Source organism: Kitasatospora sp. NPDC101447, from assembly GCF_044767225.1.
In the GTDB taxonomy this organism is placed as follows: Bacteria; Actinomycetota; Actinomycetes; order Streptomycetales; family Streptomycetaceae; genus Kitasatospora.
Genome location: NZ_JBIWNL010000020.1, coordinates 26,373 through 82,399, shown reverse-complemented (window position 1 = coordinate 82,399; position 56,027 = coordinate 26,373). Strand labels below are relative to the sequence as shown.

The following is a 56,027-nucleotide window of genomic DNA, read 5'->3' as shown; positions in this document are numbered from 1 at the left end:
ACGTCGATGCCGACGCGGCCGTCCGCCTCGACGTACGGGCGTCCGCCGGTGTCGGAGCGGGTGTCGCGCAGCAGCGCGCGCAGGGCGTCCGGGTCCCTGGCGGTGACGCGCAGGCGCAGGATGTCGTCGTGGTGGGGTTCGTTCGGAACGGCGGACATGGGGGCTTCTTCCCTGGCGCCCGCGGAACGTGGCCGGAGCGGTCTCGGGCGGCTCGCTCCGCAGCGCCGTCATCAGAGGATATGTCCGACGTGTACCTCGTATCCTCAGGATGCGTCGCCGCCGTAGAAGGCGTCAAGGGGAGGCTGCGGCATCCCGTCCAGCAGGCTGTCCAGGCCGCGGAGCATCTCGGCGTCGTCGTCGAAGTCGGCGAAGCGGGGCACCAGGGCGCGCAGCCGGGGGTAGTCGGCGGCGGGCAGCCGGTGCAGGCCGAGCCGCAGGGCCGGGTCCGGCTCCTCCGGGTTGTCGACCACCTGGCGCTTGTCGACCAGCAGGCAGCCGAGGTTCCAGGCGACGAAGGAGCGGTAGACGGTCAGGGCGGTCGCGTCGTCGAAGCCGGCCCGCCCGAGCACGGCGAGGATGTGCTCGGTCAGTTCGAGCACCGGCGCCGGCCGCCGCGTCACCGGGACGGTCAGCGGGCGGGTCGCGACCAGCGGCAGGATCTCGGGGTGGGCGTGCGCGACGGCGGCGAACGCCCGGGCGATCCGGTGCAGTTCCTGCCGCCACTCGGGCGGGTGCGGCTCGGGCCGGCGCCGCTCGGGCCGGTGCCGCTCGGGCGGGCGCGGGCCGCTCGCGGCAGCGGTCCGCAGCCGGTCGTTGACCTCGGTGAAGTAGGCCTCGGTCAGGCCGTCGAGCAGGGCCTCCTTGCCCGGGGTGTAGCGGTACAGGGCCATCGACTCGACACCCAGCTCGGACGCCAGTCGGCGCATGGTCAGTGCGGCCAGGCCCTCGCGGTCGACCAGCGCCACCGCGGCGTCGAGCACCTGCGGGCGGCTCAGTCGCCCCCGCTTCTCGGTGCCGTCCCGCTCACCCATGTCCGCACTCCTCCGGATCGGCGGAAGTCACCCAGCGGATACAGAACCAGGATACAAGGGATGAATCGGGCGTAAACGGGTCCGGGGGGTGTGGCCCGGCCGGTCCCGGCGCTCCGGTGATTGCGCTGGTCAGCCGACCAGCAGTCGAACGGCCAGTACGGCGACCAGGGCGGCGGATCCGATTGCGGTGAGTAGTCGACCGCGCGGCCCGGTGAGCGCGCGGCCCAGCAGCGCCCCGCCCGAGGCGAGCAGCAGCTGCCAGCTGGCGGAGGCGGCGAACGCGGCGGCGACGAACACCGCCCGGGCGAGCGGGTCTGCGGTCGCGGCGTCCCGGCCGCTGCCGCCGAGGACCAGGGCGGCGAAGTAGAGCACGGTGAGCGGGTTCAGCAGGGTGATCCCGAGCAGGGTCAGGAAGGCCCGGGCGGGGGAGGGCGGCGCCTGTTCCGGGGTCACGGCGGCCCCGGACGGCGCGACGGCAGCGGACGGCGCGACGACCCCGGGGCGGTGGCGCAGCGCGCTGTGGGCCGTACGGGCCGACAGGGCCAGCAGCACCAGGGCGGAGCCGATCCGCAGCGGCCCGGCGACCGGTTCGAGCAGGGGCGCGAGCCCGCCGCCGCCGGCCGCCGCGACCAGCGCGTACAGTCCGTCCGCGGCGGCCACGCCCAAGGCGGCGCAGGCACCGGTGCGCAGCGAGGTCCGCGCGGTGAGCGCGACGACATAGGCCCCGACGGCCCCCACCGGGACGGCGACGCCGTACCCGGCGAGCAGCCCCGCGACCAGGGCGGCCCTCATCCGCGTGCGGCGTCGGGCCTCCGGGGGCGGCCGGGCTGCTGTCGGACCGCGGCCGGGCGGGCGGAGGTCTCGGGCAGCGCGGTGGCGGGGAGGACGGTCATGCGGTGATGGTGGCGGCCGGACGGCGGGGGCGGCAAGCGGTTTTCCGACGGGCGGCGGACGCGGGTGGCGGCGGATGGCGGGTGGGCGGTGGCTGGCGGCCGGTACCCGGGCGGTGGGCGCCGGGTCGTGGGCGGCGGCGGGTGGGTAACGTGGGGGCCGTCCCGTGACACCTGTTCCGAGGAGAGCCGATGAACAGTCAGAACGACCCGGTGCGCGCCATGTTGGCGGAGGCCTGGAGCTCCTGGGCGGAACGCGGTGCGGCCCTCGGCGCCGCGGACTGGGGCCGGCCGACCCGGCTGCCCGCGTGGACCGTCCGGGAGCTGTACGCGCACGTGGCGCCGGTGCCGGAGATGTTCACCGGGCTGCGCACGGCCGTCCTCGACGGGCCGGCCGAGATCACCACGGGTGCCGGGATCCTGCGTGCCTACAACCGGCCGGGTGGTCTCGCGCACACCGCCGCCGGGCAGGTCGCCGAGACGGCGAGGCAGACCGCCGTGGCCGCCGACCCCGCGGTGCTGATCGCCCGGTTCGGGGTCGAGGGCCCGGCGGCCCTGGCCGCGCTCGACGACCTGCCGCCCGGTACGACGGTCGCGCACCCGCTGCTCGGCAGCGTCACGGTCGGCGCTCTCGGCGAGGTGGCGCTGATGGAGGCGACCGTCCACCTGCTCGACCTGATCGCGGCCGTCGGCGGGCCGCCGCCCGCCGACGCGGCCCTGCGGGCGACCCGGGCCCTGCTGGCGGAGGTCGCCGACCCGGTGGCCTTCATCGAGGCGGCGAGCGGGCGCAGCACGGAGGCGGTGCTCCCGGTCATCCGCTGACGCCGGCCGTCCGACGCCGTTCGCGGTCGTTCGCCGTCCTTCGCCGCTATTCGCGGCCGTTTCGCGGTCGTTCGCGCTCGTTCCTGTCGGGGTCGGTAACCCCTGGTCAGCAGTATGATCAACGGTCGGAGTCGGACCCGATCGGGGGAGAGTCAGTGGACCAGGTGCTCAACATGTGGTGGGTGCTGCCCGTCGTCCTGTACGGCAGCGGATGGATCGTCAAGGACGCCCGGCAGGCACTGAAGGTGCGGCACGAGCGCAAGATGGAGCTGCTCGCCGCCAGTGCGCGTCAGCAGGCCGCGCTGGAGGCGTCGAACCGCCCGCCGGAGCCGGTCTGCGGCTGCACCCACCACCTGGCCAAGCACGACAAGCAGGGCCGCTGCCACGAGGACGTCGAGGCCCCGACCGCCTGGGACGCCGACCGCCGCCCGCTGCAGTACGAGGCGCGGCCGTGCAACTGCCAGCAGTACATCGGTCCGGAGCCGCTCGGCACGGTCTTCGCCCCGGAGCTGGTCGACCCGAGCTGACCGCGCGGTCCGGTCCCGCGGCGGTCCCGTTCCGCGACGGGGCCCGGCGGGGCCCGGTGGGGTCCGGGTCGGTCCACTTGGTGTCATGAGCCTTTCAAAGGTGCGGGTTTGCTGTCACGCTGCTGCTCCCGGCCCGCTCCCCACGAGAGGTTCCGATGAGAAGACTCCTGCATGCCCTGACCGGTGCCGCCCTGTTCGCAGCCGCCGGCCTCGCGGCGCTCGCCACCCCCAATGTGGCGAGCGCCGCGGACTGCGCACCCGCCCAGGTGGTGGCCAACAGCGGTTTCGAGTCCGGCAGTTCACCCTGGACGGCGCCGAGCGGCGCGATCACCGGTGACACCGGCCAGAGCGCGCACTCCGGCAGCTCCTACGCCTGGCTCGACGGTTACGGATCCACCCACACCGACACCCTCTCGCAGTCCGTCACCCTCCCCACCGGGTGCGGCACCGCGACACTCGGATTCTGGCTGCACGTCGACACCGCCGAGACGACCGGCAGCACCGCCTACGACAAGCTCACCGTCAAGCTCGGCTCCACCACCCTGGCCACCTACTCCAACCTGGACGCCCGGGACGGGTACGTGCACCGGACCGTCGACGTCTCCGCCTTCGCCGGCCAGACCGCGACGCTCTCCTTCACCGGCGTCGAGGACTCCAGCCTGCAGACCAGCTTCGTGCTGGACGACGTCACCCTGGACGCCTCCGGCGGCACCACCCCGCCCCAGCCCGGCGACCCGACCCGCACCCCGGCCTCGCCCGGGTACACCGTCAACCTCACCAGTGACGCCTCCGGCGGCAGTTGGACCGGCCACGAGAGCGTGACCTTCACCAACGCCTCGCCCAGCCCGCTGAACGAGGTGTACCTGCGGCTGTGGGACAACTGGCACGGCAGCTGCCCCAGCACCCCGATCACGGTGACCAACGTGACCGGCGGCACGCCCGCCCCGCTCTCGGTGAACTGCACCGCGCTCAAGGTCACCCTGCCGGCGCCGCTCGCGCAGGGCCAGAGCGGCACGGTCGGCTTCGACCTCGGCATCACCGTGCCGAGCGGTGCGGACCGCTTCGGCCGGGACGGGGCGTTCAACTTCATCGGCAACGCCCTTCCCGTCCTGGCGATACGGGACGGAGCCGGCTGGCACCTCGACCCGTACACCAACAACGGCGAGTCCTTCTACTCGGTGGCCTCCGACTTCACCGTCACCCTGGACCACCCCTCCGGCCTGCTGGTGCCCGCGACCGGCACGTCGGTGGACACCCCGGGCGCGGCCGGCCGGACCGTCACCAAGGCGACCGCGAGCAAGGTGCGCGACTTCGCCTGGGGCGCCGGGCCGTTCACCAAGATCTCCGGCACCTCGGCGGCCGGGGTGAAGGTCAACGTCTACTCGGTGGCGGGGATCAGCGCGGCCGACGCCAAGTCGATGCTCTCCACCGCGACCTCGGCGGTCGACGCCCACGCCCAGCGCTTCGGCGCCTACCCGTACGGCGAGCTGGACGCGGTGATCGACAACAACTTCTGGTTCGGCGGCATGGAGTACCCGGGCTTCGTCCTCGACCTCGTCAGCACCACGGCGCTGACCCACGAGATCGGCCACCAGTGGTGGTACGGCATCGTCGGCGACGACGAGTACACCAGCCCCTGGCTGGACGAGGCCTTCACCGACTACTCCACCGACCTCGCCCTCGGCAAGACCGGCAACGGCTGCTGGAACAGCGTCTCCTGGGCCTCGGCGGCCGAGAAGATCACCAACTCGATGGCGTACTGGGACGCCAACTCCTCCCGCTACTCGACGGTCGTCTACGGCTACGGCAAGTGCGCCCTGCACGACCTGCGCCGGACGATCGGCGACACCGCGATGACCACCCTCCTGCGGAACTACGCGCAGGCGCACTGGTACGGCGTGTCCACCACCGCGGAGTTCAAGGCCGCGGCCCAGGCCGCCACCACCGTCGACCTGACCTCCTTCTGGAGTCAGCACCGCATCGACGGCTGACCGCCGACCGCCCACGCCGCCCCCGGCCCCGCCCGGGGGCGGTGCCCGACCCGCGTCCGGCACCCGTCCGTCACTTCGGAGAGGACCCCATGACCACCCGCCCCCACACCCGCACACTCGCCCTGCTCGTCACCACGGCCGTCGGCCTCGCAACCGCCCTGAGCGCGGCAACCCCGGCCGCCGCCACGGCGAGCCACCGCAGCGACCACTCCCGCAAGCACGCGGACAACATCTGGGGTGGCTACATCACCTACGGCTCCACGTTCACGACGATATCGGGCACCTGGAACATCCCGGCGCTCGACTGCACCAACAACCGCGGAATCGCCTCCCCCTGGGTCGGGTTGGACGGGTGGGACAGCGACACCGTCGAGCAGATCGGCGTCGACCTCGACTGCACGACCGGCCGGGCACAGTACAACACGTGGGTCGAGATGTACCCGCAGGACAGCATCTACTTCGCCGAACCCGTCCAGGCCGGCGACTCCATGACCGGCACCGTCACCGACGAAGGCGGGCACTGGTACACGCTGACCCTGAGCGACACCACCCAGGGCTGGACGAAGTCCTTCCGGAAGTACCTCGCCACCGCGACCTCCGTCAACGCCGAGGCCATCATCGAACCGATCGGCTCGGGCTCCGTGCCGACCCTGGCGAAGTTCGGCCCGCTGCAGTTCACCGGCGTCACCGTCGACGGCCGGCCGATCGGCGACTACGCCACCCACGCGTCCACCGTCACCCGGAGGACGACGACCCTGGCCACCACCGGCACGCTCAAGAGCGACGCGTTCCCCGTCACCTGGCGGCACTCCTGACAGAGCCGTCGCCCCGGCCCCGCCGGGACGCCCACTGACGCGCAGGCGCGGCCCCATCGGCTCTCTGCTGTCCGAGCAGAGCAAGGGAGGGGCTGCGCCTGTTGCACTTTCGGCGCCGACCGATCCTCCCGCGGCGCGACGAGCGACTCGGGTTCCTTGTCAGCCGCCCAGCTTGACTGCGCGGCGTACGTCGTCGGCGTAGGCCTCGGGCTGTTCCCAGGCCGCGAAGTGGCCGCCGGCACGGTGTTCCACGTAGTCGCGAATGTTCAGGAACGCCTCGGCGTAGCTTCGTGGCTCCGGTTTGGTGTCGTGCGGGAACACGGAGAGGACGGTCGGCGTGTCGATCCGGTCGGGGAGGTCGACGGGCTGGGTGTAGGTGGTGAAAGAGGTGCCGATCGTGCCGGTGACCCAGTAGGCGGTGACCCAGGTGAGGAGCTCGTCCGTGGTGAAGGCCGGCCCGTCGGACCAGGCGTCCAGCTTCTCGACGATCCACGCCGCGAGGCCGGCGGGGGAGTCGCCGAGCGCGATGGCGAGCGTGTTCGGCCGTGTCGCCTGTTCGGCGATGTATCCGCCTTCGGTGCGGAACCACTGCGCCGACCGGCGGAGGTAGGCGGCGGCGTCGGGCGCGAGCTTCGCCGGGTCCGCCGTGAGCGCACGCTGCGGGGCGGTGTTCGTGAGGTGCAGGGCGGCCACCCGGTCCGGGTGTCGGGCCGCGAGGACTTCCGCGACGGTGCCGCCCACGTCGCCGCCGGACACCGTGTACCGCGAGTAGCCGAGCCCGTCCAGCGCGTCGGCGACGATCCCGGCGATCCGGTCGGCCGACATGCCGGAGGTGGTGAGTGGGGCCGCGAACGGGAAGCCCGGCAGTGCGGGGACCACCACGTGCACGTCCGTGAGCAGTGGCAGGACGCGCTCGAACCGCAGCACCGAGTCCGGCCAGCCGTGCAGCAGCACGACCACCGGGGCTTCGGGATTCGTGGACCGCTGGTGGATCACCCGCAGGTCGGTGTCGCCCGCCCGCACCGTCGCCCAGGGGAACTCGCCGATGCGGCGCTCGTGCACGCCCCAGTCGTATCCGGTCCTCCAGTGTTCGAGTAGTTCGTCGAGGCGGGTGGCGGTGATGCCGCGCCTCTCGTCGTCGGTCCACGGGGTCGTGACGCGCCGTGTCCGGTGGAGCCGTTCCCTGAGGTCGCCTCTGATGTCGGCCCTGATCTCGCTTCTGATGTCATCGCTCATGTGTATGAGCGTACACATGATGTGTATGCTCGTACACATGACTTTGCGCGATGCGGCCGCCACCCGGCAGCGAATCCTGGAACAGGCCCGACGCCAGTTCGCCCGGCACGGCTTCGCCGCGGTCACGGTCAAGGGCGTGGCTGACGCGGCCGGCGTGTCGCCCAACCTCATCACCCGCTACTTCGGCGGCAAGGACGGCCTCTTCCTGGCGGCGACGCAGGTGGAGATCCCGGTTTCCCGCTCCTTCGACGGTGACCGTTCCGCGCTGGGCGCGCGCCTCGCGGCGAGCATCGTCCGGCGCTGGTTCGGTGCAGCCGGGGAGGATCCGCTGCTCGTACTGCATCGTGCATCCGGCGAACGACCCGAGGCGGCCGAGGCACTGGCCGCCTTCCTCGACGGCAACTCGCTGGAGCCGCTTCACCGTTACCTCCGTGAGAGCGGTCTGGACGATGCGGAGGCCCGCGGCCGGGCCGCGGCGATCGACGCCTTCGTGCTCGGCGTCTCGACCCGCCGCCGGGTCCTGCGATCCGAACTCGGCGATCCCGCCGAACTCCAGGCATGGCTGAGCGTCACCATCCAGCGCCTCGCCGACGGGTGAAGCCCGAGGGGCGGGACGCCACTCCGTGCCTGACGCTACTCCGTGCCTGACGCCACTCCGTGTTGGCCTCGTGTTCTCTCGCTGTGGCCATCGTTCACTCCGCCAGGGCAGCGACCCCGCGCTGCGCGGAAGTCCCAGGCCCCAAAGGCCCCATCCGCCGCGACGACATCGCCGACCTGCTGCGCGACCTCGCCGACTGCGACCACATCGCCATCGCGCTCACCAGCCACGACCCCGACCGCCGTAGGCCTCACGGCCGACCGCGCGTCAGGGCTTCGTCAGGGAGGGTGAACGAGCTTGCCCCCGGCAGCGGGGCAGGCTTTGATGGAGGACATGCACCGCTCGACACGCCACCACGACCGCCCGCCGCATAGCCGGCCGCGGATCGTCGCTGTCGCGGTCGCCATCGCCGTCCGGTAGGACCGAGCTCCTTCCCGCTCGTCACCGGCCGACGTGCACGGGCCGGGTGCCGTTCGTCGCGCCCGTGCCGATCGCCGCCGTCCGTCCCTTGCCCTGACCGGCTCCGAGGGCAGGGGACGGATGAGCGTTCCCCTCGCATCACACCTTCTCGCGCCGGCGGCCCCGGAGGCGCACGGCTTCGTGCCGCACTGCCTTCGCACCCCGCCGGTGCCTTTCCACCCTTGGATGGGTCATGTCCGACGCTGTTCTGTCCGCCCTCCCCCAGCCTTCGGCCGGGGGGACCCCCATCGCCCTCGTCACCGGCGCCTCCTCCGGGATCGGCTGGGAGACCGCCCGACTGCTCGCCGGGCACGGTGCGACCGTGCTGGTGCACGCCCGCACCACCGCGGAGGCCGAGGCGGCCGTCGCCCGGCTGGTCGACTCGGGTGTCCGACGGGACCAACTCGTCGAGCTGGCAGCAGACTTCACGAGCCTGTCGGAGGTCGCTGTGCTCGCCGGCGCGGTCGTCAAGCACTACCCGGCGCTGGACCTGCTGGTGAACAACGCCGCCGCCGTGGCGCCGGAGCGCTGCACCCTCACCGACGACGGCAACGAGGTCTCGCTGCAGGTCAACTTCCTGGCCGCGCACCTCCTGGCGAAGCTGCTGCGGGCGCCGCTCTCGGCTGCGGGCGACGCCCGCATCGTCAACGTGTCGTCCTCCCTGCACCGCACCGCCTCGATGAACTGGTCGGACCCGCACCGGGTGAAGAAGTACTCGCGGGTCGCCGCGTACGCGCAGTCGCAGCTCGCGCTGACCATGGCGACCGCCGACATGGCCCCGGCCGGCTCCGGCATCACCGCCGTCAGCGTCAACCCGGGCCTGTGCGACACCGCGCTGCTGCCGCTGTACGGGCGGGTCGGTGCGCCCGCGGCGGAGGGCGCGGCGGCCGTCGTGCGGCTCTGCCTGCCGGAGACGGTCGTCGCCAACGGCGCCTACTTCGACGGCGGCGTCATCGCGCCCACCGCGCAGGCCGTCCAGGAGGAGCGCTCGCTCAAGCGCCTGGCCAAGCTGGCCGACCAGCTGGTCGGCCAGGCCTCCTGAACCGTACGCCCCGAGAGACCGGAGGATCCACGATGTCCAAGCGCGCGCGGAAGAAGAAGGCCCGGCGGAAGAAGAAGGCGAACCACGGCCGCAAGCCCGGGCAGTAACCGACAGACCCACCCGGTGCCGCGTGCCACCGGCACCGGGTGCATCCCTTCGGCCCACGAGGCCCGCCGTCCGGCTGTGCGGACCGGCGCCGCCTCGGGGGCCGAGTCGTTGCGCAGTCGTCAAGATCGCATCAGGACGCGTCCCGGCTGCGCAGCTGGACAGATCTTGTGCCAATGCCTCGTCAAGATGATCCCCGGCGGCATCAAGGACTCGTCAGGGCGGGCGGACGAATGTTCGGCCGTACCTAGTGTGAGCTGCGAGGAAACGGTTCGCTGCCCGGGCGTGGGGCCTGGCGGCGAACCGTTTGCCGAACCCCGACCCCCGGCGGGTTCCTCCGGGAAAGGTTCGGCGGCCAGTGAGAAACAGGGGGAGGGGGCGCGCGGCGATGCCAACGGGAACGTCGGGCGGTACGGCGGTCATGAGGAAAACGGTCGCGTCGGACACGTCGCGACAGGAGACAGCCGCACCACCACCCGGGCCGCGCGCCCCCCGTCACCGGCTCGGAGGAGTGCGGCCGCGCCTGCGCGAGTTCGCCTGACCGGGGGCACGGCCGACCGCGCCCTCGGCTCACCGCCGTGCACTGCCTGCCGTCGGCGGAGCGCGGCGAGTGGCCGTTGGCGCGGCGTGAGCGGCGACGGTCACGCTCCGTCCGTGCTGTGCGCGCTGACGTCCCATCGTTTCCGCCCCTGCCGCGCCGCGCTAATGCTCCGATAAGATGACTGCAGGTGTGCCGGGAAGCCTGGTCGGCGCGGGGGACGACTGCGGCGATCAGCGGCGGTGACCCCGATCTTGCGATGGGGTCTTTCCACCGATGCACGTTGTGGGGATCGTTCTCGTCCTGGTCGTCCTGGCCACGGCCGTGGCCACCTTCGCCCAGCGCCTGCGCGTTCCCGCGCCCTCGCTGCTGGTGCTGGCGGGCATCGGAGTGGCGCTGACACCCGGCGTTCCCGCGCTGCACGTCCCGCCGCAGATCATCGGCATGGTGGTCCTGCCGCCCCTGCTGTACGCCTCCGCCGAGGAACTGTCACTGCGCGACCTGCGCACCGTGTGGCGCCCGGTGACGATCCTCTCCTTCGGCCTCGTCTTCGCCTCCGCCGCAGCCGTCGGCTTCACCGCCGTCGCCGTCGCCGGCCTGCCGCCCGCGATGGCCTTCGTGCTCGGCGCCGTGCTCTCCAGCACCGATCCGGTGGCCGTCACCGCGCTCGGCCGCCGCCTCGCCCTGCCCGGGCGCCTCCAGGTCCTCGTGCAGGCCGAGAGCCTGTTCAACGACGCCACCTCGCTCGTTCTGTTCAAGGTCGCCGTCGGCATCGCGGTGGCCGTCGGAGCCTCGGTCAGCCTGCCCGCGGCGGGCGGCGAGTTCCTGCTGCTCGGCGGGGGCGGCAGCGTGGTCGGCGCCGCCGTCGCCGGCCTGGTCTGGCTGGTGCGCCGCCGCACCACCGACCCCGTCCTGGAGACGGTGATCGCCCTGGTCACCCCGTACGCGGCGTACGTGCTCGCGGAGTCCGCACACACCTCCGGCGTCACCTCGGTCGTGGTCGCCGGCGTGCTGCTCGGGCGCTCCGGCCACCGGCTCACCGACGCCCACATCCGGCTGCAGCTGCACGCCGTGTACGCGGTGGTGGTGTTCCTGCTGGAGAGCGTCGTGTTCAGCATCGTCGGCCTGGAACTGCCCACCCTCGTCCGGGACCTGCCCGCCGGCACCGGCTGGTGGCCGCTCCAGGCGCTCGCACTGGCCGCCGTACTGATCGCGGTGCGGGTCCTCTCCACACTGCCACTGACCCGCGCCGTCAAGCCCAGCCAGGGCCGGGGCCGGCTCTCCTGGCGGGTCGCCGGGGTGGTCACCTGGGCCGGCACCCGCGGCGTCATGCCGCTCGCCGCGGCCCTGTCCATCCCGCTGCTCGCCGACGACGGCACGAAGCTCACCGGACGACCCCTGGTCCTGGTGCTCACCACCGCCGTCGTCGTGTTCACCCTCGTCGTCCAGGGCCTCACCCTCGCCGCCGTCGTCAACCGCTCCGGCCTCGCCCTCGAACCCGAACACACCGCCCGCGAGGAGGACGACGCCCGCGACACCCTCAACCGCGCCGCCCTCCAGCACGTCGACTCCCTCACCGAGCTGGAGGCCGTACCGGACACCGCCCTCGACCGGGTCCGCCGCGGCCTCACCGCCCGCCTCGACCGCAGCGCCGAGACACCCGACGGCACCACCGCCGACGCCGCCTACCGCCAGCTGCGCCACGAGGTCATCGCGGTCCAGAGCACCGAACTGCACCGCCTCTACGACGAGCACCGCATCAGCGACACCACCCGCCGCCGCCTCCAGCACGACCTCGACCGGGAGGAAGCCGCCCTCGGCACCCCGTGAGCCGTCGGGCCCGCGCGGAGGAGGTTCAACGGCGTCGTCGCGGCGGGAGCACCACGGTGAGCGTCGCACACACAGCCGCCCCGAACAGGAGCCCGCCCCACGGCGCCGTACCACCGGGACGGTGTGCCACCATCCCCACGACGAAGAGGGCGGTCCCACCGCACACGAGGAAGAGAACGAAGGCGCGGAGCGCGGACCGCCACCTGCGGCGGACCGCAGGACGCGACTGGACCTCGCGGCACACAGGTCCGTCCACCCGCTGCCGCCGCACCCGTCCCGGGACGACCTGCTCGCGCTGGCCGAGGGCGTGGACCTGCGGGGCCGCGGTGGCGCCGGGTTCCGGTTCGCCCGCAAGGCCCGCGCCACCCTCGCGGCGTCCGACCGCTCAGGCGCGCGCCCCGTGATCGTGGTCAACGGTGCCGAGGGCGAGCCGCCCAGCGCCAAGGACGCCATGCTGCTCGCCCGTGTGCCGCATCTCGTCCTGGACGGGGCGTGCGCGGCGGCGGCCGCCTTCGGGGCGGAGGAGATCGTGATCGGCGTCGCCGCGGGCGGCCCCGGCGAGGACTCCGTCACCGCCGCGCTCGCCGAGCGCGAGAACGACCTGCCACGAGGACATGAGGTTCCGTCAACTCGGCTTCTGGTCCGGGCCTTTCTTCCGCGAGTGCCGGGCTGACGGTCTTTCTGTTGGGGTCGTGATTTCAGGAACGGGCCCTGCGGTGCGGCGGTATGAGCGAAACTTGCCCTCATGGTGCATTCGTCGGCGGATCCCGTACTGAGCCTTGTGGATCAGCGGCTGGTGGCCGCCTTGCAGTGCGACGGGCGTCTGTCCGCGGAGCGGGCGGCCCAGGTGCTGGGGCTCAGCCCCGCCACCGTGCGGCGCCGTCTGCAGACGCTCGGCGCCGACGGCACACTGCGGGTGGTGGTCTCACCGGTGGCGCGACCGCGCAACGGCGGCTCGGCCGGGGCGCTGTTCCTGCGTATCCGGGTCCTACGGGGCAAGCTCGACACGATCGTCGCCGCGCTCGCCGCGCGCGAGGACATCCCGTTCATCGACGTCACCACCTCGGGTGACGAGATCTTCGCGGTCGCCCGCACCGAACCGGGCTCACGCGACCCGCTGGTCTTCCGGCAACTGCCCTCCACCCAGGCGGTCACCTCCCTGGAGAGCGCCACGATCCTGCACGTTTTCCGGCTCACCTCCGAGTGGCGCCATCAGGTGCTGACCGCAGCCGAACGCGCGGCACTGAGCCGGGCCGCGCCGGCCCCCGAAGAGACCGCCGCCGGCCCGGGCACCGGCTCCCCCGGCCCCTACGGCATCGACACCGACCCCCTGGAGCAGACCCTCCTCGACGCCCTCGACCCCGACGCCCGCCTGCCCGCAGCGGCCCTGGCCGCGCGCACCGGCCACCCGGAGAGCACCGTGCGCCGACGCCTGGCCCGACTCACCGCCCAGGGCCGCCTGATCACCCAGGTTCTGGTCGAGCCCCGCCGCCTCGGGCTGCCCATCGAGGCCAAACTCCTGCTGCACGTGCCCCCGGACCACCTCGCTGCCGCCGGACAGGCCCTGGCCGACCATTCCGCGGTCCACGGCGCCTTCGCGACCTCGGGCCCCTCGAACCTGCACGCCGCCGCGTACTTCCCCGACCTGACGGCCCTCTACGGTTTCCTCTCCCGCGACCTGGTCGGCCTGGGCATCACCCACATCGAGACGGCCATCGTCAGCCGAGCCGTCAAACGCACCCCCGCACCACCGCATCCCGTGTCGCCGTAGGTGACGGCGCCGGTGTCCCGTGTCGGCGACGACGAGGAGACGGCATCTGTGGTGCCGGGCCGGCGCGGCGCTTGTGAGGGGCGGCTACTGTCGCGCCGGTCGCGTGGGCTGTCGGTGTCCGGTCGGGACTGCCCAGGTCACGGGACTCACCTCGACGGTGGGGTGAAGCCGGCGGTCGTGGGCGGGGCCGCGAACGCGTCCGCATGGTCGGCGACCCACGTCGCGTAGTCGTGGGCCGGGCGGCCGAGTACCCGTTGCACGGTGTCGGTCACGACGGCGGGGCGACCGAGCTCCCGGCGGTAGCGAGCCAGCAGGGCGGCGACGAACGGCGCGGCGACGCCCTGACGCAGGAGGGCCTCGGCGGCTGCCTCGGGCGGTACGCCCCGGTAGGTCAGGGGACGGCCGAGGACGCCGCCGATCACCTCGATCATCCGGGCGTGGGTCAGGGCGTGCGGGCCGGTGAGTTCCAGTCGGCCGAGCGGCCGGTCCGTGATCAGGGCCCGGGCCGCGACGTCGGCGAGGTCCTGTTCGTGGATCGGCGCCTCGGAGAACTCCGGGTAGGGGCCGTGGACGACGTCACCGGCTCGGATCTGGGCGCCCCAGGCGTGCAGGCCGCTGGCGGCGAACGTGCCGGAGCGCAGACTGGCCCACTCCAGTCCGCTGGCGGTCACGGCCTGTTCCGCCTCCTTGTTGCGGTCGCCGCGGTGCCGGGAGGGCTGGTCGTCCGGGTTCTCGTCGATGTTGAGCGCGCTCAGCGCGACCACGCGGCGTACGCCCCGGTCGCGGGCGAGCGCGACGAGTTCGGCGGCGGCCTCTCCGGCCGCCCTGGGGTGCAGGAACAGTGCGGTGACGCCCTTCAGGGCATCGGCGAGCGTGCTCGGACGGGACGGGTCGCCGTGGACGATCTCGATGCCGTCGGGCAGCGCGGCGGTCGCGGGGGCGCGGGTCACCGCGCGGACGGCGCGGCCGTCGGCGGCGAGGGCGGTCACGAGCGGACGGCCGACCAGGCCGGTCGCTCCGGTCACCAGGATCATGGGTCTCTCCTTCGTGGAATGTCGTTCGGGGGCGTGGGGGCGTGAGGGCGTGGGCGCGTGGACAGCGGTTGGTGAAACGACTGTTCGGGCTCGGGTCCGTCCCTGGGCGTGCAGGACCGGATCCGGGAGCATCCGGTGCCGAGCCAGTGCGAGCCGGGACAGACGGGGAACGGATGGGAACGGATGGGAACGGGGCGGGGACGAGCCGTCCGGCGGCAACCCCTCGCCTCGTCCCGGTCGGTCACGGCGTGCGGGCCACGTGCGGGGCCAAGTGCCTGCGCAGGAACGCGATCTGCGTCCGGGCGGCCTGTTCGTGCGCTTCGAGGAAGGGGGCGTAGTGGCGGCCCGGCAGGTGGACCACTTCGGCGTTCGGGGTGTGCCGGGCCGCCCCGACGGCGGGGCCGGGGAGCGTGCTCTGGTCCTGGTCGCAGACGACCACCAGCAGGGGGCACCGGATCCGGGACGCGTGGCGACCGGGCCGGTACCCGGGGAGCTGGAGGGCGATCCGGGCGGCGACCGTCTGCTCCCAGGTGGTGTGGCGGCCTTCGGGGTCGAGGGCCCGGTCGCCGTCCATGGCGTCGAGCGTGGTGAGCGAGGCGACGGTGCCGCGCGGGCCGGCGGTGGGGACCAGCATCGGCGGACGGCCGACGAGGCTCCCGAGCGCGTCCGCGACACCCCGGCCGAAGAGCCGCAGCGCCGCGAGGGGCGTCATGGAACGCAGCGCATGGGGGGCGATGGCGCGCCCGTCGACCAGCGGCGTCTGTGCGATGGCGCAGGCCAGTCGGGGGTGATCGGCCGCGACGCGGAAGACGTGGCCGCCCGCGAGTGAGAAGCCCCAGACCGAGATCCTGTCCGGGTCGACGTCGGGCAGGGTGGCCGCGTACTCGATCGCGGCGTGCCAGTCGGCGATCTGCTCGTCGAAGCGGACGACCTGACGTGGTGCGCCCCCGCTCTCCCCGAACCGTCGGTGATCGAAGGCGAGGACGGCGAAGCCGGCGTCGTTGAAGCGTGCGGCGAACAGGTCCGTGGCCGGTTCCTTGGTCACCGAGGTCCCGCCGGCCATGATCACGCAGCCGCCGTTGGATCCCGGGTAGTGCCAGGCGGCGCATGAGGTGCCGTCGCTGGCGAAGCGTACGTTCTCCCGTTGTGTGGACGCGGGCACGTGGACCTCCAGGGTGGATGCGTCGTTCTCGGGTGCTGTGAATCCGCGGGCCTGCGGCGTTGCCGTACCGCAGGCCTCCTGCGCGGGGCCGCCGGTGGCAGCCCCGGAGGTGCCGGCGGCGCAGCCCAGGAGGTGCCGGCGGCCGACCGGTCGGGCCGGGTGGACCGGATGTGCGGGTCGAGGATCACCGGGTGCTCCTTCCATGGCCCGGATCCGCCGGTGTACGCCGGAACCGGGGTGGAGCGGATGACATCCATGGTCGGCCCGGGCCTCCCTCAGCAGGCCATGCGATGCGACGGAATGGGCGAAACTCGCCTTCGTGGTGCCTTCGTCGGCGGATTCCGTACCGAGCCTTGGGGATCGGCGGCGGGTGGCCGCTTCGCAGTGCGACGGGCGTCCGTCCGCGGAGCGGGCGGCCCAGATGCTGGAAGAACTCGACGGGCGCCGGATGCCGCGGTCACCTGGCGGGCGGGACCGGGGCGGCGTGGAGGGAGCCGAGCAGGCTGAGGGAGCGGGCGCTGGAACTGCCGGGCTCCGCCTGGTAGATGACGAGCTGCTGGCCCGGTTCGGCGCGCACGTCGAAGGTCTCGTACGCGAGTTCCAGGGGCCCGACGTCCGGGTGGAGCAGGTGCTTGGCCTCCCGGGTCTTGCCGCGCACCACGTGGCTGCTCCACAGGACGGCGAAGTCGGCGCTCCGCTCGGTGAGGCCGCGGGTGAGGTCCCGCAGCCGGGGGTTGTCGGGGTCGACACCGGCCGCCTCGCGCAGGTGCGCCACGACGGCCTCCGCGGCTCGGCGCCAGCGGATGTGGAACCGGCGGCCCGCCGGATCGAGGAACGTCATGCGGGCCAGGTTGTCCATCCGTTCGAAGGGTGAGTGCAGGGCCTCGGCCAGGGCGTTGGCCGCCAGGACGTCCAGGGTCCGGTTGACGACGAAGGCCGGAGCCGCCGGGTAGCCGTCCAGCAGCTGCCGGAGGGCCGGATGGACCCGGTCCGTGGTACCGGTGGGCCTGGTGCCCGGGGTGGTTCCCGCCAGGCGGTGCAGGTGCGCGTGGGCGTCGGGGCACAGGTGCAGGGCGCGGCCGAGCGCGTCGAGCACCTGGGCCGACGGGTGGCGTTCACGCCCCTGTTCCAGCCGGGTGTAGTAGTCGGCGTTCACTCCGGCCAGGACGGCGACCTCCTCGCGGCGCAGCCCGGCGACCCTGCGCACGCCGTGGCTCGCGATGCCGATGTCCTGCGGTCGCAGGGCAGCCCTGCGTGCGCGCAGGTACTCCCCGAGGCGGTTGTCGTCGGTCATGCCGTCAGGTTAGGCCGCGACGCCGGTGCGGTGCCCGGGTGCGGTGCACCCAGGCACGGGCCGTCCTGGTCGGCGGCCGCCGTCCTGCCCAGACTCGGTCGGGCAGGACCGATCCGCACAGCGAGAGGAAACAGCAGGCATGACAGACACAGGCAAGGTCGTGGCGATCACCGGCGCGAGCAGCGGGATCGGCGAGGCGACGGCCCGTCTCCTCGCCGCCGACGGCCACCGCGTGTTCCTCGGAGCGCGGCGTACCGACCGCCTCGACACGGTGGCCCGGGAGATCACCGAGGGCGGCGGAACCGCGGCGTTCCGGCGGCTGGACGTCACGGACGCGGCCGACGTCGAGGCCTTCGTGGCCGCGGCCCGCGAGCGCTTCGGCCGCCTGGACGTGATGGTCAACAACGCCGGGGTGATGCCGCTCTCGCCGCTCGCGGCCCTGAGGACCGACGAGTGGGACCGGATGATCGACGTGAACGTGCGAGGAGTCCTCCACGGCATCGCCGCCGCGCTGCCGCTGATGCGCGCCCAGGGCGGCGGACACTTCGTGAACATCGCCTCCGTCGGGGCGTACGAGGTCTCCCCGACCGCGGCCGTCTACTGCGCCACCAAGTTCGCCGTGCGCGCGATCTCCGAAGGACTGCGGCAGGAGTCGACCGGGGACATCCGGGTCACCCTCGTCTCCCCGGGGGTGACCGAGTCCGAACTCGCCGACGGCATCGGCGACCCCGTCGCCCGGAAGGCCATGGAGGCCTACCGCGCCGTGGCACTGCCGGCCGGCGCGATCGCGCGGGCCATCGCCTACGCCGTCTCCCAGCCGTCCGGGGTCGACGTCAACGAGATCGTCGTCCGTCCCACCGCGAGCGCCCAGTGACCCCCTCCGGCACGGAACCCGCCGTGCCGCACCGCACCACCGACGACGACCCGGCCCGCAGACTGCGGATCCTGGAGGACAAGGAGGCGCTGCGCACCCTCCTGATGCGCGGATGGCGGGCGCTGGACCGCAAGGACTGGCAGACCTGGATCGAGTGCTGGGCCGAGGACGCGGTCCTGGAGTTCGGACCGTGGGAGACGATCCGCGGCAGGGAGGCGATCCGGGCGAAGGTGGAGGAGGCGGAAGCGCCGTACGCGGCCATGCAGCACCACATCCTCAACCTGCACGTCGACGTCGACGGCGACCGGGCCACCGGCATCGGCTACATGTGGTTCACCGCGGTCGCCACACCCGGGCGTGCCGGTGCCCCGTACTCCATGGGAGGGCCCTACGACTGGGAGTTCCGCCGGGGCCCCGAGGGCTGGCTCCTGGTCCGCCAGCGGCTCGACGTCCGGTGGACCGACGGCGAGGACCCCCTGAGGGCCTTCGAGTAGCGGGCGCCCGCCCCAAGACCGCCGCCCCGGCCAGGCCGGGGCGGCGGGGCTGCTGCCGGTGCGGGGCGGGTTTGGGTGCCCTGCACCGGTGGGTGTGTGGTGGGTCAGCCGAGGGCGAGGGCGTGGAGGCGGTCGGGGGCGCCGTTGAAGTAGTCCTGGTCGCCGGGGAAGGTGCCGGAGTCGGCGTACTGCCAGAAGGTCTGGTAGCTCCAGCCGTTCGGGAGGGTGCCGACGGTGGAGGCGTAGCGGGCGATCCAGAGGGGGTTGGTGGCGGCGTCGAGCGAGCACCATTTGTGTGGGCGACGATGGGACACCGCGCTCTGACCTGTGAGGATGTCCCATCGCATGCCGCGTTGTACGCTTTTCAGCGGGGCGCTGGGCGTTAGCCGAAGCTAGCGCGAAGGGATGCGCAGGCACCGGCGCCTCATGGCTGAGCGGCGCTACCAGCGTGTGAGTCTCATGTTTGAGCTCGTTTTACAGCGTTTGCTCGAACCTATGCTGACCTCTTGCTGACCGCATCTGATGGGTCATCAGACCATCTCGGGCTAGGCCAAGGCAAACGACCGGGTACTGAGTACCGCCTACTGCCGAGGCCGCTCACGCGCGTCGCTCGCAACAGTCTATGCCGCACCCAAGCGGGGCAGATCGATGGTCGAGCAACCCCGCGAGCGCCGGGCCGACGTACGCATGGTCACGATCAGGTGGCCGCTGAAGGGGCAACCCCCGCGAACGCGGGGCCGACGTGCGCTAGCACCCCGGGGCACGGCACTAGGAGGAGCAACCCCCGCGAGTGCGGGGCTGACCACACCTGAGCGGCGCCACTCGTGCAGACGATGAGAGCAACCCGCGCGAGCGCGGGGCCGACGGCCACTCCATCGAGATCTACCGCGACTGGGAGGAGCAACCCCCGCGAGCGCGGGGCGGACTCAGCCCAGTCCCGGCTCGGAAACCCGATCACGGAGCAACCCCCGCGAGCGCGGGGCCGACCTCTTCACCGGCCGCTACTTGCTGTCGGATCTGGAGCAACCCGCGCGAGCGCGGGGCCGACGCCAGGGCCGGGGACTCGCGGACGTCGGACGTGGAGCAACCCCCGCGAGCGCGGGGCCGACACGACGAGCGCAACAACGGTGGCGGCGCCTGCGGAGCAACCCCCGCGAGCGCGGGGCCGACATCGACGGGTCGACCTCGTCGAGGCCGACACCGGAGCAACCCCCGCGAGCGCGGGGCCGACGTCTGCACGGTGACGACCAGCTGCATCATCGGGGAGCAACCCCCGCGAGCGCGGGGCTGACAGGAAGGCGAGGGCCTCCTTCTCCTTCTCGAAGGAGCAACCCCCGCGAGCGCGGGGCCGACTGCTCGACAGACGGGGTGGTCATCCCTACCGGGGAGCAACCCCCGCGAGCGCGGGGCCGACCGGTAGAGCAAGGCGTAACTAGGAGTAACCCCCGCGAGTGCGGGGCCGACATGTCGGACTGCGCGTTGCTCATGCGCAAGGAGGCGTGCCCCCGCGAGAGCGGGGCTGACGCCCCGGAGGCGGAGAACTCGCTGCCGACGCGGGAGGAACCCCCGTGGGCGCGGGGTTGACGACGGCGTCACCATCATGCCCATGGAAACCCTGGAGTAACCCCCGCGAGCGCGGGGCCGACATCCAGCCCGACGCGCGCTGGAGCCACGGCGCGGAGCAACCCCCGCGAGCGCGGGGCCGACTCGCCGTCCGAGTTCAGGGCCTTCGCGATCTGGGAGCAACCCCCCGTGAGCGCGGGGCCGACTCGGCGAGGGCACGCTCCAGCGCGAACAGCGAGGAATGACCCCCCGCGAGCGCGGGGCCGACCGCGCCCGGGCCGCCGCCCGCGGCGGTGCCAAGGAGTAATCCCGCGAGCGCGGGGCCGACGCCGCGCACCCATCCGACAAGCCGGAGATGCTGGAGCAACCCCCGAGAGCGCGGGGCCGACTCCGCCCACGCGCCGCCAGGCAGCGGGATGCGGGAGCAACCTCCGCGAGCGCGGGGTCGACTGCGTCCTGCTGATCGAGCGCGGCTGGCCGCCGGAGCAACCCCCGCGAGCGCGGGGCCGACGTCCAGGCCACCCTCATCCAGGCCGCCCGCCTGGAGCAACCTCCGCGAGCGCGGGACCGACCTTCCACCGACCGCGAGCGCGCGGACCTCGAGGAGCAACCCCCGCGAGCGCGGGGCCGACTCAACCAAGACCACCACCGCCAACTACCTCGCCGAGCAACCCCCGCGAGCGCGGGGCCGACGGCGTGGGTGTCGCTCACTGGTGCCGGCACCTGGAGCAACCCCCGCGAGCTCGGGGCCGACACTGTACTGCACCCCGGCGGTGGCGCCGACCTGGAGCAACCCCCGCGCGCGGGGCGGACGAGGGGCTCTTGCCGCTCCATGCAAGCGCCTGTCGTCAAGTCCATTACACCAGCGGTAGATTGTCGCCGTGAGGCGCCGGGGACATGTACCATCGCTCCCTCGTCCAGGTGTGGACCGGAGAGTGTGAAGGCCAATGTGATGGTGGACCTACACTCCAACAGTGGAGCTTGCAGTGGCAATCACTGTCCAGGCATGCAGAATTCAGGGTAGTTTAATAAGTGTCAGGGGGCCGCCCCGTTGGTGCGAAACGGCCCCCCAACGGGAAACACGAAGCCTCGGGGCCAGCTACCAGTGGTGCAGGTACACGGCAATTCCGGCCAGCGCGTGGGCCAACACGGCTGCGTCCTTACCGTAGACCAACCAATGCGCGCCCCGAGGCTCGTGGCCCAGGTTGCGCCTGACAGCTTCCCTAACCTTGGCAATCAGTCGCTTCATGTCACCTCCCTTCGCGGAGCGAACGGGGGTTGTGCCGTGAAGCACAGTACCAGCTGGGCCGACAGCCGGGCAGCCTAGTGACTGTCAGTCAAGTCGTAACTATCTAGCTCCTGTTCGGAGGTGGGCAACCGTGTTGTGCGGCCAGTGCTGTGGTGGCGGCGTCATTGCGGCCCAGGCAGTCCGACCGTCGAGGAGCGATCCCCGCGAGCGCGGGGCCAACAGCGAGTCGCCTGCGCGAAGCTGGGCTACCGTGGAGCGATTCCCGCGAGCGCGGTTCCGACATCGCCCATAGCGTATCCACCCAAGACGCCTCTTGACTGGATGCTGGGCCGAGAGAATTGAACACGCAACCTCAGGGCATGCGGAGTTAACACCGCATCCTCACGCTGCCAACCGAAGGTCCGGGCGTGCCTCGTGTGGGCAGGGTTGACCTGTTGAGGCGTGTGGCATCGAGCGCCGCTTCGGACACAATCCCCGCGAGCGCGGGGTCGACTCCGTCACCAGCGGGCCCTTGTCCGTCTCCAGGGAGCAACCCCCGCGACCGCGCGGCCGACACCGTAGTGGTCTTCACCGACCCACCGGACTCGGAGCAACCCCCGCGAGCGCTGGGCCGACACTGACCTGCGACGTTTGGTGTCATGGGGCGCCGGCTGATTCGGTTCGATCGGAGCGAATCCGATGCAACTGCCTTCATCTCTCCATGTTCCGAAGTGCGTTGTCAGTGGCGTGTCTTACGCTCCGCAGAGTACCCGTGCGCGGAGGTGGAGACGGTGGTCGAGGATCGCTGGCAGTGGTATCCGTCCGAGGTCAGGGCCTGGCTGGGTGCGCTGTGGGGCAAGTCGGCCGGGAAGGCCGCCGGTTCGGTCAACCTCCTGCTGTCGCACATGCTGGACACCGCTGCTGTGGCGGAGGTGATCTGGGACCACTATCTGCCGCAGGTGACGCGGCGGCAGCTCGACGCCGTGGCGGGAGGCGCCGGTCGGGGGAGGAGGCTGTTCTCCTGGCTGTGCGGGATTCACGACCTGGGCAAGGCGACGCCGGCGTTCCAGCGGTTCGATGCGGCCGGGGAGGCGGCCGTTCGCGCGGCGGGGCTTTCGTGGGACAAGTACGCGGTGAACGGCATGCCTTGGCGGCACGACAAGGCGGGCGGCCGACTGTTGCGGATGTTCCTTGAGAGGGCGGGCTGGGCACAGGAGCAGGTCGACTGGGTGTGGCCGCTGGTCGCCGGCCACCACGGGTTGTTCCCCACGGTGGGGCAGTTGGCTCCGAAGAAGGAGGATCTCCAGGGCAAGGGCCGGGTCTGGAAGTCGGCGCAGTCGGCCCTGGTGGAGGTGTTCTCCCGGGAGCTCGGCTACGAGGGTGGATCGCCGCTCATCGGGGTGGAGCCCGCGTCGGCGCCGAGCCGTGCCGTGCAGCTCCAGTTGTCCGGCTTCGTGGTGATGGCGGACTGGATCGCCAGCGACGAGACGCACTTCAAGGGCGAGCCCGACCTGGCGAAGGCGACGATGCCGCGAGCACGGCAGCGGGCCACCAGTGCTTGGTCCGGGCTCGGGCTGCGCGGCGGCTGGGGGCAGCTGGCCGTTCCCGGCCCGGAGGTGTTCCAAGACCGCTTCGGCCACGGGCCCCGGCCGTCCCAGGAGTTGGTGCTGGACGTGGTGCGCCGGATGGGCGGGCCCGGCCTGGTGATCGTCGAGGCGCCGATGGGGGAGGGGAAGACGAAGACGGCGCTGGTGGCCGCCGAGGTGCTGGCGGCGCGCTTCGGCGCGGACGGGGTGTTCCTGGGCATGCCGACGCAGGCGACCGCGGACCCGATGTTCACCCAACTCCGGGCGTGGCTGGGCAATATCGACAAGGTCGAGGATGGGCTGGACGGCCAGGTCGTGCTGCTGCACGGCAAGCGGATGTTCAACAAGGAGTGGCGTGGCCTGCTTGAGGGCACGGGAGAGTGGGGCCAGGACGCCGATGCCCGCTACTCGTCGGTGGGCGTGGACGAGTTCGGAGTGCCAGCCGACTGCTTCGACGGCTGCGAGGGCGGCGAGCGCAGAGCCCCCGCGGAGTGGTTCCTCGGGCGCCGCCGTGGCCTGCTGAGCCCGTTCGCGGTCGGCACGATCGACCAGCTCCTCTTCGCCGCGACTCGTACCAAGCACGTGATGCTGCGCATGGCCGGCCTCGTGGGCAAGGTCGTGATCCTCGACGAGGTGCATGCCGCCGACGTCTACATGTCGCAGTTCCTGCTGGAGGGCCTGTGGTGGCTCGGGAAGGCCGGTGTGCCGGTGGTACTGCTGTCGGCGACCCTGCCACCGGATCAGCGGCGCCGCTTGGCCGCCGCCTACCTGGCCGGCACGCGGTCGGCGGAGGCTTCGGAGACGCTGGAAGTCCCCGAGCCGGACGGGTATCCGAGCGTGACGGCGGTGTGGTCGGGGCAGGACGGCCGGACGGAGGCGCTGGTCGAGAGCACTGACTCCTGGCGCGAAGACCTGACCGTGCGGGTGGAGGTGCTCGGCGAACCGCCGGCGCGCAGCGGCACGTTCCCGGACAGCATCGGCGGTCGCCCGGACACGGTCGTCGTCGACTACCTGAGGGAGCGGCTGGTCGACGGCGGATGCGCCCTGGTCATCCGGAACACCGTGGACCGCGCCCAGTCCACCTTCGAAGCCCTGCACAAGGAGTTCGGCACCGACGTCCGGCTCCTGCACGGCCGTCTCCACGCGGGCCACCGGGCGGACCGTACCCGGGAGGTGCTGAAGCTCCTCGGACCGCCGGGCGACGGAGCCGCGCGCCCCAGCCAGCTGATCGTCGTCGCCACCCAGCTCGCGGAGCAGTCGTTCGACGTCGACGCCGACCTGCTGATCACCGACCTCGCGCCAATGGACCTGCTCCTCCAGCGCATCGGACGCCTCCACCGCCGTGACGGCGTCGAACGCCCCCACCTCCTGTCACGGCCCGTCGTCGCCGTCACCGGAATCCATCTCGCGGACCGGAGCGCACCGCAGATCCTGCGCGCCTCCGAGGCGATCTACGGCCGCTACCTGCTGCTGCGCACGGCCGCCGAGGTCGAGCGCGCGGCGGGGGCGGCCGACGGCGCGTGGAGCATCCCCGGCCAGGTGCCGCACCTGGTCGCCGACGTGTACGGGCCCAGCCCCGTTGTCCCGGCCGAGTGGGCCGAGGCCGAGACGGAGGCCCGGAAGGAGTGGGAGGAACGGCAGGCCGAGCGCCGCGCGAAGGCCGCCCAGTATGTGCTGACCCGGGCCGGCGAGCACGCAGCGCCCACCCTGGAGGGCCTGCACTTCGGTGCCCACAGCAGGCTGACCGAGGGAGGCTTCGAGGCGCTCGTCCGTGACGGGGACCGGAGCCTGGAGGTTGTCCTGGTGCACCGCATCGGGGAGGACGGGTTCTACGCGGTGACGGGGCGCAGGCTCGGGCCGAACGGCGAGGTCACGGCGGAGCTGCTGGACGACGTGCTCTCCGGGACGGTGCGCCTGCCCGCCAAGTTGACCGCAGCGGCGGAGGAGGCTCTCGGCCCGCTGGCGGGGTGGCGCGACCACCCGTGGCTGCGGTACAGCCTGGCCCTCGAACTCGATGAGAACGGCGAAGCCGTCCTTGGCGACTTCCGGCTGCGCTACGACGACCTGCTCGGCCTCGTGGTCGGCGGCGGGCCCGCACACAGGTAGCGTGCGCCGTGGAACAGGTGGAGTGTGATCTCCGCTCACGCGCCCACAACTTAACGTGAATTGGCGGAAGTTCATGGATTTCGGTCCATGACCGGGTTCAGGCGGTGCGATGATGAAGCAACTGCCGACGTAGACGTAACTAGTTGGGAGATGGGCGCGTGCCCGGGTACAACCTTGTCGACGAACCGTGGCTGACGGTGCGGCCAGCCGACGGCGGACCTCCTCTGGAGCTGGGGATCGCCGAGGTACTGGCCCGGGCCCACGAACTCGAAGGCATCGCAGTCGAGTTCTCCACCCAGCTGCCCGCTGTTCTGCGCCAGGTCCTGCTGCCCGTCGTCGCCCACGCCACCGGCGCGCCTCGAACCCTCCGTGAGAAGGGCCAGCGACTAGCCAGGGAGAGCGGGTTCACGGAGGACGAACTTCGCGCAATCCGGACCTACGTCGACGGTAACCGCGCACGGTTCGACCTCTTCGACCCGCAGGACCCTTTCGGGCAGGTCGCCGGGCTGCGTACCGCCAAGGACGAGACGAAGGGCGCCGCGGCCCTGGTGGCGACGGCGGCGAGCGGCAACAACGTTCCGCTGTTCGCCAGCCGTACGGACGCGGACCCGCTCGACCTGACGCCGGCCCAGGCCGCCCACTGGCTCGTTCACGCGCACTGCTGGGACACCGCGGCGATCAAGACCGGTGTGGTCGGCGACGACCAGGTCAAGGCGGGCAAGACGACGGGCAACCCGACGGGCCCGCTCGGGCAGCTCGGCGTCATCGTCCCCATCGGGCGCACCCTGTACGAAACCCTCCTGCTGAATCTCCCGGTCACTCCGACCAGCGCCGAGGGCATCCCGCAGTGGCTGCGAGGACCGCACGGTCCCGTGTGGAAGCCCCGGGAGGCTGAGGGCCTTCTCGACCTGTGGACCTGGCAGGCCCGGCGCATCCGCCTCATCCCGCACGAGGACGAGGCCGGGCGGCTGAAGGTGGCCCGAGTGGTCGTCAGTGCCGGCGACCGCCTCACGCCCATGGACGAGCGGGAGCCGCATACCGCTTGGACGTTCACGGCCCCGGCCAAGAAGTCCGCCTCAGCGCGGCCCGAGCGCCGACCGCGCCGGCACACCCAGGGCAAGGCCGCTTGGCGCGGTCTGGACGCCCTTCTCTCCGCGACCCGCCAGGGTCCGGAGAGTGCTTTCGAGACCAGCGTCCTGCTCGACGAGATCAGCGGGCTGCGGGAGATCGGCAGCCTCGACATCGACTATCCGCTGCAGGTCGAGACCTTCGGCATGGTGTACGGCACCCAGTCGGCCGTGGTCGAGGACGTCATCCACGATTCCATCCCGCTCTCCCTGCTCGCCCTCCGCCAGGACAGCGAATCCCACGACCTGCTCCTGGACGTGGCCGAGCAGGCGGAACAGCTGGCGCGGGCGGTCAACAACCTTTCCGCCGACCTGCGCCGGGCCGCGGGGGCGGACCCCATTCCCTGGGACAAGGGCCAGCGCCCGGGTGAACTCCTCCTGCACGTCCTCGACCCGCTGGTGCGCCGCGTGCTCGCCGGCGTCCGCAGAGCCGGTGGCGACGAGGACCTCCTGCACCGGGGCCGACTTGCCTGGGAGCAGGTCGCCCACCGCCGCGCACGGGAGGCAGCCAACGCCCTTCTGCTGGCCGCGCCCGCTTCCACCTTCGGCGGTCGCTCCGTCGAACAGCCCGGCAAGGCGGGGAAGAAGCTGACCTACAGTCTCGGCACGGCTGGCGCCAACTTCCGGCGACAGCTTGACGAGATCCTGCCCCGCTACGCCGACGCCCGCAAACAGGCTGCGGCTGCCCGCCTGGCAGTGACCGGACCCGACTACGACTTCGAAGCCGACCCTGGAGCGGACTTTGACCACTGAGCAGAAGAGTGCCCCCAGGCGACTCCCGTACTGGGAGAGGGTCACCGCCTACGACCACGCCTGGCGCATCGATCCCCGCACCGGACAACCGGGCAGGCCGCCCGGAGAGGACCTCGCGGCCATGCGGTCGGGCCTTGGCCGGTCGGCGATGGACAGTCCCAGGATGTGGCCGCTGTACAGCTGCGAGGTCGACGACGTCCTCGCGCTGCGCGACGAGGTCTCCGACGAGCAGAAGGCCGAGCACGCCGCGCTGGCCCTGTTCGGCCTTCACCAGCAGAGCCAGTCCAAGCCGATGCACCGCCGCGGCGTCAAACTCGGCCAGGCACTGCGCGCCCTGCGCCGAAGCGGCAAGTTCAGCGAGGAGGCGCTCGACACCCGGGTCGCTCAACTCGCGGGCGCCACCAGCGTGTCCGCTCTGCTGGTCCACCTTCGCGGCCTGATCACCCAACTGCGCACCGTCGGCCAGCCGTTGGACTACAACCACCTGATGGCCGACATCCGGGCCTGGCACCACACCGACCGCCGCCCGGATGTCCGCGCCAAGTGGGCCATCGGCTACCAGGCGTGGAAGAACAAGGACAAGGACAGCGGCAAGGACCAGGAAACCGCCGACTGACCGCACCTTCCCCGATCAAACCGTCAAACTTCAAGGAGAAGCGCATGACCGACCGCCTCTACATCGACGTGCACATCCTGCAGACCGTCCCGCCGGCGAACCTCAACCGGGACGACAACGGCAACCCGAAGGAGGCGTACTTCGGCGGCAAGCGCCGCTCCCGGGTCTCCTCCCAGGCCTGGAAGCGCGCCACCCGCCTCCACTTCGCCGAGAGCCGCGACCGGCAGGACCTCGCCACCCGCACCAAGCGGATCGCCTCCCAGCTCTCCAAGCGCATCGCCGAGCGCAGCGGCATCCCCGCCGAGGACGCGCAGCGGATCGCCGGCGCCCTGATCAAGTCGACCGGGATCTCCGCCGGCAAGAAGGAAGGCGACACCGCCTACCTTCTCTTCTACGGGCGCCGCCAGCTGGACGGCATCGTCGGCCTGGTCGCCGACACCGCCGCGGACCTCGCCACCCTCGACGCGAAGGCACTGGAGGAGGCCGTCAAGGCCCTGCCGGTCAAGGACCAGTTGCAGAGCGGGCACCCGGCGGACGTGGCGCTGTTCGGCCGGATGGTCGCGGACATCCCCGGCCTGAACGTCGATGCCGCGACGCAGGTCGCGCACGCGATCTCCACCCACGCCACCGAGCTCGAATTCGACTACTACACGGCGGTCGACGACGAGAACACCGCGGACGAGACCGGCGCCGGAATGATCGGCACCATCGGCTTCAACTCCGCCACCCTCTACCGCTATGCCACCGTCGGCCTGCACCAGCTTCGCGAGAACCTCGGGGACGACAAGGCCGCCGTCGACGCCGTCGACCTCTTCGTCGACTCCTTCGCCCGCTCCATGCCCACCGGCTACGGCAACTCCTTCGCCCACCGCACCCGCCCCAGCCTGGTCGCCGTGGCCGTCCGCGCGGACCAGCCTGTCAACCTCGTCTCCGCGTACGAGAACCCCGTCCCGGCGAGCCGGGGCATCGCCGCCGAGTCCGCGCGCCGCCTCGCCACCGAGTTCGCCACCGCCACCGCGCAATGGGGCGACAGCCCGCTGTACGTCGGCATCTGCCACACCCTGGGCACCGACACGGACACCGACGAGACGGGGGAGAAGCTGGACGGGGCCTTCGGGGCGAACCGCACTTTCACCGAGCTTCGCGACGGTCTGCGCACCGTCCTCACCGAGCGGGTGAACGACAACTGATGCCCGCCGATCCCACCCCCGCAGCCCAGCACGAGGAACAGGCAGTACTCGTACTGCGCCTGGCCGGACCGCTGCAGTCCTGGGGCGACCACAGCGCGTTCAACCGCCGTGACAGCCGGCCCCAGCCGACCAAGTCCGGCATCGTCGGCCTGCTCGCCGCCGCCGCGGGCCGACCCCGCGAAGCGGACATCTCCGACCTGGTCGGCCTGCGCCTGGGCGTGCGCGTCGACCAGCCCGGAACGCTGCTGCGCGACTACCACACCGTCAGCGACTACCGGGGCCGGCCGCTGCCGCAGGCCGGCGTGAACGCCAAGGGCGTCCAGAAGCCGACCTCCCCGGCGAAGGACACCCACGTCACCCACCGCTACTACCTCCAGGACGCCGTGTTCGTCGCCGCCGTCCAGGGCCCGGCAGCCTTCGTCACCACGCTCGGCGATGCGATCCGCCATCCCGCATTTCCGCTCGCCCTCGGCCGACGCTCCTGCGTCCCCACCCAGCCGATCACCCTCGGCGCGGTGCGTGACGGCACGCTGGAAGACGTCCTGGCCGAGGAGCCCTGGCAAGCCGGCAAGGCCGCCAGGAACGCCTACCGTCGACGGGCCGATCGGGGCCCGGAACCGTTCTCCCCGCACCGGATCGATCTGGCCGCGACCTTCGACGACCCCTCCGGCGAGGACACCCTGCAGGACGTCCCGCATTCGTTCTCGCCCCGCGAACGGGGCTTCTCCACCCGACGGATCCGTCACGCCTGGCTCAAGGTCCCCACCGGCCTCGCCTCATCCGCCGCGCACACCGCTCAACCGGCTGCCGCAGCCGGCGGCCACGACCCGTTCGCCCTGCTGGGCTGGTGACCCCATGACCTACCTCTCCCGCGTCCGCATCAACCCTCTGCGCGCCGCCAGCCGCAACCTGCTCGCCAACCCCCGCGCCCTGCACGGGGCAGTCCTGGCCGGCATTCCCGACACCGCCCCCGGTGACCGGATCCTGTGGCGCCTGGACGCCGACCACCCGCGTCGCCCCATGCTGTTGGTCCTCACCCCCTCCAAGCCCGACTGGACACACGTCGTCGAACAAGCCGGATGGCCCGACGCCGAAGGCGAGCACTACGCGATCCGCGACTACAGCCCACTCCTCGCCCAACTCGCCGTCGGCCGCGAATTCGCCTTCCGGCTCAAGGCCAGCCCCGTCCAGAACACCTCCAAACCCGAGAAGGCGAGCGCGCACCGCGCCAAGACCGCAGCCGAACTCCACCACCGCTCCTACCGCATGGCCCACCGCACCGCCGCGCAACAGCTCACCTGGTTCCTGGACCGCACCACCCGCTGGGGCTTCACCGTCCCCGAGGCCCGCACCGACACCCCGGCGCCCGGCCTCGAACCCTCAGCCTCGGACGTGACCGCCGACGCACGGCCCGGCCGAGAGGTGAGGATCACCGATCGCAGCCGCAACACCTTCACCAAGCCCGGCACCCGCGCCCCCGTCACCCTCACCACCGCCACCTTCGAAGGCCGACTGCAGATCACCGATCCCGGCCTCCTGCAGACCGCCCTCCTCGGGGGCATCGGCCCCTCCAAGGCCTACGGCTGCGGCCTGCTCACCCTCGCCCCGCTGTCCACCGGACCCCGCTGACCGATGGCCGACATCTGGTGGAAAGCCCACCCTCACGACCTGCACCGCCTCGCCGACCGCGTCTCCAGCGTCTACGTCGAGCGCAGCCACATCGACCGCGACGAGAACGCCGTCGTGGTCATCAACAAGCGCGAGACCGTCCGTGTCCCCGCCGCCATGGTCGCCGTGATGCTCCTCGGCCCCGGCACCCGTATCACCCACGGCGCTGTCAACCTGCTCGCCGACTCCGGCACCACCGTGTGCTGGGTCGGCGAGCAGGGCGTTCGAATGTACGCTGCCGGCCTTGGCCCCAGCCGCGGCGCGGGCTTGCTCAACCGGCAGGCCTGGCTGGTCAGCCGAACCAAGGAACGCCTGGGCGTGGCACGGAACATGTACCGCATGCGGTTCCCCGGTGAGGATGTCAGCACCGCCACCATGCAGCAGCTGCGCGGACGCGAGGGCGCCCGCATCCGCAAGCTCTACCAAGCGGAATCACGCCGGACCGGCGTCCCGTGGAACGGCCGGGTCTACAAGGCCGGTGACGCCCACGCTGCGGGCGACGACCTCAACCGCCTCCTGTCAGCGGCCAATGCCGCGCTGTACGGGATCTGCCACGCCGTCATCACCGGCCTGGGCGCCAGCCCCGGCCTCGGCTTCGTACACACCGGGCTGGCGACCTCATTCGTCCTCGACATCGCCGACCTCTACAAGGCCGAATACACCATCCCCCTGGCCTTCGACCTCGCACAACAAGGCCACACCGAAGAACGCGACGCCCGACTCGGCCTGCGCGACCGCATCGCCCAGGACAAGCTGCTCGGCCGCATCGTCCACGACGTCAAGACCCTCCTCAGCCCGGACGGCACCGACATGCCCGACGCCGAGGTGAACGAACTCTGGGACGAACGCGTCGGCACGGTCCAAGGCGGCGTCAACTGGTCCGGCACCGAGACAACACCTCCGCCCATCGCCTCCGACCCGGGCATGGGCGACGAACACCTGGCCATCATCGGCCCGGAGTTCACCCAGGACACGAGCAGCCCATGACCGTCATCATCCTCATCGCAGCCCCCGAAGGCCTACGCGGACACCTCACCCGCTGGATGGTCGAGGTCAACGCCGGCGTTTTCGTCGGCACCCCCAGCCGCCGCATCCGCGACCGCCTCTGGGACCTCCTCGCCACCCGCATCGGCGACGGCCAAGCCGTCCTCGTCGAACCCGCCACCAACGAACAAGGCTGGACCGTCCGCACCGCCGGCAAGGACCGCTGGAAGCCCGTCGACTTCGACGGACTGATTCTCTCAGCCCGGTCCCGCCGGTAAACCCGCAGGTCGCGAAGCGTCGGCCCCGCGCTCGCGGGGGTTGCTCGCCTGCAAGCGCGGGGAGTCCCGTCCGCTCGACGTCGGCCCCGCGCTCGCGGGGGTTGCTCCGGCTCCAGCACCACCCCGCCGCCGGCGAACGCGTCGGCCCCGCGCTCGCGGGGGTTGCTCCGCCGGCACCGCCTTCCAGAAGCTGAGCGGCATGTCGGCCCCGCGCTCGCGGGGGTTGCTCCTGCCACTGGGCACCCACGTCGCGCCGTCCCCAGTCAGCCCCGCGCTCGCGGGGTTGCACTCATGCTGGATCGCCTTCGGGCGCGCCTGCTTCGAACGGGGCGTCTTCGAGCACACGGGCGGCGCTGTCCACCGCGGCGTCCAACTGCTTGTGGGTGTCCTTGGGCAGGCTGCCGCTGCCTAGCGCGGAGGCGGCGAGAGCCTGTTCGAGGGCGGCAGCTCGATTGGCGTCCAGGACGGCGCGCACGGCGGAGTGGGTGAGGAGGTCGCGCAGGGCGTAGCCGTCGCAGGAATCCTCCGTTCGGCTGATGGCGGCCCGGGCGAGATTTCGGGCGGCAGGGGTGCCAGGGTCGGTGGCGTCGAGGACAGTGAGGGCGAGCCTGGTGGTGAACACCGCGAGGCCGTCGCCCGGGTCGAGTGCGGTCCACAGGTCGGCGGCGTACTCGGCGGCGTGCCGTTCGCCGGGGCCGCACAGGGCGGTGAGGGCAGCGGTGACGGCGTTCTCCCACGGGTCGCCGTCTTCGGTCTCGCGCAAGATGGCCAGGGCGGTGGGACGGTCGCCGCTGGTGGCCGCGGCCAAGACGGCGGTCTGGCGGCCGTCGAGGATGCGACGGCCGATGCCATGGTGCTCCTCGATGTGGCGCAGAGCTTCCTGCCAGCGGCCGGCAGCGGTCAGGGCGCGGGTGCCGTCGGCGATGACGACCCGCCACAGCCACGCTCGGACTTCCGCGCGCTGCTGGTCGGTTTCGGTGAGGCGGGCGGGGACGGTGATGCCGTCGAGCGTCGTCCTGGTGGCGGTGGTGACGGCGTGGTAGAGGTCGCGGAGGAGTCCGCGGCCGCGTTGGTGGCGGCCGGCTCGGAGGTGGAGACGGGCGAGGTTGACGAGGGGTTCAAGGCCACGGATGGCGCTCACGGCCGGGAGCGGGCCGCGGGTGAGGTAGAGGACGGCGTGGCGGTGGCACAGGGCTCGGGCGTCGGCGGGCAGGCCGAGGTCGGAGGCGAGGAGGGCGGCCTGATTGAGGACGGTGGAGGCGAGGACCGCGTCGGTCTGCCGGGAGGCCGTGTCGGCCAGCTCGCAGAGCCGGCCGACACGCGCGTTCAGGGGCAGGCAGACGGGCCGGATCCGCGGGACCAGCGGGAAGCGCTGGGCGGTCGGTCCGGTCGGGTGCACGGCGGCTACTCCCAGGTGACGGTGATCGGGTGGTTCGGGCGCTCCAGGACGAAGCGGCCGGCCGCGGGGTCGGCGGCGCCGGGGGTGTCGGGGAGGGCGATGCGCAGGGTGCAGTCGCGGAAGCCGGTGTTCCAGACGCGGATCTGCTCGGCGACGAGGTCGGCGAGCACGACGCCGTCGGGGCCGTGGCCGATCACGCCGGTCTCGTAGGTCTTGCGGCCGTCGGTGGTGGGCTCGCCGGGGCGCAGGGTGAGGTAGGCGAGGGAGCCGCGCTGGACCGTGGCCATGGCACCCCAGCCGAACATCGGGGTGACGACGCCGCGCTCGCGAGCGGAGCCGGTGACGCTCATCCGCATCAGGGAGTTGGGCAGGGTCAGGGCCAGCCACAGGTCCTGGTACTCGTAGGTGGTGCCGGCGGGGATGGTCACCCCGGTCCAGATCTCGTGGCGCCGGCTGTCGAGGACACCGAGCAGCAGGGGGGCATCGACGGCGGCGCCCTGGTCCTTGTGGACCTGGAGGGTGACGTCGCCCTTGCCGGTGAGCTGGACGGTGCGGCGGGCGTCGTCCATGCTGCCGCGCAGCGGCATGAAGACCGCGAGCTGGTCGTCGACCGACACCCAGCCGTCCTCGCCGCGCTCGAAGGCGATCACCCGGCTGGCGGTCCCGCGCAGCCGCAGCGGTAGGACGATCCGGCCGGTGGGCTTGACCTGCTCCAGCCACGGGGTGGGCATCCCGCTGGTGCTGACGGTGGCGATCACCCGGTCGAACGGCGCGCTGTCGGGGTGGCCGAGCGCGCCGTCGCCGAGGACCGCGTCGACGTTGGTGATCCCTGCGTCGGCGAGGTGGTTGCGGGCGCCGTCGACGAGGTCCTCGTCCACGTCCACGGCCGTCACGTGCCCGTCCGGGCCGACGATGCGGCCCATGTAGGCGGCGTTGACGCCGGTGCCCGCCCCGGCCTCGAAGATCCGCTCGCCGGGCTGCGGGTGGAGCTGCTCCAGCATCAGGGCGACGATCGCGGGCTGGGAGGCGGCGCTGATCTGTGTGCCGGAGCCGTCGGCCTTGGTGTAGGTGGGATTGTCCGCGTACGCGGTTTCGAGCGGGAAGCCGGGCAGGAAGTGCTCGCGGGGCACGGTGCGGAAGGCGTTCTCCACCGCGGTGGTGCGGATGGCGCCCTGGGCGAGCAGCCGGTCGGTGAGGGCGGCGCGCAGTTCCTCGGCGGTCGGGGCGTCGGAAGCGGTGTCGCTGCTGAGCGTAGTCATGTGGGTGACCCTAGTAGTGGTGCGGATGGCGGGCGTCGAAGGCGCGGGGCCCTCGTCGGAGTGGAAGACGGTGTCCAACGCCCGTGCGGCCGTGGCGGTTTGGTGGTCGACCGGCAGGCCGGCGCGATTGGCGTGGAAGAGGAGGTGGTGTGCGAGGACCGCCCGGAGCCCGCGGGTGAGGTTGCCGTCGCGGGCGAGGCCGGCGAGGTCCTGCCCGGCCTGTTCGAAGGCGTGGACCCAGCCGCCGTGGTTGGCGAGCGGGCTGGTGTCGCGGGTGAGGGCCCAGGTGTCGACGCGCATCAGGTGGCGCATGGCGGCGGTCAGGGTGGCCGCACGGTCGGGCGCTACGGGCTTCGGGGCGTCGCGCAGCATCGCGAACTGGGCCCAGACGTCACCCTGTTCGTACCAGTCGAGTCCGGCCGCGCGAAGCATGGCGGAGATGAGGACGACGACGGTCTCGGTGCGGCCGAGGGCGGGCGGGTTCGGCTCGGCAGCGCGGGTCAGCAGGTTGCGGCTGTCGGCGTGGAAGAGGCGGTGGGCGACCTCCATGGCCTCGGGGCCTCCGAACGCCTGGGTCTCGGGCTCGTAGATCACGGTGGCCCAGCCCGCGAGGAGGCCCTCCTCGGCGAGGGTGTCGAGCAGGGAGGTGAGGACGGGCACGGGGTTGGCGGCCCGGTATCGCAGTCGCAGCCCCTTCTTGCGCATGTACCACCAGCCGTCCAGGTTGCCGTTGTCCTGGGCGAAGGTGAGTACGGGGGCCAAGTGGTGGGCCGCGGTTGGTTCGACAGTGGAGGGGTCGGCGAAGGTGAGGTCGTGCTGGATCCAGCCGGTGGTCATCGGATCGGTCCTCGGTCGGGTCGTCAGGAGGTGAGCAGGCAGGCGTCCCAGTGGGTCGCGGGGTCGGTGCCGGTGGCGGGGGTGAGCAGGGCCAGGGCGGTGCCGGCGGCGCCGTCCAGGAAGGCCGGCCCCGCGCTCGCCAGAAGGTGGCGGGCCTGCTCGTCGGGGTCGGCGTGCGGCGGGTGGGTGGTGTCCAGGAGCAGGGCGGCGGCGGAGCGCAGCCGGTCGGCGTTGCGCGGGGAGGCGTCGGCGGCGGCGCGGTGGGCGATGTGGGCGAGCCCGGCGTAGCCGTGGCAGGCGGACAGGTCGGTGGTGGCAGCCAGGGCCTTCGGGTCCACGAGTGCGGTGGCCAGGGCGCCTTCGGCGCCGTGGCGCAGGTGCGGGTCGTCGAGGGCGAGGGCGGCTAGCTGCTGGGCGCGGGTGATGCCGGCGCTTCCGTAGCACCAGCTCGGCCGTTGCGGCGCAAGCGGTCTGCGGTCAGGGCCGGCCAGGTGCGCGGGGGTGATCCAGTACGGCCATGTATGACCGTCGCGCCAGCGCTCCAGCCAGGCCAGGACCGTGCGAATCGCATCGCGCTGGCCGTCGACCTCGATGCCGCGTCGCAGCGAGAGGGCGAGGAGCGCGAGCGGCCCGGCGATCCCGTGCGCGAGCCCGGTGTTGGCGTGCCCGCCGGGGAACCGTTCGTCCCGCTCGCCGGACGGGCCGGTGAGGGTCCACCAGCCGGGCAGGACCTCCCCCTCGTGCTCGACGTTCCCGGTCAGACGGACCAGGCAGGCCACGACCCGCCGAATCGCCTCTCCGTCGGGAGCGCGGCGTAGGAGGACCGATCCGATGCCGGCCAGTCCCCGGATCGTGTCGAACTCGGCGAGCCGTGGCAGGTCGCCCCGCTCGATCCGAGCCTCCGCCTGCTCGCAGCGGCGTACCGCGTCGCCGGCCACAACCTGGTCGAGGTGAGCGAGGGCACGCTGATAGGAGCCGGAGCGGGCCTGGGCGGCGCAGGTGAGGGCGTGGGCGAGTGCCGGGGCGCCGTAGTAGAGGTAGCTGTCCGCTCCGCTGGTGACCGGGACGCTGGCCGCGACCGACAGCCAGGCACGCACCAGCTCCCACGGGCCTCGGCCGGCGGCGGCGCGCTCGATGTGGAGCAGGGCGATGCCCGGGGCGCCGTGCGCCAGCGACTGGCGCCACTGCGGGCGCGACGACCACGCCACGGGCACGTCGGCAGGATCGGCCAGCAGCTCGGCGATTCGGTCAGACAGCCGGAGAGCAGGGTGCGGGGTGGTCACAGGGCACCGTCCCGGGACAGGCGGGCGAGAGCGGCGGCGCGGGCCAGGTAGAGCACCCGGCCCTCGTCGTCGAAGTCGATCCGATGCGCGCGCACGTACGAGCAGTGCAGCAGTGAGCCGAGAACGTCGTCCGCGTCCACGCCCCGGGTGTCGGGCCCCGGGAAGTGACGACGATAGGCGTCCAGCGCGACGCCACGGCCGGCCCACGCCTGCACGATCTCGGCTCCGCCCGCCTCATCGCGCAGCGCGGCCCACCCGTCGGCAGGGTCCGCGAGGCGTACGGCCTCGGCGAAGAGCGGCCGGGGGATGGCTGCCGGGGCCTGCGCTGGGATGTTGTCGACGAGCCAGCGCAAGCCGGCGGTCGCCGAGCCGGTGAACCCGGCCGCGATGGCGACGGCGTGTGCGGCGAGCAGCCCCTGTCGGCTGGGCAGCGCGGGCTGGACCAACTGGGCGAGGGCGGCTGCGGAGTCGGCGCGGAAGACCTGTTCGGCGGCGGCCCAGGCTGGCCCTTCACCCCACCGACCGGTCTCCGTGTAGGAGATCGGGTACACCACCTCCGACAGCAAGCCGGCCTGGTGGAGTTCGGCGGTCCACGTGCTGATCACGCCGGCGGCGGGCCCGAAGGCGGCCGGGTCGGGCAGGGCGATGCGCAGCCGCAGGTGCTGACGCGGGTCACGGAAGCGCACGAACCACCACTTCGGATTGCCGAGACGCTCCAGCAGGTCGGGCAAGTGTCGTGCGAGGACGGTGTCCTGGCGCTCCAGGTCGCCGTAGAGGGAGGCGAGGAGCACCCGTGAGGTGCCGGGAGCGTCACCGTGGCCGCGACGCAGGACTCGCGCAGGGGTGGGATGGGGCAGGCGCGGCCAGGTAGGTGTCCGGGTGGCCGTGACCGGGATGGCGATCTCGTGGGCCCGCCCGCCGGCCCATCCGAGAGCGGCCGGGTCGGGCTCCTCGACGAGGACTGCGTGCGTGCCCATGCGCAGGTGTTCGCGCAGCAGGACGCGGTGGCCGGGGTGGTCGAGGTCGAGTGGCAGGCCCTGGCTGTCGGCGGCCAGCAGCACGTGCCTCGGGACGCGGCGCCGTCCCGCCCACGAAGCGAGGGCTTGGTCCCATTGGTCCTGCGGGGCCCCGTAGGAGTGGAGTTCGGCTGCAGTGAGCCGCCAGGCGGCTGGGGAGAGGATGACGCGCCGGTGCCGCAGCCGTGGCCGGAATGGCAGGGCCTGGAGGGCACCCCAGTCGAAGCGCGTGACCTGCGCGGTCTGTGCTCGGGACAGCTCGGTGATGAGCCGGGCGAGCGGCGGGGTGTGGTGGCGGAGGTTCAGGGCGTGGGTGGCAGAGGCTTCGATCCGCACAGCGAGCGCCGGTGCTGCCAGGTACATGCGCCGTCCGTCGCAGCCCACCGCGAGATCGTCGGGGCCGAGGGTGCCGTCGGCCGTCGGGCGGTGCTCAGCGAGGCTGATGACCAGCTGACCGGTGGGCACGCTGCGGGCGACGTGCCCGGTCGCCGGGTCCAGCGGCGGGAAGGAGAGCTGGGCGGTGACGGCGTGCTCGTCCATCGTCGGCAGGTCCGTCAACAGCTCCGTGAACGCCGCTCGATCGCGGGATTCGAGGAGGTGGAGGAAGCGGCCGACGGAGACGCCGGCAGCCCTGGACGCCGAGACGACCTCCAGTCGGAACTCGCCCCGGTCGAGCGCTTCTTGGCTGGGGGCGTGGATGCGAGCGACGACTTCCAGGTGCGGTGTCAGACGGGGTTCGGTGGGGCCCAGGTCGAGTGCGGTCAACAGGCGCTCGTCGAGGACGACCTCGCGCGCGCTGTCGAGAGCGGCTTGTTGGGCGATCGTGGCCAGGATCCTGTCACGCTCGTCGTAGCGGGGCTTCTCGGCGGTCCGGGTGCCGGGATAGCCGTCTGGCCAGCCGATCCCGCTGTCGGCGACCACATCGAGCAGAGGTACCAGGGCGCCGCGGCCGTAGCGCTCGTAGAACCGCTGATGGTAGGAGCGCCATGCTGCGGTGCCGTTGGGCGCAGGGCTGAGCCGGGCGAGCAGGTGGGCTGCTCGTGCGGCCTCGTCGGCCACCGCGAGCGGGAGGACGAGGTCGGCGTCCAGCCGCAGGTCCACGGCGGTCGCGAGACGGCCGCCCCCGGCGGTGCCGGCGACGCGTAGGTCTGCCAAGGGCGCGGCAGCTTCGGCGACGTTGTCGGCGTCGGCGGCCTCCAGGGTGGCCAGCAGGTGTTGGAGCGGATCGGTATCGGTCGCCGGCGCGTGCAGATTGGTGATGAGCGCCTGCACGGCGATGAGCTCGGCGAGGAGACCGGACACATGCTCCGTGGCCGCGTTGGGGAACTCGGCCTGGACCTTGTCGGCCAGCTCCTGGAAACGAATCGGATGGCGGGCGGAGGCGATGGCGAAGGAAACGGGACGGGTGTGACGCACGGTTGTCTCGGCTGACGTCGTTCCGCCGCCGGGGCGTTCGAGCGGGCGATGGGGGACGACGAGACGGTCGCCACGCACCTGGACGGTGGTGTTCGCCGTCACGTCCAGACGGGCCAGCAGGGCGGGGCAGCGCTCCAACCGCTCGATCAACCGGGCCAGACGGGCGGTAGAGGCACGGGTGACGGCGTGATGCTCGTCGCCCCAACGCAGGTCGCAGGACGGTCCGAACGACGCCGCTTGCACCCCGGCGAAGTGACCGAACGGGGTCGGGCGCCCCGTCGCCCGGGCCAAGTAGCGGGCGGTGGACAGAGCAGCACGCCGCACGTCTCGCGATGAGGGCGAAGGGGAAGCCGTCAGCTGAGCAACGCGCCGGGCGAGAGCCGGACTGGCCAGGCCGAGGGATTGGGAGAGCAGCGTGTCCGCCCATACGGCGCGCAGCCACCGCATTCGGCGGTCGCTTGCTGAGGCACCGTCGCCGTCAAGGTCCGGCCACGCGGGAACCCGCAGATCGGGTCTGGCAACGGCGCGTACGAGCGCCACCTTCGCGGCGCGGTAGGGAGCCGTGGAAGCGGGAGGGCGCATGGGCGTGAACCTCGCAGTCGGAGACAGGACGGGACGGTGTGGCGGCCGGTGCCCAGGGACGCTGCTCCCGGGGCACCGGCCGGCCGGGTCAGTGCAGGCCGGTGGTGCAGGCGCCGCAGGTGCTGCCGCAGCCGTCGTCGGTGAGGACCTGCAGGCTCGCCGCGTCGGCGGTCTCGACGGTGCGGACGTCGAGGTCGAACTCGTCGCCCGCGGCGGGCGTGGTGGCCTTGGACTCGACCGTGATCTTCTGAGCCATGGGGCTTCTCCTTGTGATGGGTTTCCCTAGCGGGACCTGGAGCCGGGGCGCGGGTGCGCCTCGCGTCACCAGGAGACGGTGGGGCGGCAGTGCCGGGTATCGGTGTTCGGCTCTGTTGCGGTGGGGAGTCGGTCGCTCAGGCTTCCCGCAGGCCGGCTGTTCGGGCGCGCGGCAGTTGGGCACGACACAAGGAACCCCGGATCGAGACCGAGCGCGGAATGCGGTTCGCCCAGCGCGCGCAGTATCAGCCGCTCGCCCGAGAAGGCGGTGCGGCCGTGCAGCACACGGTGGTTGTCCAGCACGACACCCTGCCCGGGCGCGAGACGCAACCGCTGGGTGGTCCGGTCGAGGGCCTGGCGCAAGGCCGGCAGGTGCGCCTCGGACTCGGGCGAGAAGCGGGCGAAGTCGTCCTGCCGCAGCCGCAACCGCCAGCGGCCGCCTGGCAACTGCTGAAGGACCGGGGCGAAGTGGCCGCTCGATCCGCCGAAGAAGGCAGCCCGATCCGCGGCGAACGCCTCGATGACGGCTGGGCGGTGCGCAGCCAGCTCGGCGAGGACGGCTCGGCCGTCCACCAGCAGGCTCTCGCCGCCGGCGTCGCCGGCCCGCGCACACGCGAGCAGGAGCAGCCGGGGCGGCGCCGGGTGCTGTGCGCACTCGGTGTGCAGAGCCAGGGCTTCGCGGCCCAGCCCCGCGAAGCCTGGCCGTCCGTCGTGGCGGCCGGTGTCGCGGATCACGGTCAGACCGTCCGGGTCGGCATCCCGGTGCTGCCACAGCGAGGACATCAGCCGACCGGCCGTGCGGAGCACGTCGTCCCGCCCGCCCAGCCTGGCGAGCCGGAGCATCCCGTGTTCACGAAGCACCGCTGCCGCGTGCTCGCGCGCTTCTCCGTCCAGCATGCGCGCGGTGAACTCGTCGCCGCTGGTGCGGTTGAAATCGGAAGACGGCATCGTGGATCTCCCTCAGGGAACCGAGTGGGTGGGAGGCGACACACTCTCCACCGCCCTCCGCCAGGATGGGAAGTGACAGATTGTCAAACCGCGATCGCGTCGCATCGGGACGCCGCGCGAGCGCTCAACTGCTACCTTCGACGGGCCCGTGACCGCCTGCGCGCCCCGGAAGAAGCGATGACCGGACAGACAGAACAGCCCTACGTGCCGCCGACCTTCCCGATCTCCATCAAGGGCGTCGTGCTCGACCCGCAGCAACGGGTGCTGTTGCTGAAGAACGAGCGTCAGGAATGGGAACTGCCCGGTGGCAAGCTGGAGGGAACGGAGACGCCCGAGCAGCGGGTGATCACCGAGATCCTCGAAGAGAGCGGCTGGACGGCCACTGCCGGCCCGCTGCTCGACGTGTGGATGTACGAGCCGATCCCCGGCCGCCAGGTCTTCATCGTCACCTACGGCTGCACCGCCACCGACGCCCACCGGGCCCCGGTCGTCAGCCACGAGCACAAGGAAGCCGGCCTCTTCCACCGCGACGAGGTGCCCGGGCTGGTCATGCCACAGGGCTACAAGGACTCCATCGCCCGCTGGTACGAACAGCACGACCAGGCCTGACCCATGGCCGGGATCGACCCCTACGGCGGAATCCGCTGGCACTGGACGACACCGAGAGCCCAGGACATCCTGCGCCGCCGCGCCCTGCCCGAAATCCTCCAGCTCTACCGCGAACTCCACACCCTGCCGCAACAGGAGCTGGCGGACCTCCTCGGCTACTCCACCAGCTACGTCTCCCGCATCGAGACCGGCTCGCGCACCATCACCGACATCGGCGCCCTGCGCCACATCGCCGAACGCCTCGGCCTCCCGCCTCACTGCCTCGGCATCACCGACGACGCCGACGGAGACCACCAACTGCTGATCCAACTCGCCGACTCCGTGCTGCGCCTGGCCGAGGTCGCCCGCCAGGCCGGCCAAGCCACCACCGCGGTCGCCGAGCTGTGGCCGCTGGTCGCCCGCCTGGAAGCCCGAACCGCCGACGGCCACGCCGACCTCGACACCCTGCGCCTCCTCGCGAGCGCCCGTGTCGGCCTCGGCGTCGCGCTCGGTCACGTGCTCCCGGAAGAGCGCCTGGCCGCCGCAGCCCGTTGGACCGGCAAGGGACTCAGCGTCGCTCGACGTCTGGGTGATCCAGGCCTGCACGCCCACGCACTGCGCCACCACGGCAACGAACTTCGCAAGTCCGGCTTGCACCTCCGCGCACTGGAGAGGCTCGCGCAGGCACGCGACATCGCCCGTACCGCCACCGAACGCGCCGAGGCCAGCATGCTGCTCGCCCGTGCGGCCGGAGCCGCCGGGAACTCTGCCGTCTTCGACGCCGCTGTCGATGAGGGCCGCCGACTGCTGAACGATGTGACGCCTACCGCCCTGTTCTCCGAGTTCACACTCCACGAAGTCCGCCTTCGAGGTCTCATGGGCACCGGACGGGTCGCCGAAGCGGTCCAGCAGCTCGACCGGGCTCCGGCCACCGGTCTTGCAGCGACGTCCCAGTGGCGGATCATCGCGGCGATCACGGCCGGCGAAGTGCTGCTGCGGAAGGGAGACCCGACCGGCGCGGCGCAACAGCTCAGCGCCGCGGTCGACGGCGCCACCCTCCACCGCCTGCCGCACCAACTCCAGCGCGCTCTCCGGGCCGGCCGACGTCTGCCTGAAGTCAGGGAACAGGCGGACGGTGCCCTGGAACGGCTGAGAGCGGAGATAGCTGCCTGATGTCCACGGCGGCGGGGCAACGATGAACACGGCGGACCACATCCCTTGAGCTGGTGGGCGGCCCGCCTTGGGACGGACCCAAGGCGGGATCACTGACCGGAAGCGGCAGAGACCGGATGGCTCCCGGTTGCTGGTCCGGTCCACATGGGCACGCCCGGCTCTGGAGCCCGAGCGGATGCTGAGGAGACGAGCGTCACGCAGAACGTGAGGATCGCGGCTGCAGAAACGACTCGAAAGATCATTTGTTCTTCCTGGAACTGGGTGGAAGCAGTCGGGAACAGATGTCGGGCAGCAGCCGTGGCCCGCGAGGTGCCTCCGCGCTGGTGGTCACTCGGAGTGCGATCAGGCACGGATGGTGGGCAGGTCGGCGTGGACGACCTTGCCCCGGTGCCAGAGCTGCACGCCCCACTTGCCCTTCGTGAGCTTGTGGACCAGGTCGAGGCCGCGTCCGGACTCGGCGTCGGGACCGGCGTCGATCCGCACGGGCAGGGACGCCGACCCGTCGGAGACCAGCAGCCGCACGGTGTGGTCCGTCGGACGTCGAATGGCGACGATCATGTGTGTCTGACAACCGGTACCAACCGCGTTGGCAACCAACTCGGAGATGATCAACAGGGCGCCGTCGATCAGGTCGGGCAGCTCCCACTCGGTCAGCTTGACGCGGACCAGGTGACGGGCCGCTGCGGCCGACTGCGCGACGTACGGCAGGCGCACAGTCGCCGGTCCCGGAGGCGCGGGTGACGGCATCTCGGCGGTCTGTGTGGCGAGTTGCAGGGTGGTGGTCATCGCACGGTCCACGCGCGTCGCCCAGCGCCCGTCCGGGTCAGCATCCGGTGGTCCTGGGGTCGGTGCCGAGCCCGGCTGCGCGGCGCGGGGTGAACAGGCCGGCGGCCGAGGACGTGAGCTGTCGCCGTCGCCAGTGGTCGCCCGGGGAGCGGCGCGGCGGAATCGTGCCAGCCGGGGCAGCAGGGCGGGCGGCAACGGTGAGGAACGCGCCGCGCTCGCGCAGGACGGTCGCCAGGCGGTCGAAGGCGGCCGTGTGGTGGTTCGGGGTGGTCCCGGGGTCGTCATGGACCGTGCCGCGGGTCCACGTGACGACTCCGGCGACGATGTGCTCGGACAGCGCGTGGGTGACGGCCTGCCAACCGGGCCGAGAGACGAGGGGCTGCGCGGCGTCGACATCCACGGCGAGCAGCTCCACGGTCCACTGGCGAGTCTCGGCGAAGGCGCGGACGTGAGCTGCGAGGAGATCGGCGGCGGGTGCGTCTCCGGCGCAGAGATAGATCGCGACGGGAATGCACCCGGTCGGTCGTTGGTGGTCGCTGGTCATGCAGACCACTGTCACCGTCGCATCACCGTCAGTGAAGACTCGGGGCGTGGTAGCGACCGAAGTCGCGGAGGGCCGACTACCACGCTCCGTGGTACCGGTTGGGACGTCGTCGGCTGGGTGCCACGGACCGTGGTGGCGGCGTGTTCCCGCTACTTATCGGGGCACCACGCCCCGATGTGGTCCCTACCTGACGACCAGTGGGACGCCGGCGGCCTGCGCGGCACTGCGCGCCATCGACACCGACACGTCCGCGATCCGGTCCGTGATCACGCCGGGAAGCGCCTGGTGACGCACCCATGTCGGGGCCATCCGGCACGCTTCCTTCAGGGCTGCCGCGGCGGCCTCCCACTGCCGCGTCTCGGTGCGTGTCAGCGCTACGTCCAGGTGGAACCGCGCCCGGGTGGCCAAGGGCATCTCCGGGTGCAGACGGGTTGTCTGGATCAGCCGCACTGCGGCGGAGGTGTCGCCGAGTGCCATTGCCACCGACATGGCCTGCGTGGCCGCGTACGACGGCCCGAACGGCTGACCTTGGTCGCCTCGGGCATGTTCCCGGCCGAGCCGCGCAGCCACGGCGTGGGCCTGACTCAGGTAGTCGCGGGCGGTATCCGCCTTCGCGCCGCCCCGGGACGCGGCGACGGCCGCATTGGTGACGAGTTGCCCGTACACGCTGAGCCGGTCGGGGTCGCTGTCGGACATCCTCGGTTCCACCGTGGCCGCAGCGCGCTCCGCCACCTGCACGCCCTTGGCCGTGTGCCCGTCCCGGAGGCAGATCCACGACAGCGAGGCCATCAGGTGGGCCGACCGTAGGTCGTCGCCGATTCGCTCTGCGACGTTGCGGCCGTGGGTGATCGCCGTGTAGCCGAGGTCGCGGGCACCGAGGACGTTGGCCATGACGGCGGCGGTCTGGAAGGCGTCGGCCAGCACTCCGCCGGCGGCTTCGCGCCGGTCGGGCCCGGCAGCGTCGTAGAGGGCCCACGCCTCGGGTAGCAGCCGGGAGAGGATCGCACCGAGCTCCACGTACCGGGCGCTCCAGAACGCGGCGTCCGCCCGCCGCGCGGCGTCCCGCAGGTCGTCCAGGCTGCCGGGCTCGACGTCGGTGCCGATGCCGAGGCCGGTGTCGTGAACGGCCGCCGAAACCGCGCGGAGGGCGGCGCGTTCGTCCAGTTCCATGCCCCGTCGAGGAGACTGCTGACCGAGGATCACCGACACGTCCGTACCAAGGCCGACGGCCACCTTCAGCAGCGACGGCAGCGACAGGTTGCCGCCCTGCTCCAGCTTCCGGATCGTGCCGAGGGAAACCCCCGACTTCTCCGCCAGGGCCTCCTGCGTGACGGCTCTGCCGCGCAGGATCTTGACTCGCTCCGCCGTGGTGCGTTCTGCCCAGAGGGTCATGGGCTGACTCCGTCTCAGGTTGTGGCCTTCCCGGGACGGTACCCCCGCAGGGTGGGGGTACGGCGGAGAATGGTCACGCCCCGTGCGTCAGTTGACGTGCGGGGCGCGGCCGGCCGGAAGGTGACTCAGACGCGGGCACCGATGCCGAGCAGGGCCGCCACCCGGGCAGTGGTACTGGGCTCCCCGTCGGCGAGCACCGTCGTGATGCCGAGTGCTTCGGCAGGCGGGAGGTTCACCGGATGATCGTCGACGAACACGCACGCTTCACCGGGAAGCCCCATGCGGTCGAGCGTCAGCTGGTAGACCGCAGGGTCCGGCTTCGCGAGGCCCTCCCGCTCGGACACCACCGCCACGTCGAACAACTCCCACACCCCGCAGGCGGCGTACGGGTCGTACGGGTCCAGGCCGAAGCTGTTCGACAGCATCGCAACCACGTACCCGGCCTCGCGCGCAGCCTTTGCGAGCGCCACCATGTCGGCTGCCGGTCGGACGTCGGCCCACGCCCGGCCCATCAAGTTCTCGTGATCGCTCAGCCCGAGGTACGGTGCCGCCTGCCGGTTCCACTCCGCCTGGCTCAGGGCTCCCCGCTCAAGGTCGACGTACAGCTGCCTGACCACCGGATGCGTGTTCAGGGTGCGCCGCCACGCCTCGGGGTCGAGTCCCTGCCGGATACACCACTCCCGGTGCACCTGGAGCGCATCCGTGGTCAGAACCCCGGCGAAGTCCAGGATCAGGCCCCGATACGAGGACGGAGGCGCATCAGTGTCGCGTGACCCGGCCATCGTGGATCCCTTCTTGGTGCGTCGCTTTACCGCGAAGGTACCCGCCGCCGGACGCAGTGGGACAGCGCCCGGTGTTCCCTGATTCGTGGGGCATCGGGCCGTCGTTGGAGCACTCTCTGCGAACGCCTTCGCGCTCTGTCCGTTCGACCAGGTGGAATCGCCCGCTTCCCGCGAGCCAGTGGTTGGCCTACATCGCGGCTGGGAGGGGACGCGCGGTCAGCTCGCTGATGTACTTGGCCGCCTTGCTTGCTTCGGGCGGGTGTAGGGGCTGGTGGCCTGGTTGACCTGCGAGGACTTGCGGTGGACCGCCTTTTGGAGCGCGGGCTCCGCATCGACGGCTGACCGGTCGCACCCGCCGCACCCCCGCCGGCCGGTCCGGGGCGGGTTTGGGGTGCCCCGCACCGGTGGGTGTGTGGTGGGTCAGCCGAGGGCGAGGGCGCGGAGGCGGTCGGGGGCGCCGTTGAAGTAGTCCTGGTCGCCGGGGAGGGTGCCGGAGTCGGCGTATTGCCAGAAGGTCTGGTAGCTCCAGCCGTTCGGGAGGGTGCCGACGGTGGAGGCGTAGCGGGCGATCCAGAGGGGGTTGGTGGCGGCGAAGCCGGCGTAGTTGCCGGTGCACTGGGTCCACCAGTTGGTGGTGGTGTAGATGGTGGGGTAGCGGCCGGTGCGGGTGTGGACGGTGGTGCTGAAGTCGCGGATCCAGTTGACCATGGCGCTTTGGCTCAGGCCGTAGCAGGTGGCGCCGTAGGGGTTGTACTCGATGTCGAGGGCGGGTGGCAGGGTCTTGCCGTCGGCGGACCATCCGCCGCCGTGGTTCACGAAGTAGGTGGCCTGGGTGGCACCGGAGGAGGAGTTCGGCAGGGCGAAGTGGTAGGCGCCGCGGATCAGGCCGGCGTTGTAGGAGCCGTTGTACTGCTGGGCGAAGTACGGGTTGGTGTAGCCGGTGCCCTCGGTGGCCTTGACGTAGGCGAACTTGGCGCCGTTGGCCGCCACCGAGGACCAGCCGACGTTGCCCTGGTAGCTGGCGACGTCCAGGCCGGGGGTCTGGGTGGCGGCGAGGGAGGTGGTGGGCGCCGCGGTGCCGCGCCCCTCGTGGGCGGCGACGGTGGAGCCGGCGAAGTCGCGGTCGGGGTGGAAGGCGGCGGTGCCCTCGACGGTGGGGGCGGCGGCAGCGGGGGCGGGGTCGGCCGCGTAGGCCGGTGCGGCGACGCCGGCGGCCAGGGCGGTCGCGGCGGCGAGCGCGGCCAGGGCGGGCAGCCGGCGGGCGGTACGGCGGGTGGTACCGGTGGTGCGGGAGGCGGTGCGGGCGGAGCGGGAAGAGCGGGGCATGAACACTCCTCTGGTCCGGTGCGGGAAGGGCCCAAGTGGCCCGGAAAGGCCGGGTGTTGGTGCGGCCGTACCGCAGAGTAGCCATGTCCCCGCCAGTGCCGCCAGGCATCTTCGGCCCCACGGCGAACCCGCGGCACAGGTGCCGGATCGCCACCGCCGGCAACGCGCGTTGCCGGTCTTGCCGGTCCCGGCCCCGGGGCCGCCCGGGGCGCTGTGACACGATGCCCGCGTGCCGGCCGTCACGGGCGGCACCAGCACGGAGGAAAGGACCAGTCATGACCGACACCGCACCCGACACCGCCCGGCCCGTCGGGGAGCCCGCCTTCCGGCCCGCCACGCCCGCCGACGTCCCGGCCCTGGTCGAGCTGGTCGAGTCCGCCTACCGCGGTGACTCCAGCCGGGCCGGGTGGACCACCGAGGCCGACCTGCTGGCCGGCCGGCGGACCAATCCCGAGGCCGTCGCGGAGGCGGTCGGCCACCCCGAGGGGCTGGTGCTGCTCGCCGAGTGCGACGGCCGGCTGGTCGCCTGCTGCCAGTTGGAGCGGCGTGGCGAGCGGGCGTACTTCGGGATGTTCTCGGTGCGCCCCGGCCTGCAGGGCGGCGGGGTGGGCCGGGCCGTGCTGGCCGAGGCCGAGCGGCTGGCCGGCGAGGAGTGGGGCGTCGCCGCGATGGAGATGACGGTGATCGAGCAGCGCGCGGAGCTGATCGCCTGGTACGAGCGGCGCGGGTTCCGCCGCACCGGCGAGTTCAGCCCGTTCCCGTACGGCGACGAGCGCTTCGGCATCCCGCTGCGGCCGGACCTGCGCTTCGAGCACCTGGTCAAGGAGCTGAAGGCCTCCTGAGGCGTACGCGGGCGGGCGCTCGCGGGCGGGCCCGGTCGACGGGCCCGCCCGCGGTTCGGTTTCCGGGCCCGCTCGCGGTTGGGTCCAGGCTCGCCGGACCGGATCGCGGCAGGTGATGCGGCGTCAAGTCGCCCACCTGGGGCGATGCGGAGATGTCATACCTCGTTCATGATTGGTCTAGGCCAATGTGAGAGGCTGGGCGCGAACGGCCACGTACCGTCCGATGCCCAGGGGGGCCACTTCCGCATGCCCGTACTCCATGGCACCGCCATGCCCGCACCCGACGCCGGTCCGCGCCGGAAACCCGCGGACCCCGACCTGCGCCTGCCCGCCCCGCCCGACGACGAGGAGCTCTACTGGTACTTCGGCCCGCAGCGCCGCTGGGTGCTGCTCTGCGCCACCCTCTCCTACGCGGGAGCCACCGCCACGCTCGGCCTGTTCGCCCTCAGCAAGCCGCTGCTCTGGCCGTTCCTCGTGCTCACCGTGCTCAACGCGGCCACCTGGCTGCTCTCGCTCACCGACGGCCAGCGCGCCCGCCGCTTCACCCGCGACTCGCACGACCTGCTGATGCGCGCCTGGCAGCCCGCCCGTCACCCGAGCGTGGACCTGCTGCTGCCCACCGCCGGCGAACCGCTGGCCGTCCTCGACAACGCCTACCGGTACACCGCCGCCGTCCGCTGGCCCGGCGAACTGACCGTCCTCGTCCTCGACGACGCCGACCGCCCCGAGGTCCGCCGACTCGCCGAGTCCTACGGCTTCGAGTACCGGGCCCGCCCCGACCGGGGCCGCTTCAAGAAGGCCGGCAACCTCAACCACGGCCTGGCCGAGGGCACCGGCGAGATCGTCGCCGTCCTGGACGCCGACTTCTGCCCCCGCCCCGACTTCCTGCACCACCTGGTGCCCTACCTCGACAACCCCGGGGTCGGCATCGTGCAGAGCCCGCAGTGCTTCGACACCGACGCGGACATGTCCTGGCTCGAACGCGCCGCCGGAGCCACCCAGGAGATCTTCTACCGCTGGATCCAGCCCTCCCGGGACGCACAGGACGGCACCGTCTGCTGCGGCACCAACGCGCTCTACCGCCGCGCCGCGCTGCAGCGGATCGGCGGCTTCGCCGAGATCGACCACAGCGAGGACCTCTACACCGGCCTCGCCCTCGCCCGCGCCGGCTGGTCCACCCGCTACGTGCCCGCACTGGTCGCCAAGGGCATGTCGCCCACCGGCCTGCCCGCCTTCATCAGCCAGCAGTACCGCTGGTGCCTCGGCTCCCTGGCCCTCGTCCGCGACCCGGACTTCCGCCGCGGACCGCTGCCGAAGTCCGCCCGGCTCTGCTTCTGGAACGGCATCCTCGGCTATCTCACCAGCGCGGTGAACGTCTTCGCCGTGCCGCTGCCCGCCCTGATCATGCTGTTCTTCCGGCCCGAGGAGATCGCACCCTGGCAGGTGCTGCCGTTCCTGCCGCCGATCTGGGTCGCCCTCGTGCTGCTGCCCGCGATGTCCCGCACCCGGTGGCGCTTCGAGGTCACCCGGGTCCAACTCCTCGGCGGGCTCTGCCACGTGGTCGCCATCGCGCACGCGCTGCGCCGCCGCTCCGCCGACTGGGTGCCCACCGGCGCCGTGTCGGGCGGCAGTTCACTCGCCCGTACGGTCGCCCGGATCGGGGTCGGCTGGCTCGGGTTCGTCGTCCTCGCCGGCGCCGCCGGACTCGTCCGGGCCGCGCTGCTGCACGGCTGGCGGCCGTACTGGGCGCTCGCCGCACTGCTCGCGCTCACCGCGTACACCATGATTCCGCTGATCAGGGCCCTGTGGCCGCTGCTGAACGGGTCGAACGGCGGCAAGGACGCCGCCGTCGGCGAGGTCGCCGCGCCCGTACGGAGCCGCTCCGACCTCGGGTTCGGGCGCGCCGATGCCGTCGCCGTCACGGCCGTGCTGCTGCTCTGCGGGCTGCTGGCGTCCGGCTGGGCGGACCCGCTGCTGTTCTGACGATCAGTCAACTCTTCTTCACGGTAACGAACTTCCCCGCGCGTCGCCCCACCGGCGCGGACTCCGCCCGGCCGCCCCATCGGCCCGGCGGGCCCGACCACCGCTGCCACCCTGCCAAGGAGCGCCGCCGTGCCCACGGCCGTACCACCGTCGTCCGCACCTGCCCCTGTTCCCGTTCCCGGGCCCGCCGACCTGCTTCCCGAGGTCGTCCGGGTGGGCCGGGAGCCCGCCGCCTCAAGGAGTGCCGCCGTCGCCGACCGCGGGCAACCCCGCGGGCGCGCCGCCTTCCGCCCCGACATCGAGGGCCTGCGCGGCATCGCCGTGCTGTCCGTCCTCGCCTTCCACGCCGCCGTACCCGGCCTGACCGGCGGCTACGTCGGCGTCGACGTCTTCTTCGTCATCTCCGGCTTCCTGATCACCGGCCTGCTGGTCGGCCGGCCGCTCGGCCTGTGGGACTTCGCCGCCCGCCGCGCCCGGCGCATCCTGCCCGCCGCCGCCACCGTGCTGGTCGCCACCGCCGCGGCCGGCGGCGCCCTGCTCGACCCGCTGCGCGGCACCGACCTCGCCCGCGACCTGATCGCCGCCGCCGGACAGTTCGCCAACTGGCGCTTCGTCGGTCAACAGACCGACTACCTGGCCGCCGAACGCGACCCCAGCCCGCTGCAGCACTTCTGGTCGCTCGGCGTGGAGAACCAGTTCTACCTGCTCTGGGGCGTCCTGCTGCTCGGCCTCGCCCGCTACCTGCACGGCCGCCGCCGCACCCTCGCGATCGCCCTCGCGACGGCCGGCACCGGCGGCGTCTCGCTGGTGCTGTGCCTGCGCTGGACCCACACCTCGGCGCCGCTCGCCTACTTCTCCACCGGCAGCCGGCTCTGGGAGTTCGCGGCCGGCGCCGGCGCGGCGCTGCTCGGCGGCGCGCTCGCCACCCGCGGCGAGCGGCGGTCGGTGCGGTGGTCACTGCGGCTGCTCGGCTGGCTCGGGCTGGCGGCCGTCGCCGCACCGGTCCTCCTGTACGACCGCAGCACGCCGTTCCCCGGCTCGGCCGCGCTGCTGCCCGTCCTCGGCACCGCCGCCGTGCTGCTCGCCGGCCACGGCCCGCTGCGCGCCCCCGACGCCGGCCGACTGCTCGCCGCCCGCCCGCTGCGCGCCGCCGGTCGCCTCTCCTACGCCTGGTACCTCTGGCACTGGCCGGTGCTGACCATCGCCCAGGCCCGGTACGGCGCGCTGCCCTGGACGACCCTGGCCGCGCTCACCGCCGCCAGCGCGCTGCCGGCCTGGCTCACCCTGCGCCTGGTCGAACAGCCGCTGCGGTACGGCAGCAGCCCGGCGCCCCGGCGCGGGCTCGCGGTCGGCGCCAGCGCCCTCGTCATCCCGCTGATCGCCGCGCTCACCCTCGGCGGCGGCACCGTCCGCGCCCTCGGCGGGACCGCCGACGCCCCGGCCGCCGCCCCCGCCGGAGCCGCCGACGGCCCGGGCCTGCTCGCCCCCGGCACCCGGGTGCTCACCCTCACCCCCTCGCTGGCCCGCGCGCGGGAGGACTTCCCGCCCGGCAAGGGCTGCGAGATCCCGCTCAACGCCGACAGCAGCCCGCGCTGCCTCTTCGGCACTGAGGACAGCCCCGACCGGATCGTGCTGCTCGGCGACTCGCACGCCGGCCAGTGGATCTCCGCCGCCCTCGCCGTCGCCGAACAGCGGCACTGGGCGCTGGAGGTGCTGGTCAAGCCGGGCTGCCCGCTGGCCACCCTCACGGTGCGCAACAACGTGCTCGGCCGCACCTTCGACGAATGCGACCGCTGGCGCGAGAACACCCTCACCCGGCTCACCTCCGGGCCCAAGCCGCGCCTGGTCCTGATGGCCGGACTCAACCGCTACGGCAGCCAGGAGGAGCGCACCGAGGGCTGGACCCGCACCCTCGACCGCCTCACCGCGCTCGGCGCCCCGCTCGCCTACCTCGGCGACACCCCGATGCCGGGCAAGGACATTCCGACCTGCCTGGCCGCCTCCGACGGGCGCTCGGACGCCTGCTTCTTCCCCCGCGACACCGCCTTCGAGCCGGACCCGCTGCTCGACGGCGGGCTCGCCGCCCGGTACGGCGTCCGGACCCTGGACCTCGGCCCGCTGCTCTGCCCCGGCACCGGGCCCTCCTGCCCGGCGGTGCTGGAGGGCGTGGTGCTGTACCGGGACACCGGGCACATCACCGACACCCTGGCGCGGGTGCTGGCGCCGCGGCTGGACCGTGGCCTGCTCGGGACGGTCGGGGCTCCGGGGGCGTCGGTCGGGGCGCCGGGGGCACCAGCCGGGGCGCCGGGGACGTCGGCGGGTACCGGCGGCCCGGCGGCTCGGCCTTGAGCGCTGCGCCCGGGCAGCTCAGCCGTAGACGCTGCGGCAGAGGCGGGCCTGCTCCGAGCCGGCCGGCCAGCGACCGACGCGTTCGGCCTGGTCACAGATGCTGCCCGGGCCGGCGCTCGGCACCGACCCGCCCGACCCCGGCCCCGCCTGCGCGCCCGGCGTGGCCCGGGCCGGGGCGGTGGCCCGCGGGCTGTGGCCGGGCTTCGGGCGCGGGCTCCCCGACGCGCGCTGGGCGTCCGCGGCCCCGGGATCGGCCGCCGTCGCGGGTGTCGCCGCCCCGGCGGCCCCGGTCACCGCACCCATCGCGCCGACCCCCGGGACCGGGGCCGGGAGCGGCGAGGGCGCCGGCGTGGCGGGCGGCGGGGACACCGGCAGGTGCGAGCCCGCACCCGAGGCGGACGGCGAGGCCCCCGGCAGCGCCACCGTCCGCACCTCGTCGCCCGACCCCGGCCCGCACATCACCAGGACCGAGGCCAGCACGGCACCCGTCCCGACCGCCGCGACCGCCCACGCCTTGCGCGAGCGGTGCCTCGGCGGAGCGGGAACGGGCACCGGCGGCAGGGGACTCGTGGGGACCGGCGGAGGCTGCCACGCGTCCTGCGGCCACTGCCACTGCCCTCCGGTGGGCTGCCCAGTCATGTGCTCGTCCTTCCAGCGGCCCCCCGTCGTACCTTTCCGTGCTCAACGAGCGCGCCGACGCCGGGACATGACCCGGAAGAGGGGTCTGAACGGGCGTTGATTGCCGCCGCGCCACATGCTTGGGGTCATGGAGACCAACAGCACGACCGCACCCCTGGTCGAGGTGGCCGAGTTCCGGACCGACAGCCGCTACCGCCTCGTCCACTTCGAGGGCCACGGCTGGGAGCCGCTCGCGCCGGAGGAGTTCGAGCCACGCGTCCACCAGCTCTTTCCGGACCTCGACCCGCGCGACCCGCAGCGCGTCCACTGGGCCGACCGCCCCTGGGAGTGGCCCGCCTGGCACCCCGGCGAGGCCTGAGCGGTCTCCGTACGGCGGTCACGCTCCGCGCGGTGGCCGGGACTTCGTTACGCTGAGCGGGTGAGTGTGGATCACTTCTGGTGCCGCTTGCCGGAGCAGGCCGTGGACAGCTGTTCGCCCGCGGAACTCGGCGAGCTCGTCCCCCGGGACCCCGACGTCCGGTACGACCGGCTGGCCGCCGCCGGGCTCGCCCTCGGGGTCCGGCGCACCGCCGTCCTGATGGAACTCGCACTCACCGAGAACGGCCTGCACCCCGACCCCGCCGCCCGGCTCCCCGTCTACGGCGGCGGGCCGCGCGAGCCCGGCACCGGGATGCCCGTGCTGCGCCCCGACCAGGTCGCGGCCGCCTCCGCGTTCCTGCGGGACTCCGCGCTCGGCGAGCTCGTCCGTCAGCAGGACAGCGTGCTCGCCCGGACGGCCGCGCACTTGGGCTACCCGGCGCCGTGGTCCGAGTCGGTGGCCGCCCGGGTCGTCAACGACCTGCGCGACCTGCGGGACTTCTTCGCCGGTGCGGCGGCCGCCGGCGACGCGGTGATCGTCCGGGAGGCGGAATGAACGACGGGCCGGTGAATGCGGCGAGGGCGGTGGGCGCGGGAGGCGCGATGGGTGCGGTGGGTGCGGCGGGAACGGCCGGGTACGGGGAAGCGGCCGAGCAACTCGCGGTCCAGTACGAGAGCGTGAGCTTCGCCGAGGTCCACCGCGAACTGCTGCACCTCTACCCGCCGCCACCCGCCGCCGTCCTCGACATCGGCGCGGGCACCGGCCGTGACGCCGCGGCCCTCGCCGCCCTCGGGCACCGGGTGGTGGCCGTCGAGCCGACCCCCGAACTCCGCGCCGTCGGCGAGCGCCTGCACGCGGGCGCCGGCATCCGGTGGGTCGCGGACGCGCTGCCCGGACTGCCCGGACTCGCCGCCGAGGACGAGCGCTACGACCTCGTCCTGCTCACCGCCGTCTGGATGCACCTCGCCCCCGAGGAGCGCCCACCCGCCATGGACGCCCTCACCGCTCTCCTCGCGCCCGGCGGCCGCCTGGCCCTCACCCTCCGCCACGGCCCCGTCCCGCCCGACCGCCGGATGTTCGACCTGCCGCCCGAGCCCACCGTCGCCCTCGCCGCCGAGCGCGGCCTGCGTCTGCTCCACCGCACCGCCCGGCCCGACCTGCACGGGCGGGCCGGGGTGCACTGGTCGTTGCTGGTGTTCGAGCGGTAGGCAGCCGGGGCCGGTGGTGGGTGCGCGAGAAGTCGGTGTCGTCGACTTCTTGTGCTCCCAGTGGCCGCTCCACGGCGCGGCCCGGTCCTGGTGCGGGGGCGCGCGTGGGAAGTCGGCCGGCTCGACTTCCCACGCGGGCGGCGGTGCACGTGCCGGCGGCGTGCACGTACGAGTCCTGCGAGCCGGGCCGCGTGAGCGCCCGGGACGTTCCGGGCGGGGGTGGGGAGACGGGGCCCTACCGGGCGCCGAAGTCCTCCTCGACCAGCCGGGTGGCCCACCGGGTCAGGGCGGGGGCGAGGGGCGGGTGGGCGAGGCCCGCGGCGGTGGCGAGGCGGTCGGCGGAGGCGGTGTCGTAGAGGTCCTCGGAGAGGAAGGTGAGGGTCTCCGGGTCGGTGCCGGTGAGGGCGCGGGGGAGGCGGCGGACGAGGGGGACGGGGATCAGGGCGCGGGGCGGACGGACGCCGAGGTGGGTGGCGAGCAGGGCGATCAGATCGGGCAGGTGGGGGGTTTCGGGGTCGAGGACGGTGTGGGCCCGGACGGGCCCGTGGTCGTGGTCGGGTATGGCACCCAGGAAGCGGGCCAGGTGGTCGACGGTGACGACGGGCAGGAAGGTGCGGCGGGTGCCGGGCAGCAGGGGGAGGCGGCCGCGGTGGAGCAGGCGGACCAGCTGGGCCGGGCCGAGGTACTGCCCGGCCTCGCCGGTCCGCGAGTGGCCGATGACGCTGCTCGGGTTGACGGTGGTGAGCGGTACGCCGAGACGGGGCGCGGTGACCCGGACGGCGGCGTCGCCGAGCTGCTTGGAGGCCTCGTACGCGCCGAGGCGGCGGTAGAGCGCGGCCGTGGTGTGCTCCGCGAGCGGGTACTGCGGGTCCGGGTCGCGGCCGACGCGGTAGCCGGAGAGGTGGACCAGGCGGCGCAGCCCGGGGCGGGTGGCGCACCACCGCAGCGCGTGCAGGGCGCCGTGCACGTTGGGGGGTTCGGCCTGGGCGCGGGTGAGGCCGAAGTCGTAGCGGGCGGCGAGGTTGTGGACGTCGCGGACCTCGGCGAGCCGGGCGTCGTCCTCGGGGGAGAGGCCGAGGCCGGGGCGGGTGAGGTCGGCGGTGACGGTGGTCAGGGCGGTGTCGTCGGCGTCGTGCTCGCGCAGCCAGTGGCGGAGGGCGAGTGCGCGGTCGGTGTCGCGGACGGCGACGGCCACGGGTTCGCCGCGGGTGAGGAGTTCGAGGGCCAGCCAGCGGCCGAGGAAGCCGGTGGCGCCGAGGACGAGCGTGCGGGGCGGCGGGGCGGACGTCATGCTGCGCTCCAGGAGTCAGGAATTCAGTAGACCGGTCTGCATATTTTTCGGGCCTGCGGAGGTGGGCCGGCGGGCCAGCCGGGCCCCCCAAGCGTGATCGGCGCCGTGGGCGGGGCCCCCCCCCCCCCCGCTGACCGCGGGCGCGGCCGCCACCCCAGG

48 protein-coding genes and 3 CRISPR repeat arrays (1 of these 51 only partly in view) are annotated in these 56,027 nt (G+C 72.8%); of the genes, 27 read left to right on the top strand and 21 right to left on the bottom strand.

Annotation, left to right across the window (positions count from 1 at the left end):
* The 3 genes from ACIRST_RS26175 to ACIRST_RS26165 all read right to left on the bottom strand — a co-directional run.
* Positions 1-158, bottom strand: partial view of a hypothetical protein gene (locus ACIRST_RS26175; RefSeq protein ID WP_350524876.1) — the start only. Its footprint begins 172 nt before the window's first position; the window shows 158 of its 330 coding nt (coding positions 1-158); the start codon lies at positions 156-158; its stop codon lies off the left edge, out of view.
* Positions 159-263: 105 nt separating this feature from the next.
* Entirely contained in the window at positions 264-1,031 is a 768-nt protein-coding gene (locus ACIRST_RS26170) for a TetR/AcrR family transcriptional regulator (RefSeq protein ID WP_402804750.1), read from the bottom strand.
* Positions 1,032-1,160: 129 nt separating this feature from the next.
* Positions 1,161-1,823, bottom strand: a complete 663-nt coding sequence (locus tag ACIRST_RS26165) for a LysE family transporter (protein WP_402804748.1) — start codon at positions 1,821-1,823, stop codon at positions 1,161-1,163.
* Positions 1,824-2,113: 290 nt separating this feature from the next.
* Here ACIRST_RS26165 and ACIRST_RS26160 point away from each other — a divergent pair, with 290 nt between their 5' ends.
* From ACIRST_RS26160 to ACIRST_RS26145, 4 genes are all read left to right on the top strand, one after another.
* A complete protein-coding gene (locus ACIRST_RS26160) occupies positions 2,114-2,743 on the top strand; it encodes a maleylpyruvate isomerase N-terminal domain-containing protein (protein ID WP_350524873.1) in 630 nt (209 codons plus the stop codon).
* Between the two features lie 173 nt (positions 2,744-2,916).
* Positions 2,917-3,270: a hypothetical protein gene (locus tag ACIRST_RS26155; protein ID WP_350524895.1), complete on the top strand. Its 354-nt coding sequence runs from the start codon at positions 2,917-2,919 to the stop codon at positions 3,268-3,270.
* Positions 3,271-3,425: 155 nt separating this feature from the next.
* Positions 3,426-5,261 (top strand): M1 family aminopeptidase, encoded by a 1,836-nt coding sequence (locus ACIRST_RS26150; protein ID WP_396553378.1) that lies wholly within the window; start codon positions 3,426-3,428, stop codon positions 5,259-5,261.
* Positions 5,262-5,350: 89 nt separating this feature from the next.
* The gene (locus ACIRST_RS26145; protein WP_402804745.1) at positions 5,351-6,076 is read left to right on the top strand and encodes a G1 family glutamic endopeptidase; all 726 of its coding nucleotides are present in this window, start codon (positions 5,351-5,353) and stop codon (positions 6,074-6,076) included.
* Between the two features lie 159 nt (positions 6,077-6,235).
* On the opposite strand, the gene ACIRST_RS26140 is transcribed toward ACIRST_RS26145, so the two are convergent.
* Positions 6,236-7,312 (bottom strand): epoxide hydrolase, encoded by a 1,077-nt coding sequence (locus tag ACIRST_RS26140; protein ID WP_350524870.1) that lies wholly within the window; start codon positions 7,310-7,312, stop codon positions 6,236-6,238.
* Positions 7,313-7,316: 4 nt separating this feature from the next.
* Between ACIRST_RS26140 and ACIRST_RS26135 the strand changes: the two genes are divergently transcribed.
* From ACIRST_RS26135 to ACIRST_RS26115, 5 genes are all read left to right on the top strand, one after another.
* On the top strand, positions 7,317-7,910 hold the full coding sequence (locus ACIRST_RS26135) for a TetR/AcrR family transcriptional regulator (protein WP_402804743.1): 594 nt from the start codon (positions 7,317-7,319) through the stop codon (positions 7,908-7,910).
* 652 nt (positions 7,911-8,562) lie between these two features.
* Positions 8,563-9,411 (top strand): SDR family NAD(P)-dependent oxidoreductase, encoded by an 849-nt coding sequence (locus ACIRST_RS26130; protein WP_402804741.1) that lies wholly within the window; start codon positions 8,563-8,565, stop codon positions 9,409-9,411.
* A 919-nt stretch (positions 9,412-10,330) separates the two neighbouring features.
* Entirely contained in the window at positions 10,331-11,884 is a 1,554-nt protein-coding gene (locus tag ACIRST_RS26125; RefSeq protein WP_402804739.1) for a Na+/H+ antiporter, read from the top strand.
* A 121-nt stretch (positions 11,885-12,005) separates the two neighbouring features.
* A complete protein-coding gene (locus tag ACIRST_RS26120) occupies positions 12,006-12,557 on the top strand; it encodes a hypothetical protein (RefSeq protein WP_402804737.1) in 552 nt (183 codons plus the stop codon).
* 72 nt (positions 12,558-12,629) lie between these two features.
* On the top strand, positions 12,630-13,655 hold the full coding sequence (locus tag ACIRST_RS26115; RefSeq protein WP_402804735.1) for an Lrp/AsnC family transcriptional regulator: 1,026 nt from the start codon (positions 12,630-12,632) through the stop codon (positions 13,653-13,655).
* Between the two features lie 146 nt (positions 13,656-13,801).
* Here the strand turns inward: ACIRST_RS26115 and ACIRST_RS26110 are convergent, their stop codons facing one another.
* From ACIRST_RS26110 to ACIRST_RS26100, 3 genes are all read right to left on the bottom strand, one after another.
* Positions 13,802-14,689: an NAD(P)H-binding protein gene (locus tag ACIRST_RS26110; RefSeq protein ID WP_402804733.1), complete on the bottom strand. Its 888-nt coding sequence runs from the start codon at positions 14,687-14,689 to the stop codon at positions 13,802-13,804.
* 241 nt (positions 14,690-14,930) lie between these two features.
* Entirely contained in the window at positions 14,931-15,851 is a 921-nt protein-coding gene (locus ACIRST_RS26105) for an alpha/beta hydrolase (RefSeq protein WP_402804731.1), read from the bottom strand.
* Positions 15,852-16,308: 457 nt separating this feature from the next.
* Positions 16,309-17,145 carry a helix-turn-helix transcriptional regulator gene (locus tag ACIRST_RS26100; protein ID WP_402804729.1) on the bottom strand — a complete coding sequence of 279 codons (837 nt, stop codon included), beginning with the start codon at positions 17,143-17,145 and terminating at the stop codon, positions 16,309-16,311.
* A 139-nt stretch (positions 17,146-17,284) separates the two neighbouring features.
* Here ACIRST_RS26100 and ACIRST_RS26095 point away from each other — a divergent pair, with 139 nt between their 5' ends.
* Positions 17,285-18,019 (top strand): SDR family oxidoreductase, encoded by a 735-nt coding sequence (locus ACIRST_RS26095; protein WP_402804727.1) that lies wholly within the window; start codon positions 17,285-17,287, stop codon positions 18,017-18,019.
* A 23-nt stretch (positions 18,020-18,042) separates the two neighbouring features.
* The gene (locus ACIRST_RS26090; protein WP_402804725.1) at positions 18,043-18,513 is read left to right on the top strand and encodes a nuclear transport factor 2 family protein; all 471 of its coding nucleotides are present in this window, start codon (positions 18,043-18,045) and stop codon (positions 18,511-18,513) included.
* Positions 18,514-18,617: 104 nt separating this feature from the next.
* Here ACIRST_RS26090 and ACIRST_RS26085 read toward each other — a convergent pair whose 3' ends face one another.
* Positions 18,618-18,827: a GH25 family lysozyme gene (locus ACIRST_RS26085; RefSeq protein ID WP_402804723.1), complete on the bottom strand. Its 210-nt coding sequence runs from the start codon at positions 18,825-18,827 to the stop codon at positions 18,618-18,620.
* Positions 18,828-19,165: 338 nt separating this feature from the next.
* Positions 19,166-20,037: a CRISPR direct-repeat array (repeat unit 29 nt; unit sequence GGAGCAACCCCCGCGAGCGCGGGGCCGAC).
* Between the two features lie 32 nt (positions 20,038-20,069).
* Positions 20,070-20,891: a CRISPR direct-repeat array (repeat unit 20 nt; unit sequence CCCGCGAGCGCGGGGCCGAC).
* A 1,204-nt stretch (positions 20,892-22,095) separates the two neighbouring features.
* Between ACIRST_RS26085 and cas3 the strand changes: the two genes are divergently transcribed.
* The 8 genes from cas3 to cas2e all read left to right on the top strand — a co-directional run bounded on the left by cas3 (position 22,096) and on the right by cas2e (position 31,612).
* Positions 22,096-24,996: a CRISPR-associated helicase Cas3' gene (gene cas3 / locus ACIRST_RS26080; protein ID WP_402804721.1), complete on the top strand. Its 2,901-nt coding sequence runs from the start codon at positions 22,096-22,098 to the stop codon at positions 24,994-24,996.
* A 158-nt stretch (positions 24,997-25,154) separates the two neighbouring features.
* A complete protein-coding gene (gene casA / locus ACIRST_RS26075) occupies positions 25,155-26,876 on the top strand; it encodes a type I-E CRISPR-associated protein Cse1/CasA (protein WP_402804719.1) in 1,722 nt (573 codons plus the stop codon).
* Positions 26,866-27,492, top strand: a complete 627-nt coding sequence (gene casB, locus ACIRST_RS26070; protein ID WP_402804717.1) for a type I-E CRISPR-associated protein Cse2/CasB — start codon at positions 26,866-26,868, stop codon at positions 27,490-27,492. Before casA ends, casB begins: the two co-directional genes overlap by 11 nt.
* A 44-nt stretch (positions 27,493-27,536) precedes the next feature.
* A complete protein-coding gene (gene cas7e, locus ACIRST_RS26065; protein ID WP_402804715.1) occupies positions 27,537-28,682 on the top strand; it encodes a type I-E CRISPR-associated protein Cas7/Cse4/CasC in 1,146 nt (381 codons plus the stop codon).
* The gene (cas5e, locus tag ACIRST_RS26060; protein ID WP_402804713.1) at positions 28,682-29,533 is read left to right on the top strand and encodes a type I-E CRISPR-associated protein Cas5/CasD; all 852 of its coding nucleotides are present in this window, start codon (positions 28,682-28,684) and stop codon (positions 29,531-29,533) included. Before cas7e ends, cas5e begins: the two co-directional genes overlap by 1 nt.
* A 4-nt stretch (positions 29,534-29,537) precedes the next feature.
* Positions 29,538-30,311 (top strand): type I-E CRISPR-associated protein Cas6/Cse3/CasE, encoded by a 774-nt coding sequence (gene cas6e, locus ACIRST_RS26055; protein WP_402804711.1) that lies wholly within the window; start codon positions 29,538-29,540, stop codon positions 30,309-30,311.
* A 3-nt stretch (positions 30,312-30,314) separates the two neighbouring features.
* Positions 30,315-31,337, top strand: coding sequence for a type I-E CRISPR-associated endonuclease Cas1e (cas1e, locus tag ACIRST_RS26050; protein WP_350524854.1), 1,023 nt, complete (start codon positions 30,315-30,317; stop codon positions 31,335-31,337).
* Positions 31,334-31,612: a type I-E CRISPR-associated endoribonuclease Cas2e gene (gene cas2e, locus ACIRST_RS26045; RefSeq protein ID WP_331744407.1), complete on the top strand. Its 279-nt coding sequence runs from the start codon at positions 31,334-31,336 to the stop codon at positions 31,610-31,612. The genes cas1e and cas2e overlap by 4 nt, the downstream gene beginning before the upstream one ends.
* A gap of 17 nt (positions 31,613-31,629) precedes the next feature.
* Positions 31,630-31,901: direct repeats of the CRISPR family, unit length 29 nt; unit sequence CGTCGGCCCCGCGCTCGCGGGGGTTGCTC.
* Here the strand turns inward: cas2e and ACIRST_RS26040 are convergent.
* The 6 genes from ACIRST_RS26040 to ACIRST_RS26015 form a co-directional block, all read right to left on the bottom strand.
* Positions 31,902-33,011, bottom strand: a complete 1,110-nt coding sequence (locus ACIRST_RS26040; protein WP_402804708.1) for a hypothetical protein — start codon at positions 33,009-33,011, stop codon at positions 31,902-31,904.
* A gap of 5 nt (positions 33,012-33,016) precedes the next feature.
* Positions 33,017-35,107, bottom strand: coding sequence for a methyltransferase, FxLD system (gene fxlM, locus ACIRST_RS26035; protein WP_402804706.1), 2,091 nt, complete (start codon positions 35,105-35,107; stop codon positions 33,017-33,019).
* A 23-nt stretch (positions 35,108-35,130) separates the two neighbouring features.
* Positions 35,131-36,390, bottom strand: coding sequence for a lanthionine synthetase C family protein (locus ACIRST_RS26030; protein ID WP_402804704.1), 1,260 nt, complete (start codon positions 36,388-36,390; stop codon positions 35,131-35,133).
* A complete protein-coding gene (locus ACIRST_RS26025; RefSeq protein ID WP_402804702.1) occupies positions 36,387-39,269 on the bottom strand; it encodes a lantibiotic dehydratase in 2,883 nt (960 codons plus the stop codon). Before ACIRST_RS26025 ends, ACIRST_RS26030 begins: the two co-directional genes overlap by 4 nt.
* Positions 39,270-39,492: 223 nt before the next feature.
* The gene (locus ACIRST_RS26020; RefSeq protein WP_360267341.1) at positions 39,493-39,660 is read right to left on the bottom strand and encodes an FxLD family lanthipeptide; all 168 of its coding nucleotides are present in this window, start codon (positions 39,658-39,660) and stop codon (positions 39,493-39,495) included.
* A gap of 65 nt (positions 39,661-39,725) precedes the next feature.
* Positions 39,726-40,607: a TauD/TfdA family dioxygenase gene (locus tag ACIRST_RS26015; protein WP_402804699.1), complete on the bottom strand. Its 882-nt coding sequence runs from the start codon at positions 40,605-40,607 to the stop codon at positions 39,726-39,728.
* Positions 40,608-40,784: 177 nt separating this feature from the next.
* Between ACIRST_RS26015 and ACIRST_RS26010 the strand changes: the two genes are divergently transcribed.
* Together ACIRST_RS26010 and ACIRST_RS26005 are read left to right on the top strand one after the other, a co-directional pair.
* Positions 40,785-41,216 carry an NUDIX domain-containing protein gene (locus ACIRST_RS26010; RefSeq protein WP_350524848.1) on the top strand — a complete coding sequence of 144 codons (432 nt, stop codon included), beginning with the start codon at positions 40,785-40,787 and terminating at the stop codon, positions 41,214-41,216.
* 3 nt (positions 41,217-41,219) lie between these two features.
* Positions 41,220-42,368, top strand: a complete 1,149-nt coding sequence (locus ACIRST_RS26005) for a helix-turn-helix domain-containing protein (protein ID WP_402804697.1) — start codon at positions 41,220-41,222, stop codon at positions 42,366-42,368.
* A 342-nt stretch (positions 42,369-42,710) separates the two neighbouring features.
* Here the strand turns inward: ACIRST_RS26005 and ACIRST_RS26000 are convergent, their stop codons facing one another.
* From ACIRST_RS26000 to ACIRST_RS25980, 5 genes are all read right to left on the bottom strand, one after another.
* On the bottom strand, positions 42,711-43,154 hold the full coding sequence (locus ACIRST_RS26000; protein WP_402804695.1) for an ATP-binding protein: 444 nt from the start codon (positions 43,152-43,154) through the stop codon (positions 42,711-42,713).
* A 37-nt stretch (positions 43,155-43,191) separates the two neighbouring features.
* Positions 43,192-43,698, bottom strand: a complete 507-nt coding sequence (locus ACIRST_RS25995) for a hypothetical protein (RefSeq protein ID WP_402804693.1) — start codon at positions 43,696-43,698, stop codon at positions 43,192-43,194.
* 183 nt (positions 43,699-43,881) lie between these two features.
* A complete protein-coding gene (locus ACIRST_RS25990; protein WP_402804691.1) occupies positions 43,882-45,090 on the bottom strand; it encodes a helix-turn-helix domain-containing protein in 1,209 nt (402 codons plus the stop codon).
* 125 nt (positions 45,091-45,215) lie between these two features.
* On the bottom strand, positions 45,216-45,872 hold the full coding sequence (locus ACIRST_RS25985) for an HAD family hydrolase (protein WP_402804689.1): 657 nt from the start codon (positions 45,870-45,872) through the stop codon (positions 45,216-45,218).
* Between the two features lie 420 nt (positions 45,873-46,292).
* Positions 46,293-47,198 carry a lysozyme gene (locus ACIRST_RS25980; protein ID WP_402804687.1) on the bottom strand — a complete coding sequence of 302 codons (906 nt, stop codon included), beginning with the start codon at positions 47,196-47,198 and terminating at the stop codon, positions 46,293-46,295.
* A gap of 275 nt (positions 47,199-47,473) precedes the next feature.
* Between ACIRST_RS25980 and ACIRST_RS25975 the strand changes: the two genes are divergently transcribed.
* The 3 genes from ACIRST_RS25975 (at position 47,474) to ACIRST_RS25965 (ending at position 52,372) form a co-directional block, all read left to right on the top strand.
* Positions 47,474-48,040, top strand: coding sequence for a GNAT family N-acetyltransferase (locus ACIRST_RS25975; protein WP_350524841.1), 567 nt, complete (start codon positions 47,474-47,476; stop codon positions 48,038-48,040).
* A 246-nt stretch (positions 48,041-48,286) separates the two neighbouring features.
* Positions 48,287-50,023 (top strand): glycosyltransferase family 2 protein, encoded by a 1,737-nt coding sequence (locus ACIRST_RS25970; protein ID WP_402804685.1) that lies wholly within the window; start codon positions 48,287-48,289, stop codon positions 50,021-50,023.
* Positions 50,024-50,152: 129 nt separating this feature from the next.
* A complete protein-coding gene (locus tag ACIRST_RS25965; RefSeq protein WP_402804683.1) occupies positions 50,153-52,372 on the top strand; it encodes an acyltransferase family protein in 2,220 nt (739 codons plus the stop codon).
* Positions 52,373-52,390: 18 nt separating this feature from the next.
* On the opposite strand, the gene ACIRST_RS25960 is transcribed toward ACIRST_RS25965, so the two are convergent.
* Positions 52,391-53,011, bottom strand: coding sequence for a hypothetical protein (locus ACIRST_RS25960; protein WP_402804681.1), 621 nt, complete (start codon positions 53,009-53,011; stop codon positions 52,391-52,393).
* A gap of 127 nt (positions 53,012-53,138) precedes the next feature.
* Between ACIRST_RS25960 and ACIRST_RS25955 the strand changes: the two genes are divergently transcribed.
* The 3 genes from ACIRST_RS25955 to ACIRST_RS25945 are packed head-to-tail and all read left to right on the top strand — an operon-like array spanning position 53,139 to position 54,577.
* Entirely contained in the window at positions 53,139-53,369 is a 231-nt protein-coding gene (locus tag ACIRST_RS25955; protein WP_350524837.1) for a hypothetical protein, read from the top strand.
* A 60-nt stretch (positions 53,370-53,429) separates the two neighbouring features.
* Positions 53,430-53,924 carry a hypothetical protein gene (locus tag ACIRST_RS25950; protein ID WP_350524836.1) on the top strand — a complete coding sequence of 165 codons (495 nt, stop codon included), beginning with the start codon at positions 53,430-53,432 and terminating at the stop codon, positions 53,922-53,924.
* Positions 53,925-53,971: 47 nt separating this feature from the next.
* The gene (locus tag ACIRST_RS25945; RefSeq protein ID WP_402804678.1) at positions 53,972-54,577 is read left to right on the top strand and encodes a class I SAM-dependent methyltransferase; all 606 of its coding nucleotides are present in this window, start codon (positions 53,972-53,974) and stop codon (positions 54,575-54,577) included.
* Between the two features lie 235 nt (positions 54,578-54,812).
* On the opposite strand, the gene ACIRST_RS25940 is transcribed toward ACIRST_RS25945, so the two are convergent.
* Complete coding sequence (locus ACIRST_RS25940) at positions 54,813-55,868, bottom strand: SDR family oxidoreductase (protein ID WP_402804676.1); 1,056 nt, start codon at positions 55,866-55,868, stop codon at positions 54,813-54,815.
* Positions 55,869-56,027: the final 159 nt, after the last annotated feature.

What these genes read in the sequence shown, in the direction of transcription:
- ACIRST_RS26170 (WP_402804750.1), bottom strand. Translation starts at nt 1,031, where the DNA reads ATGGGTGAGCGGGACGGCACCGAGAAGCGGGGGCGACTGAGCCGCCCG.
- ACIRST_RS26165 (WP_402804748.1), bottom strand. Translation starts at nt 1,823, where the DNA reads ATGAGGGCCGCCCTGGTCGCGGGGCTGCTCGCCGGGTACGGCGTCGCC.
- ACIRST_RS26160 (WP_350524873.1), top strand. Translation starts at nt 2,114, where the DNA reads ATGAACAGTCAGAACGACCCGGTGCGCGCCATGTTGGCGGAGGCCTGG.
- ACIRST_RS26155 (WP_350524895.1), top strand. Translation starts at nt 2,917, where the DNA reads ATGTGGTGGGTGCTGCCCGTCGTCCTGTACGGCAGCGGATGGATCGTC.
- ACIRST_RS26150 (WP_396553378.1), top strand. Translation starts at nt 3,426, where the DNA reads ATGAGAAGACTCCTGCATGCCCTGACCGGTGCCGCCCTGTTCGCAGCC.
- ACIRST_RS26145 (WP_402804745.1), top strand. Translation starts at nt 5,351, where the DNA reads ATGACCACCCGCCCCCACACCCGCACACTCGCCCTGCTCGTCACCACG.
- ACIRST_RS26140 (WP_350524870.1), bottom strand. Translation starts at nt 7,312, where the DNA reads ATGAGCGATGACATCAGAAGCGAGATCAGGGCCGACATCAGAGGCGAC.
- ACIRST_RS26135 (WP_402804743.1), top strand. Translation starts at nt 7,317, where the DNA reads ATGAGCGTACACATGATGTGTATGCTCGTACACATGACTTTGCGCGAT.
- ACIRST_RS26130 (WP_402804741.1), top strand. Translation starts at nt 8,563, where the DNA reads ATGTCCGACGCTGTTCTGTCCGCCCTCCCCCAGCCTTCGGCCGGGGGG.
- ACIRST_RS26125 (WP_402804739.1), top strand. Translation starts at nt 10,331, where the DNA reads ATGCACGTTGTGGGGATCGTTCTCGTCCTGGTCGTCCTGGCCACGGCC.
- ACIRST_RS26115 (WP_402804735.1), top strand. Translation starts at nt 12,630, where the DNA reads ATGGTGCATTCGTCGGCGGATCCCGTACTGAGCCTTGTGGATCAGCGG.
- ACIRST_RS26110 (WP_402804733.1), bottom strand. Translation starts at nt 14,689, where the DNA reads ATGATCCTGGTGACCGGAGCGACCGGCCTGGTCGGCCGTCCGCTCGTG.
- ACIRST_RS26100 (WP_402804729.1), bottom strand. Translation starts at nt 17,145, where the DNA reads ATGACCGACGACAACCGCCTCGGGGAGTACCTGCGCGCACGCAGGGCT.
- ACIRST_RS26095 (WP_402804727.1), top strand. Translation starts at nt 17,285, where the DNA reads ATGACAGACACAGGCAAGGTCGTGGCGATCACCGGCGCGAGCAGCGGG.
- cas7e (WP_402804715.1), top strand. Translation starts at nt 27,537, where the DNA reads ATGACCGACCGCCTCTACATCGACGTGCACATCCTGCAGACCGTCCCG.
- cas5e (WP_402804713.1), top strand. Translation starts at nt 28,682, where the DNA reads ATGCCCGCCGATCCCACCCCCGCAGCCCAGCACGAGGAACAGGCAGTA.
- cas6e (WP_402804711.1), top strand. Translation starts at nt 29,538, where the DNA reads ATGACCTACCTCTCCCGCGTCCGCATCAACCCTCTGCGCGCCGCCAGC.
- cas1e (WP_350524854.1), top strand. Translation starts at nt 30,315, where the DNA reads ATGGCCGACATCTGGTGGAAAGCCCACCCTCACGACCTGCACCGCCTC.
- cas2e (WP_331744407.1), top strand. Translation starts at nt 31,334, where the DNA reads ATGACCGTCATCATCCTCATCGCAGCCCCCGAAGGCCTACGCGGACAC.
- fxlM (WP_402804706.1), bottom strand. Translation starts at nt 35,107, where the DNA reads ATGACCACCGGCTGGATCCAGCACGACCTCACCTTCGCCGACCCCTCC.
- ACIRST_RS26025 (WP_402804702.1), bottom strand. Translation starts at nt 39,269, where the DNA reads ATGCGGTGGCTGCGCGCCGTATGGGCGGACACGCTGCTCTCCCAATCC.
- ACIRST_RS26020 (WP_360267341.1), bottom strand. Translation starts at nt 39,660, where the DNA reads ATGGCTCAGAAGATCACGGTCGAGTCCAAGGCCACCACGCCCGCCGCG.
- ACIRST_RS26015 (WP_402804699.1), bottom strand. Translation starts at nt 40,607, where the DNA reads ATGCCGTCTTCCGATTTCAACCGCACCAGCGGCGACGAGTTCACCGCG.
- ACIRST_RS26010 (WP_350524848.1), top strand. Translation starts at nt 40,785, where the DNA reads ATGACCGGACAGACAGAACAGCCCTACGTGCCGCCGACCTTCCCGATC.
- ACIRST_RS26005 (WP_402804697.1), top strand. Translation starts at nt 41,220, where the DNA reads ATGGCCGGGATCGACCCCTACGGCGGAATCCGCTGGCACTGGACGACA.
- ACIRST_RS26000 (WP_402804695.1), bottom strand. Translation starts at nt 43,154, where the DNA reads ATGACCACCACCCTGCAACTCGCCACACAGACCGCCGAGATGCCGTCA.
- ACIRST_RS25995 (WP_402804693.1), bottom strand. Translation starts at nt 43,698, where the DNA reads ATGACCAGCGACCACCAACGACCGACCGGGTGCATTCCCGTCGCGATC.
- ACIRST_RS25990 (WP_402804691.1), bottom strand. Translation starts at nt 45,090, where the DNA reads ATGACCCTCTGGGCAGAACGCACCACGGCGGAGCGAGTCAAGATCCTG.
- ACIRST_RS25985 (WP_402804689.1), bottom strand. Translation starts at nt 45,872, where the DNA reads ATGGCCGGGTCACGCGACACTGATGCGCCTCCGTCCTCGTATCGGGGC.
- ACIRST_RS25980 (WP_402804687.1), bottom strand. Translation starts at nt 47,198, where the DNA reads ATGCCCCGCTCTTCCCGCTCCGCCCGCACCGCCTCCCGCACCACCGGT.
- ACIRST_RS25975 (WP_350524841.1), top strand. Translation starts at nt 47,474, where the DNA reads ATGACCGACACCGCACCCGACACCGCCCGGCCCGTCGGGGAGCCCGCC.
- ACIRST_RS25970 (WP_402804685.1), top strand. Translation starts at nt 48,287, where the DNA reads ATGCCCGTACTCCATGGCACCGCCATGCCCGCACCCGACGCCGGTCCG.
- ACIRST_RS25960 (WP_402804681.1), bottom strand. Translation starts at nt 53,011, where the DNA reads ATGACTGGGCAGCCCACCGGAGGGCAGTGGCAGTGGCCGCAGGACGCG.
- ACIRST_RS25955 (WP_350524837.1), top strand. Translation starts at nt 53,139, where the DNA reads ATGGAGACCAACAGCACGACCGCACCCCTGGTCGAGGTGGCCGAGTTC.
- ACIRST_RS25945 (WP_402804678.1), top strand. Translation starts at nt 53,972, where the DNA reads ATGGGTGCGGTGGGTGCGGCGGGAACGGCCGGGTACGGGGAAGCGGCC.
- ACIRST_RS25940 (WP_402804676.1), bottom strand. Translation starts at nt 55,868, where the DNA reads ATGACGTCCGCCCCGCCGCCCCGCACGCTCGTCCTCGGCGCCACCGGC.